The 56,321-nt window shown below is 62.2% G+C and carries 52 protein-coding genes, 1 tRNA gene and 3 pseudogenes (1 of these 56 running past the window's edge); 20 read left to right on the top strand and 36 right to left on the bottom strand.

Features of this window, described 5'->3' with window-relative positions; genetic code table 11:
- Positions 1-218: the start of a DUF937 domain-containing protein gene (locus tag MPC4_RS06215; protein WP_174511752.1), read on the bottom strand. Its footprint begins 646 nt before the window's first position; only the first 218 of its 864 coding nucleotides appear in the window; it begins with the start codon at positions 216-218; its stop codon lies off the left edge, out of view.
- Positions 219-267: 49 nt separating this feature from the next.
- Complete coding sequence (locus MPC4_RS06210; RefSeq protein ID WP_244628882.1) at positions 268-1,629, bottom strand: MATE family efflux transporter; 1,362 nt, start codon at positions 1,627-1,629, stop codon at positions 268-270.
- 225 nt (positions 1,630-1,854) lie between these two features.
- On the opposite strand from MPC4_RS06210, the gene MPC4_RS06205 reads away from it, so the two are divergent.
- Positions 1,855-2,844, top strand: a complete 990-nt coding sequence (locus tag MPC4_RS06205) for a cation diffusion facilitator family transporter (protein WP_174511751.1) — start codon at positions 1,855-1,857, stop codon at positions 2,842-2,844.
- A gap of 46 nt (positions 2,845-2,890) precedes the next feature.
- Here the strand turns inward: MPC4_RS06205 and MPC4_RS06200 are convergent, their stop codons facing one another.
- The 4 genes from MPC4_RS06200 to MPC4_RS06185 all read right to left on the bottom strand — a co-directional run bounded on the left by MPC4_RS06200 (position 2,891) and on the right by MPC4_RS06185 (position 6,925).
- The gene (locus MPC4_RS06200) at positions 2,891-3,442 is read right to left on the bottom strand and encodes an ABC-type transport auxiliary lipoprotein family protein (RefSeq protein ID WP_244628881.1); all 552 of its coding nucleotides are present in this window, start codon (positions 3,440-3,442) and stop codon (positions 2,891-2,893) included.
- Positions 3,443-3,700: 258 nt separating this feature from the next.
- Complete coding sequence (locus MPC4_RS06195; RefSeq protein WP_174511749.1) at positions 3,701-4,774, bottom strand: MlaD family protein; 1,074 nt, start codon at positions 4,772-4,774, stop codon at positions 3,701-3,703.
- A 126-nt stretch (positions 4,775-4,900) separates the two neighbouring features.
- On the bottom strand, positions 4,901-5,776 hold the full coding sequence (locus MPC4_RS06190; RefSeq protein ID WP_174511748.1) for an ABC transporter ATP-binding protein: 876 nt from the start codon (positions 5,774-5,776) through the stop codon (positions 4,901-4,903).
- 9 nt (positions 5,777-5,785) lie between these two features.
- A complete protein-coding gene (locus MPC4_RS06185) occupies positions 5,786-6,925 on the bottom strand; it encodes an ABC transporter permease (RefSeq protein WP_174511796.1) in 1,140 nt (379 codons plus the stop codon).
- A gap of 307 nt (positions 6,926-7,232) precedes the next feature.
- Here MPC4_RS06185 and MPC4_RS06180 point away from each other — a divergent pair, with 307 nt between their 5' ends.
- From MPC4_RS06180 to copD, 4 genes are all read left to right on the top strand, one after another.
- Positions 7,233-7,709, top strand: a complete 477-nt coding sequence (locus MPC4_RS06180) for a DUF2946 family protein (RefSeq protein ID WP_174511747.1) — start codon at positions 7,233-7,235, stop codon at positions 7,707-7,709.
- 73 nt (positions 7,710-7,782) lie between these two features.
- Positions 7,783-8,805 carry a hypothetical protein gene (locus MPC4_RS06175; RefSeq protein ID WP_174511746.1) on the top strand — a complete coding sequence of 341 codons (1,023 nt, stop codon included), beginning with the start codon at positions 7,783-7,785 and terminating at the stop codon, positions 8,803-8,805.
- A gap of 109 nt (positions 8,806-8,914) precedes the next feature.
- Positions 8,915-9,286, top strand: coding sequence for a copper homeostasis periplasmic binding protein CopC (copC, locus tag MPC4_RS06170; protein ID WP_174511745.1), 372 nt, complete (start codon positions 8,915-8,917; stop codon positions 9,284-9,286).
- Between the two features lie 38 nt (positions 9,287-9,324).
- Complete coding sequence (gene copD, locus MPC4_RS06165) at positions 9,325-10,263, top strand: copper homeostasis membrane protein CopD (protein ID WP_174511744.1); 939 nt, start codon at positions 9,325-9,327, stop codon at positions 10,261-10,263.
- 33 nt (positions 10,264-10,296) lie between these two features.
- Here the strand turns inward: copD and MPC4_RS06160 are convergent, their stop codons facing one another.
- Positions 10,297-11,124 carry a bestrophin-like domain gene (locus MPC4_RS06160; RefSeq protein ID WP_174511743.1) on the bottom strand — a complete coding sequence of 276 codons (828 nt, stop codon included), beginning with the start codon at positions 11,122-11,124 and terminating at the stop codon, positions 10,297-10,299.
- A gap of 137 nt (positions 11,125-11,261) precedes the next feature.
- Here MPC4_RS06160 and dgcA point away from each other — a divergent pair, with 137 nt between their 5' ends.
- The 3 genes from dgcA (at position 11,262) to MPC4_RS06145 (ending at position 17,972) form a co-directional block, all read left to right on the top strand.
- Positions 11,262-12,242: an N-acetyl-D-Glu racemase DgcA gene (gene dgcA / locus MPC4_RS06155; RefSeq protein ID WP_174511742.1), complete on the top strand. Its 981-nt coding sequence runs from the start codon at positions 11,262-11,264 to the stop codon at positions 12,240-12,242.
- A gap of 356 nt (positions 12,243-12,598) precedes the next feature.
- On the top strand, positions 12,599-15,010 hold the full coding sequence (locus MPC4_RS06150) for a glycosyl hydrolase family 28-related protein (RefSeq protein WP_174511741.1): 2,412 nt from the start codon (positions 12,599-12,601) through the stop codon (positions 15,008-15,010).
- A gap of 454 nt (positions 15,011-15,464) precedes the next feature.
- Positions 15,465-17,972, top strand: a complete 2,508-nt coding sequence (locus MPC4_RS06145; RefSeq protein ID WP_174511740.1) for a glycosyl hydrolase family 28-related protein — start codon at positions 15,465-15,467, stop codon at positions 17,970-17,972.
- A 58-nt stretch (positions 17,973-18,030) separates the two neighbouring features.
- Here MPC4_RS06145 and MPC4_RS06140 read toward each other — a convergent pair whose 3' ends face one another.
- Positions 18,031-19,530 (bottom strand): phosphomannomutase/phosphoglucomutase, encoded by a 1,500-nt coding sequence (locus MPC4_RS06140; RefSeq protein WP_174511739.1) that lies wholly within the window; start codon positions 19,528-19,530, stop codon positions 18,031-18,033.
- Between the two features lie 237 nt (positions 19,531-19,767).
- Here MPC4_RS06140 and MPC4_RS06135 point away from each other — a divergent pair, with 237 nt between their 5' ends.
- Entirely contained in the window at positions 19,768-20,157 is a 390-nt protein-coding gene (locus MPC4_RS06135) for a peptidoglycan-binding domain-containing protein (protein ID WP_174511738.1), read from the top strand.
- A gap of 12 nt (positions 20,158-20,169) precedes the next feature.
- The gene (locus tag MPC4_RS06130) at positions 20,170-20,811 is read left to right on the top strand and encodes a M35 family metalloendopeptidase (RefSeq protein ID WP_134490286.1); all 642 of its coding nucleotides are present in this window, start codon (positions 20,170-20,172) and stop codon (positions 20,809-20,811) included.
- A 17-nt stretch (positions 20,812-20,828) separates the two neighbouring features.
- Here the strand turns inward: MPC4_RS06130 and MPC4_RS06125 are convergent, their stop codons facing one another.
- The 3 genes from MPC4_RS06125 to MPC4_RS06115 all read right to left on the bottom strand — a co-directional run bounded on the left by MPC4_RS06125 (position 20,829) and on the right by MPC4_RS06115 (position 22,898).
- Positions 20,829-21,176, bottom strand: coding sequence for a ComEA family DNA-binding protein (locus MPC4_RS06125; RefSeq protein ID WP_174511737.1), 348 nt, complete (start codon positions 21,174-21,176; stop codon positions 20,829-20,831).
- A 132-nt stretch (positions 21,177-21,308) separates the two neighbouring features.
- Complete coding sequence (trxB, locus tag MPC4_RS06120) at positions 21,309-22,307, bottom strand: thioredoxin-disulfide reductase (protein ID WP_174511736.1); 999 nt, start codon at positions 22,305-22,307, stop codon at positions 21,309-21,311.
- Positions 22,308-22,400: 93 nt separating this feature from the next.
- Positions 22,401-22,898, bottom strand: a complete 498-nt coding sequence (locus MPC4_RS06115) for a DUF992 domain-containing protein (RefSeq protein ID WP_174511735.1) — start codon at positions 22,896-22,898, stop codon at positions 22,401-22,403.
- A 120-nt stretch (positions 22,899-23,018) separates the two neighbouring features.
- On the opposite strand from MPC4_RS06115, the gene MPC4_RS06110 reads away from it, so the two are divergent.
- A complete protein-coding gene (locus MPC4_RS06110) occupies positions 23,019-23,411 on the top strand; it encodes a GtrA family protein (RefSeq protein WP_244628880.1) in 393 nt (130 codons plus the stop codon).
- 97 nt (positions 23,412-23,508) lie between these two features.
- On the opposite strand, the gene MPC4_RS06105 is transcribed toward MPC4_RS06110, so the two are convergent.
- From MPC4_RS06105 to MPC4_RS06065, 9 genes are all read right to left on the bottom strand, one after another.
- On the bottom strand, positions 23,509-23,757 hold the full coding sequence (locus MPC4_RS06105; RefSeq protein ID WP_174511734.1) for a hypothetical protein: 249 nt from the start codon (positions 23,755-23,757) through the stop codon (positions 23,509-23,511).
- Positions 23,758-24,059: 302 nt separating this feature from the next.
- Entirely contained in the window at positions 24,060-24,758 is a 699-nt protein-coding gene (locus tag MPC4_RS06100) for a hypothetical protein (RefSeq protein WP_174511733.1), read from the bottom strand.
- Positions 24,759-25,010: 252 nt separating this feature from the next.
- The gene (locus MPC4_RS06095; protein ID WP_244628879.1) at positions 25,011-26,600 is read right to left on the bottom strand and encodes a carboxylesterase/lipase family protein; all 1,590 of its coding nucleotides are present in this window, start codon (positions 26,598-26,600) and stop codon (positions 25,011-25,013) included.
- Between the two features lie 286 nt (positions 26,601-26,886).
- Entirely contained in the window at positions 26,887-27,231 is a 345-nt protein-coding gene (locus MPC4_RS06090) for a hypothetical protein (RefSeq protein ID WP_174511731.1), read from the bottom strand.
- A gap of 9 nt (positions 27,232-27,240) precedes the next feature.
- Positions 27,241-28,032 carry a peptidylprolyl isomerase gene (locus MPC4_RS06085; RefSeq protein ID WP_174511730.1) on the bottom strand — a complete coding sequence of 264 codons (792 nt, stop codon included), beginning with the start codon at positions 28,030-28,032 and terminating at the stop codon, positions 27,241-27,243.
- A gap of 3 nt (positions 28,033-28,035) precedes the next feature.
- Positions 28,036-28,830: a respiratory nitrate reductase subunit gamma gene (gene narI, locus MPC4_RS06080; protein ID WP_174511729.1), complete on the bottom strand. Its 795-nt coding sequence runs from the start codon at positions 28,828-28,830 to the stop codon at positions 28,036-28,038.
- 12 nt (positions 28,831-28,842) lie between these two features.
- Positions 28,843-29,523: a nitrate reductase molybdenum cofactor assembly chaperone gene (gene narJ / locus MPC4_RS06075; protein WP_174511728.1), complete on the bottom strand. Its 681-nt coding sequence runs from the start codon at positions 29,521-29,523 to the stop codon at positions 28,843-28,845.
- Positions 29,523-31,037: a nitrate reductase subunit beta gene (gene narH, locus MPC4_RS06070; protein ID WP_174511727.1), complete on the bottom strand. Its 1,515-nt coding sequence runs from the start codon at positions 31,035-31,037 to the stop codon at positions 29,523-29,525. The genes narJ and narH overlap by 1 nt, the downstream gene beginning before the upstream one ends.
- Positions 31,034-34,777, bottom strand: a complete 3,744-nt coding sequence (locus tag MPC4_RS06065; protein ID WP_174511726.1) for a nitrate reductase subunit alpha — start codon at positions 34,775-34,777, stop codon at positions 31,034-31,036. The genes narH and MPC4_RS06065 overlap by 4 nt, the downstream gene beginning before the upstream one ends.
- A gap of 197 nt (positions 34,778-34,974) precedes the next feature.
- Between MPC4_RS06065 and MPC4_RS21720 the strand changes: the two are divergent.
- Positions 34,975-35,673: pseudogene (locus MPC4_RS21720) on the top strand (helix-turn-helix domain-containing protein); the annotation flags it as partial.
- A 106-nt stretch (positions 35,674-35,779) separates the two neighbouring features.
- Positions 35,780-37,096 (top strand): MFS transporter, encoded by a 1,317-nt coding sequence (locus tag MPC4_RS06055; RefSeq protein WP_244628877.1) that lies wholly within the window; start codon positions 35,780-35,782, stop codon positions 37,094-37,096.
- Between the two features lie 381 nt (positions 37,097-37,477).
- Here MPC4_RS06055 and MPC4_RS21585 read toward each other — a convergent pair whose 3' ends face one another.
- Positions 37,478-37,633, bottom strand: coding sequence for a hypothetical protein (locus MPC4_RS21585; RefSeq protein WP_174511713.1), 156 nt, complete (start codon positions 37,631-37,633; stop codon positions 37,478-37,480).
- Between MPC4_RS21585 and MPC4_RS06045 the strand changes: the two are divergent.
- Positions 37,608-37,861 (top strand): annotated as a pseudogene (locus tag MPC4_RS06045) (helix-turn-helix domain-containing protein); the annotation flags it as partial. The gene MPC4_RS21585 and the pseudogene MPC4_RS06045 sit on opposite strands and share 26 nt — an antisense overlap.
- A 36-nt stretch (positions 37,862-37,897) precedes the next feature.
- Here MPC4_RS06045 and MPC4_RS06040 read toward each other — a convergent pair.
- A tRNA-Ser gene (locus MPC4_RS06040) sits at positions 37,898-37,971 on the bottom strand.
- 150 nt (positions 37,972-38,121) lie between these two features.
- Here MPC4_RS06040 and MPC4_RS21150 point away from each other — a divergent pair.
- Together MPC4_RS21150 and MPC4_RS06035 are read left to right on the top strand one after the other, a co-directional pair.
- Entirely contained in the window at positions 38,122-38,388 is a 267-nt protein-coding gene (locus MPC4_RS21150; protein WP_244628876.1) for a hypothetical protein, read from the top strand.
- Positions 38,385-39,512 (top strand): site-specific integrase, encoded by a 1,128-nt coding sequence (locus MPC4_RS06035; protein ID WP_244628875.1) that lies wholly within the window; start codon positions 38,385-38,387, stop codon positions 39,510-39,512. The genes MPC4_RS21150 and MPC4_RS06035 overlap by 4 nt, the downstream gene beginning before the upstream one ends.
- Here MPC4_RS06035 and MPC4_RS06030 read toward each other — a convergent pair.
- The 6 genes and pseudogenes from MPC4_RS06030 to MPC4_RS06010 all read right to left on the bottom strand — a co-directional run.
- Positions 39,493-40,213 (bottom strand): annotated as a pseudogene (locus MPC4_RS06030) (type IV secretion system protein); the annotation flags it as partial. The gene MPC4_RS06035 and the pseudogene MPC4_RS06030 overlap by 20 nt on opposite strands.
- A 143-nt stretch (positions 40,214-40,356) precedes the next feature.
- Positions 40,357-40,632 (bottom strand): hypothetical protein, encoded by a 276-nt coding sequence (locus MPC4_RS06025; protein WP_174511725.1) that lies wholly within the window; start codon positions 40,630-40,632, stop codon positions 40,357-40,359.
- The gene (locus MPC4_RS21145) at positions 40,633-40,881 is read right to left on the bottom strand and encodes a DUF4258 domain-containing protein (RefSeq protein ID WP_244628874.1); all 249 of its coding nucleotides are present in this window, start codon (positions 40,879-40,881) and stop codon (positions 40,633-40,635) included.
- 51 nt (positions 40,882-40,932) lie between these two features.
- Positions 40,933-41,619: a hypothetical protein gene (locus MPC4_RS06020; protein WP_244628873.1), complete on the bottom strand. Its 687-nt coding sequence runs from the start codon at positions 41,617-41,619 to the stop codon at positions 40,933-40,935.
- A 98-nt stretch (positions 41,620-41,717) separates the two neighbouring features.
- Positions 41,718-42,305, bottom strand: coding sequence for a DUF308 domain-containing protein (locus tag MPC4_RS06015; RefSeq protein WP_174511724.1), 588 nt, complete (start codon positions 42,303-42,305; stop codon positions 41,718-41,720).
- Between the two features lie 82 nt (positions 42,306-42,387).
- Positions 42,388-43,143, bottom strand: coding sequence for an alpha/beta fold hydrolase (locus MPC4_RS06010; protein ID WP_174511723.1), 756 nt, complete (start codon positions 43,141-43,143; stop codon positions 42,388-42,390).
- A gap of 166 nt (positions 43,144-43,309) precedes the next feature.
- Here MPC4_RS06010 and MPC4_RS06005 point away from each other — a divergent pair, with 166 nt between their 5' ends.
- Positions 43,310-44,203 (top strand): AraC family transcriptional regulator, encoded by an 894-nt coding sequence (locus MPC4_RS06005; protein WP_174511793.1) that lies wholly within the window; start codon positions 43,310-43,312, stop codon positions 44,201-44,203.
- A gap of 218 nt (positions 44,204-44,421) precedes the next feature.
- Here the strand turns inward: MPC4_RS06005 and MPC4_RS06000 are convergent, their stop codons facing one another.
- On the bottom strand, positions 44,422-44,754 hold the full coding sequence (locus tag MPC4_RS06000) for a cupin domain-containing protein (RefSeq protein WP_174511722.1): 333 nt from the start codon (positions 44,752-44,754) through the stop codon (positions 44,422-44,424).
- Complete coding sequence (locus tag MPC4_RS05995; RefSeq protein WP_174511721.1) at positions 44,751-45,458, bottom strand: ABC transporter substrate-binding protein; 708 nt, start codon at positions 45,456-45,458, stop codon at positions 44,751-44,753. The genes MPC4_RS06000 and MPC4_RS05995 overlap by 4 nt, the downstream gene beginning before the upstream one ends.
- Positions 45,459-45,822: 364 nt before the next feature.
- Between MPC4_RS05995 and MPC4_RS05990 the strand changes: the two genes are divergently transcribed.
- Positions 45,823-47,481 carry an MOSC and FAD-binding oxidoreductase domain-containing protein gene (locus MPC4_RS05990; protein ID WP_244628872.1) on the top strand — a complete coding sequence of 553 codons (1,659 nt, stop codon included), beginning with the start codon at positions 45,823-45,825 and terminating at the stop codon, positions 47,479-47,481.
- 45 nt (positions 47,482-47,526) lie between these two features.
- Here the strand turns inward: MPC4_RS05990 and MPC4_RS21715 are convergent, their stop codons facing one another.
- The 3 genes from MPC4_RS21715 to MPC4_RS05975 are packed head-to-tail and all read right to left on the bottom strand — an operon-like array spanning position 47,527 to position 49,869.
- The gene (locus MPC4_RS21715; RefSeq protein ID WP_174511719.1) at positions 47,527-47,712 is read right to left on the bottom strand and encodes a hypothetical protein; all 186 of its coding nucleotides are present in this window, start codon (positions 47,710-47,712) and stop codon (positions 47,527-47,529) included.
- Positions 47,713-47,733: 21 nt separating this feature from the next.
- A complete protein-coding gene (locus tag MPC4_RS05980) occupies positions 47,734-48,714 on the bottom strand; it encodes an aldo/keto reductase (protein WP_174511718.1) in 981 nt (326 codons plus the stop codon).
- Between the two features lie 51 nt (positions 48,715-48,765).
- On the bottom strand, positions 48,766-49,869 hold the full coding sequence (locus MPC4_RS05975) for a YihY/virulence factor BrkB family protein (protein ID WP_244628871.1): 1,104 nt from the start codon (positions 49,867-49,869) through the stop codon (positions 48,766-48,768).
- Between the two features lie 117 nt (positions 49,870-49,986).
- Between MPC4_RS05975 and ku (MPC4_RS05970) the strand changes: the two genes are divergently transcribed.
- Positions 49,987-50,859 (top strand): non-homologous end joining protein Ku, encoded by an 873-nt coding sequence (gene ku / locus MPC4_RS05970; protein WP_174511717.1) that lies wholly within the window; start codon positions 49,987-49,989, stop codon positions 50,857-50,859.
- A gap of 4 nt (positions 50,860-50,863) precedes the next feature.
- Here ku (MPC4_RS05970) and ku (MPC4_RS05965) read toward each other — a convergent pair whose 3' ends face one another.
- Genes ku (MPC4_RS05965) through ligD form a run of 3 tightly spaced genes read right to left on the bottom strand, consistent with a single transcriptional unit; the run spans position 50,864 to position 55,490 of the window.
- Positions 50,864-51,694 carry a non-homologous end joining protein Ku gene (gene ku / locus MPC4_RS05965; protein WP_174511716.1) on the bottom strand — a complete coding sequence of 277 codons (831 nt, stop codon included), beginning with the start codon at positions 51,692-51,694 and terminating at the stop codon, positions 50,864-50,866.
- Between the two features lie 41 nt (positions 51,695-51,735).
- Positions 51,736-52,818, bottom strand: coding sequence for an ATP-dependent DNA ligase (locus tag MPC4_RS05960; RefSeq protein WP_174511791.1), 1,083 nt, complete (start codon positions 52,816-52,818; stop codon positions 51,736-51,738).
- The gene (ligD, locus tag MPC4_RS05955; protein WP_174511715.1) at positions 52,818-55,490 is read right to left on the bottom strand and encodes a DNA ligase D; all 2,673 of its coding nucleotides are present in this window, start codon (positions 55,488-55,490) and stop codon (positions 52,818-52,820) included. The genes MPC4_RS05960 and ligD overlap by 1 nt, the downstream gene beginning before the upstream one ends.
- Positions 55,491-55,922: 432 nt before the next feature.
- Here ligD and MPC4_RS05950 point away from each other — a divergent pair.
- Positions 55,923-56,321, top strand: a 399-nt coding sequence (locus MPC4_RS05950) for an SH3 domain-containing protein (RefSeq protein WP_174511714.1), incomplete at its 3' end; no start/stop codon positions are given.

Genomic DNA, 56,321 nt, shown 5'->3' with positions numbered 1-56,321 from the left:
GCGAAAGCGGCGATATGCTGAGTGTCGCCGAGCGCGCCAAGAATGGAGCCAAAGGCCGCCGGCTCCGCCGATCGTTTCAGGAAGGCGCTCGATATTTCCGGCATCAGCGCCTTGACGGCCGCGTCCGCCTGCTCCGGCGAGATATTGAACTGCTTCGCCAGATTATCGACGGCCTGCCCGTTCTGGGCATTCTGCAAAATCTCGTAGAGATTGAACATCGGCATCCTTTCTGCGCCCCGCGGGACGCCGGATCATCGCGCCTTGATGCTAGCCGTCCTTTGAGTCTCTGGCGAGCCTTGCTGTGACAAAATATGCCATGACGACGGCGAATACGCCAAAAAGAGTTGCGCCTGCGATGAGGCCGATGAACCCGCCCTCCGGTCCAAAACGCGCCGCCCCGATGGTGACGAAAGGAATGGTGCCGACTGTGGCGCGGCCCCAGTTGAAAAGGGTCGAGAGCACCGGAAAGCCGAGATTGTTGAATGAGGCGTTGGCGACGAAAATGCCGCCGAGAAAGAACCACAGGCCGCCGCAGGTCAGGCAAAAGAAGTTCAACAGCTCCGCCGTCTGACCGCGCGCTGCGAAAACGCCGATGATGAGCGGCGAAGCCTGGCTGAGGATTAAAGCGACGGCCACCACATAAACAGCGGCGAAGGCGAAGCTATTGGTCAGGATTTGCCGGATGCGGTCATAAAGGCGCGCGCCAAGGTTCTGGCCCATGATCGGCCCGACCGATCCCGAAAGAGCGAAGAGAACGCCGAATGCGACCGGCGTAATCCGGTCCATGATCGCGAAAGCGGCGACGACGGGCTCGCCGAAATGCGCAAAAATGCGCATCGAATAGGCGTTCGCCGCCGGCGCCGCCACATTGGTCAAAATCGCCGGGATCGCGATGCGCATCAGCGCGGGCGCGTCCGAGATTGCCGCCCCGCCCCGCGGCAGGGCGATAAGATCATGTTTGTAAACGGCTCCGGTGAGTCCGACGACGACGAAGATGATGCGCGAAAAAATTGTGACAATCGCCGCGCCTTCGACGCCAAGCCCCAGGCCAAAAATAAAGATCGGGTCGAGGATCGCCGTGGCGACGGCGCCGGACAGGGTCACATACATGGCTTGGCGCGCGTCGCCGACGGCGCGCAACAGCCCGGCCAGCGCCATGCCAAGGCCAAGCCCGACGGTCGCCGGCAGGGTGAAGAGGAGATAGGTCGAAGCGACGTCAAGCGCCTCGCCGCTGGCGCCAAGCAACTCCAGAATGTCGCGACGAAACGGCAGGGCGGCGCAACTCACAAGCGCCGAGATAACAAAAACGTGAACCAGCCCCGACGCCGCGAGACGCCGCGCCGCCGGCCGCTGTCCCGCCCCGATCGCGCGCGAGACGAGGGCGCCGATGGCGATGGCGAGGCCGATATTGATCGAAACGGAAAAGAACAGCAGCTGTGTCGCAAAGCCGACGGCGGCGGTGAGATCGGGGTCGCCGAGCCGCGAGACATAAAGAAGCGACAGCAGATCGACGACGAAGATCGACATCAATCCGATGGAGGCGGCGCCCGTCATGGCGAGCACGTGCCGCATCGTCGAGCCCTCGGTGAAGATGGCGGACGGCTTTGAAGTTTCTGAACTCAGAGTCATATGCACACTTGTTTTGTCGCCCTCGCCAACAATCCCCCGTCGAGAGCCGGGTTCGGCATTTCCATGGCCGCGCCTTCGGGTTCGCGCCGCGCAACCTTATTGCTTCAAATCGAGGGGGAGGAAAGCTCCGGCCTCGCAGACAGTCTTTGCCGCGCTCCGTTTTGTCCTTAAATCGTCAAGGACGCCATGCTAGGCAAAGGCAGCGATTGGAGAATGCAGAAGACTATGAGCCATTCTCATCAGGACGGCGGCGACGCCCACGAGCACAGCCAAGGGGCGGCGGACGCGCACTCCCACGCCGGGGCTCATTCGCATGAAGGCCATGCCCATTCTCATGCGCCGGCGAGCTTCGGGCCGCGCTTTGTCATCGGCATCGCGCTCAACATGCTCATCGTCGCGCTTGAGCTCGTTTACGGCATCATTTCGGGCTCCGTCGCGCTGATCGCCGACGCCGGGCACAATCTATCCGACGTGCTGGGCCTTGGCGTTGCTTTCGCCGCCGCGATTTTATCCGCGCGGGCGCCTTCTCCACGCTTCAGCTATGGGCTCAAGGCAACGTCGATCCTCGCGGCCTTGTTCAACAGCGCTTTTCTTCTTCTCGTCGTCGGCGCGCTCAGCTATGAGGCGATCCGCCGCTTCTTCGAGCCGGAGCCGGTCGCCGCCAAAACGATGATGATCGTCGCGGCGATGGGCATGGTCATCAACGGGCTGACGGCGGCGCTGTTCGCCTCGGGCCGCAAGGACGACCTCAATATCCGGGGCGCTTTTTTGCACATGGCGGCGGACGCGGCGGTCTCGGCCGGCGTCATCGTCGCCGGTCTCCTGATCCTTCTGACCGGTCAGCTCTGGCTCGATCCTTTGACCAGCCTCATCATCAACGCCGTCATCATCGCCGGAACCTGGAGCCTCTTGCGCGAAAGCGTCGCCATGTCGCTTGGCGCGGCGCCGGGGCGAATCGTTCCCGCCGACGTCCGCGGCTTTCTCGTCGGCCTGCCCGGCGTCGCAGGACTGCATGATCTGCACATCTGGTCGATGAGCACGAGCGACACGGCGCTGACCTGTCATCTGTGCATGCCCGCGGGCCATCCAGGCGATGAATTTCTGATGAAGACGGCGGAACGCCTGCATGAGCGCTATCGCATCGGCCATGTGACCTTGCAGATCGAGACCGACGAGAATACGGCCTGCGCCCTTGCGCCCGACGAGGTGGTCTGAGGGGTAAATAACGTTCGCGGCGGCTCCTTCGGATGCGCCGCGGCCTTCAAATCCGCGGCGCGGCCCAGACCACGATTTGCCGCATGACGTCGCCAAGCGCTGAATCCAGCGCTCTCGTCACAGTCCCGCCATCGTCTCGCGGCGCCGGCGCGCTGGCCGAAAAGACCTTGCCGCCGACAATGCGGCCGGTCGAGGAGGCCGTGAGCTGCGCCGCTATTTCGACGAAGACCTGCATGCGGCCGGCGTCGAACTCGAAGCGGCGAATGTCGGCGCGCAGGCTATAATCGGCCAGCATGCCGAGACGCGCGACGCCGATATGGGCGTTCTGAAACGTCGCGATCAGCCGCGCCTGAACGAGCGGAGGCAATTGATCCGTCCATTTCGCGCCGCTGAGATAAGCGATCTGATCTTGCCCCATGCGCACGACAATCCGGTTCGAATCGACCGGCGGCAGCGCTGTTGGCTCATAGATGGCGATTTGACCGGGCCGCTCGCGCCGCGCGGAAAAGCCGCCGTCGGCCGCGCCAAGATCATAGGTCGCGAGCGGAGCCGAGGCGCAGGCGGCGACAAAACCCGCAGACGCGCAGACAATCGCCATCGATCCACGGCGACGGGGGCGCCCACCCCCCTCTCGTGAAAGCGCGAGGCCGCCCCTCGCGGCTCCCGCACTTCGCGGCCGAAATCGGATCAAGAATCGACGCATTGCTCCAAAGCATATTGCTTGCGCACGGGACCCAAAAAGTTCGCAACTTTTCGGGCTCATGCTCTAAAACCACGTTGCATCAAAGAGGCTTCCACAAATCAAGCCATGCGGCGGCCAAAGCGCCGCGACGCGAACCATCATTGGCGCAAGTGGTTAACGAGCGCCCGTATATTCGGGGATCTGCTGCTTCTTGCCGAAGATGAACTGCTGCGGATTCTGCTCGATTGACCGAATCGCCTGATTGACCTGATCGAGCGTTTTGCGGCCGTCGATCGCCAAAGCCTCATATTCGCGCAGGCCCGAGCCGGTGAAGCGCGTGAGGTTCGCGCCAATGTCCTTCCATCGGCTGTCGATGTCGTCGGCGAGCTTGCGGATCGATTTCGCCGTGGCGGCGACCTCCGCGAAAACGCCCTTGTTGTCGCCGGTCGCCAAAAATCCGTTAAGATTGGTCAGAACGCCGTCGACTTTGTCGGCGGCGGAGTTGAGCTTGCCCGACATGGCGGCGAAGTCCGAAATGATCGTTTTCACCTGCGCCGGATCGACCGCTTTGACGACATTGTCGGCGTCGCTGCTCAGGGCCTCCAGCTTCACCGTGAGCGGCTTGATCGCCTTGCCGACGTCCGCGATCGAGGACATGAAATCCTTGATGCCATCGGAATTGGACGCGAGCGCATCCGAGAATTTCTGAATGTTCTTCACCGAGGCCGTGATCGAGCCCGTGTTGTCATCCAGCACCTTATTGGTCCGGTCGAGAAATTCGGTCGCCTGCCCCGCGATCTTGCGCGCGCTTTCGATCAGATCCTGGAAATCCGAGCGCTCCGCCATGATCACCGGGGGGCCGCCGTCAGGGCCGGGCTGAAGCTTCGGCGCGGCCTCGGTTCCGCCCGAGAGCTCGACGGACGCAACGCCCGTGAGGCCCGTCGACTCGAGCCGCGCCTTGGTGTCGGTGTGGATCGGCACGCGTCCGTCCACCTCCACGATGGCGTAGACATGGCTCGGATCGTTCGGCATGAAATCGACATTCGTCACGTCGCCGACCCGGACGCCGTTGAACAGAACCGGCGCGCCGCGCAAAAGCCCCGAAACCGATCCGGCGAATACGATCTTGTAGGCCCGCTCGGCGCCCGGCTTGTCGCCGCCCGAAACCCAGAGGACGAAGCCAAAGGCGGACGCGATCACAGCCAGGGTGAAAACGCCGATCAAGGCATAATTCGCGCGGGTTTCCATCTATCGGCTCATCCTGTTCATGCTTTCAGGCATGACGATTCCGAAAGGACATCATCATGCTCCTTATCTCTTTGTTTCAACGCATGATCTAATCCAAAACGTCGGCGACTTTTCGGGGATCACGCTTTAGAGGCCGGCGCCGTTGGCCCCCCGCTTGATCACGGAAGGGTCGAACTGGCGCGCCCTTTTGCCGTGGAAATAGGCCTGCAGCCACGGATGGTCGGAGGCGAGCATGGTTTCGATCGGCCCGGTCGCGATCACTTTCTCGTCGGCCAGCGCGGCGATCCGGTCGCAGATGGAATAAAGACTATCGAGATCATGCGTCACCATGAAGACCGTGAGGCCGAGGGTCTTCTGCAAGGTCGAAATCAGATCGTCGAATTCGGCGGCGCCGATCGGATCCAGTCCCGAAGTCGGCTCATCAAGAAATAAAAGTTCAGGATCAAGCGCCAAAGCCCGCGCCAGCGCCGCCCGCTTGATCATGCCGCCAGACAATTCAGACGGAAATTTGTCCGCCGCGTCAAGACTCAGCCCGACCAGCTCGATCTTGAGCATGGCGAGTTCGTCGGCAAGCCGCGGCGAGAGCTTCAGATGTTCGCGCATCGGCACCTGCACGTTCTGCTTCACGGTCAGGCCGGAAAACAGCGCGCCGCCCTGAAACATGACGCCGATGCGCCGTTCGAGCGCGTCATATTCGGCGCGCGAGACGTGATCGATGTCTGAGCCGAACAATTCGATGCGGCCGGCGCGCTTCGGGGTCAGCCCCAGAATGGCGCGGGTCAAAACCGATTTGCCTGTGCCGGAGCCGCCAACGAAGCCAAGCACTTCGCCGCGGCGGACGTCAAGGTCGAGACCGTTGAGGACGAGATTGTCGCCAAAGCCGACGATGAGGTCGCGGACGCTGATCGCAATCTCGGGGGCCGCGCCGCGCGCAACCCGCGCCGAGCCGCGCCGCAACAGCGTGAAAGGCTTTTTCACAGGCGAAGGCAGATTTTTTTGCATCCGCGCCGCCTAGAACCGGACGGCGGCGAAGAAGACAGCGAAGATGCCGTCGACCACGATAACCATGAAAATCGACTTGACGACCGAGGCGGTCACCTGGCGTCCGAGGGATTCGGCGGAGCCCTCGACGGCGAGGCCTTCGACGCAGGCGATGAGGCCGATGACGAGGCCCATGAAAGGCGCCTTGATGATGCCGCTGAGGAAGGTATGCACGGCGATCGCCGCCGGCAGCAGCGCGATGAAGCTTTTCGGCGTGATGCCGCCATAGACCCAGCTGACGAGAATGCCGCCGGCGACAGCCGACATATCGGCGAGAAACGTCAGCAGCGGCAGGCTGATGATGAGCGCGAGGATGCGCGGCACGATCAGCACTTCGATCGGCCTCAGGCCCATCACGACGAGAGCGTCGATCTCCTCGCGCATCTTCATGGAGCCGAGTTCCGCCGTGATTGCGGACCCCGACCGGCCGGCGATCATGATCGACGTCAAAAGGACGCCAAGTTCGCGCAGGATCAAGATGCCGATGAGATCGACGACCAGAATCGTCGCGCCGAAGCGCCGCAGCTGGAAGATGCCCTGCTGGGCGACGATCGCGCCGACGAGGAAATTGATGAGGACGACGATTGGAACGCCGCGAAAAGCGATCGTCTCGAGGTGAGAGACGACGGACGTCGCGCGGAAATGAGCCGGATTGATCAGGCTCTTGCCCATCGCGGCGACGACCTCGCCGAGAAATTCGACGCCGTTGAAGAGATCACGGCCGGAGATGACGACGCTCTCGCCGACGTCGGCGAAGATCGTCATCAGATAGGAGCCCTTGCGGCGCGGAGGGGCGTCGAAAGCCCGGAAATGGGCTTCTTTCAGCAAAATGCCGAATTCCGGGCTGATCGACTGGAATTCCGCGTCGACGCCCTTCGCGCTCAGTTCCTGACGCGTCTTGTCGATCAGCCACGCTCCCGCGGTGTCGAGACGCTGCACGCCCGCAAGGTCGATGATCGCCCGCCGGGCGGCGCCGGCCTCGCTCACAAGGGCGCCAGCGCCCTTTTCGATTCCGGCGCAAGCGTCGAGCGTCCAGTGTCCGGCGAGGCGAAGCCGCACGGCGTCGCCCGACCGCTCGCTCGAAAATGTCGGACCTTCTGCAACATCCATCATTCAGTCCCGCCGCACGCGCGCTCGTCGCGCCAGATCTCGCGTGGAATGCTCGCTGCGCGCCGGCCGCGGCGAAGTCGAGGCGAACGCCTTACCACTTTTGTGCGGCGGCCCGCGAGGCTCTTGCAATTTCCCGCCGGTCTCCATTCTGTGGCGACAATGTCACAACCAGGCATAAATCGCCCCTGGAAGGGATCGGCGCACGATCCAAACCGCGGAAGCCGTCCCGCGCGCGTTTGCCCGGCTTTGCCAAACCCGCGTCATGGGTCATAGAGTAAATATCGATATAAAACCTTAAAGGGCGAAAGTGCCTCTTTTGCAAGCGAGCCGTTTGACCCATCCGCGCCGGGGCGAAGCCGCGCGAATGGTGTTTCGCGGCCTGCCTGGAGGCTGTCAGCGCGCCGCCGCCCGCTTTCTCGCGCTCGCGGCCCTGCTGGCTGTGGTGCTCGCTCCGCTCAACCTTTGCTGTTCAGCGGAGCGTTTCGCGGCTCGGAGCCTCAGCCTCGAAGCGGCGCTTGGGCCTCCGGCTCATGTGGCTCTTTGCGCGCATGCCAGCGCGAAGGACGAGGGTCCTGGCAATCAGGCGCCGGGCCATGGTCACCATGACGATTGTCCCTGTTGCCAATTCCTCGATGGCGCGGCGCTCGAGCCATCGCGCGAGATAACGCTCGCCGCCTATCCGGCGCGCGTGATCGAAACACTCGTCGCCTCAACAAATGCGCCGGCGCTCGCGGCGCCGCGCGCGCTGGCGGGACGGCCCCGCGCGCCTCCTCATCTGATCTGACGAGCATTTCGCCCGGCGCTGTCCCGCTTCCGGGAGACGCCCGCTGTTCTTCTTTTTAGATCGAGAAAAATCCATGTCTCACAAGGCTTGCCTGGCCTTTACGCGCGCGCTCGGCGCCGCGGCCATTTTCACCAGCTTCAGTCCCGCCTGCGTCAGTCCCGCGCTCGCGCATACCATCGTCGGCAACCGGGTGTTTCCGGCAACGCTCACCATCGACGATCCCGGCGTCAACGATGAACTGGCGCTGCCGACCTTCGGCTATATGGCCGCCGCGAATTACGATGGAACGGCAGGACCGATTTCGTACACGCTCGGCTGGGAATACTCGAAAACGATCACGGCGGACCTTGCCGTCTACATCGGCTCCGGCGGCTATACGTGGCAGAAAAACCCAAGCGCCGGAGGATGGGCGAACTTAGAGACCCAACTCAAATATGTTTTCTACCAGAACCCCGAGCATGAGTTCATCATCGCGGGGGCGGCCAATGTCGAATGGGGACACACGGGGAGCGGCCAGAATTCATCGCTTCCCTCCGATCCCTACACGACGATCACGCCTAAGATTTACGTCGGCAAGGGCTTCGGCGACGCTCCGGTCGACTGGCTGCGTCCATTCGCGATCACCGGCGAAATGGACTACAATATTCCGACCCATCCGGTCAGCGCGTTTCTGACGCAGGACGCCTATGGCAATAACATCATTGGCCTCGACCAGACGCCGAGCGTCCTGACCTATGGCGCAACGCTGCAATACAGCCTGCTCTACGCGAACTCTTTCGTTTACGAAGTCCCGGATCTTTTCAAACGCCTGATCCCGGCGTTTGAGGGCGTCTTCAGTTCGCCGGTGTCGAACATTGGTCCTTCCGCGCCAGGAAACTGGACGCACGCGACGACCGGAGTGGTCGGCCCTTCCATTTATTATATCGGCCAAACTTTCGAGATCGGGGTCATGGCTCAGCTTCCGATCAACCGGGCGAGCGGCAAGCATGTGGGGGCGGTCGCCGTCCTCGACTTCTTTCTCGATGACATCCTGCCGGATTCGCTCGGCAAACCGTTGTTCGGGCCGCCTCAGCCCCGCATCGCCAACCTTCATTGAATCATGATCCGATTTCGCAAGAGGCCGGACGTCACTTCTTTAATTTTATCACAGTCATTCAGGCAAACCGGGGCACGCTTCGCTTGAATGACGTTTAGACGAGGACGCCATGCAACGTTTTCTGACGATCAGTCTCGCCGCTTTCTTCGCCTGCGGGCTTGCCGCGCCGCATGCGTTCGCGCATGCTTTCCTCGATCGAGCGGTTCCAGCCGTCGGCTCCACCGTTTCGGCCTCGCCGGCCGAAGTGAGGCTCGCCTTTTCCGAGGCGCTCGCGCCGGCCTTCGCCAGCGTGCAGATTGCGACGGCGCAGGGAGCCCCCGTGGCGGCGGGCAAGGCGACGCCCGACCCCGCCGACCCGAGCGTCCTTCACGTGCGGCTCAACCAGCCGCTCAAGCCAGGCGTATATAAAGTCACCTGGCATGTGGTTTCGGTCGACACCCATCGCACCGATGGCTCCTATGTCTTTACCATCGCCCCTTGAGCAAGGGCGCCTCAACGTGCGCCGGGAATTGAGACGCAATGACGATTTTCCAGTTCCTCGTCATCGCGCGCTGGGTTCAGTTCGTCTCGGTCTCGGCGCTGTTCGGCTCGGCGCTATTCTGGCTTTACGCTGGCGGCGGCGCGGCGCCGGGGCCGGCTCGCCTGCCCAGAGCTTTCGCGGCGACGCTTCGTCTGCTCCGCCTCGCCGCGCTGGCGGCGGCGCTCTCGGGGCTCGCCTGGCTTGTCGGGATCGTCGTCAATATGACCAGTTCGTCGCCGGCGCCCGAATGGGCCAGCCTCCGGGATTTTGAGGTCTGGCGGCTGTTTTTCTTCGAGACGAATTTCGGCGCGGTTTCGGGTCTGCGCCTCGTGCTGCTCGCCGCGGCGCTTGGCGTCGTCACCCTGCGCCGGCCGCAACGCGGCTTCCTCGTCGCCCTCGCCGCCATCGGCGCGGCTCTTCTCGTCAGCCAGGCGTGGCTCGGCCATGCCGCGCAGGGAGACGGCGGCCTTCGCGGCGGCGCCATGATCGTCGCTTATAGCGCGCATGTGCTTGCGGCCGGCGCCTGGGTCGGCGGCCTTGCGCCGCTGCTTTTCGCCCTCGCCGAGGAGCGCGGAGAAGATCCAGGCAGCGGAAGCTTGAAGATTCTCGACCGCTTTTCGACGATGGGCTTCCTCGCCGTCGTGCTGATCGTTCTCGCCGGACTGGCAAATCTCGGTTTTCGCGTCGGCGCGTCATTTGGCAGGCTGCTCGACACGCCCTATGGCGAAACCCTGTTCGCCAAGCTGGCGCTCGTCGCCTTGATGCTCGCTCTTGCGGCGTTCAATCGCTTTGTCGGCGCGGCGAGATTGCGCCGAGCCTCCTCTCAAAGCCCTTCGGAGGCGGCGCGGCTGCGGACGAGCGTCGGCGCCGAACTCGCTCTCGGCATTGCTGTGCTCGGAGCCGCCGCCGCGCTTGGCGTCACGCCGCCGCCGCAATGACGAGAACTCGCGCCCGCCCTCGCTGAAGGGCCTTCAAATCGCCTTCGAAGTCGGCGCCGGCGCCGGCGGCTCCCCGCTTTGCTTCGGCAGAAGCTCCAGAACCCGCGCGATCGGATCGCTCGAGATGGCGAGCGGCGGCTGGAACGGGCCTTCATTGGCGGCGATCAAGACGATGATCAGGACGAGGCTCGAGGTGAAAATGACCATTGCGGCGAGGTGCGGGCGCGGCCGATCGAGGTGCAGCATGGCGATGCTGATCTGTCCCGTGAGCGCGAGGATCAGAACGCAGGCCCATTTGATGCTCTCCGAATAAGGAGCGCTGAGCACGAGACGATCGGCGCGGGCGGCCTGAACTTTGAGCGCCATGTCGAGTAGCAACGCATCGAATTTCGCGCTCGCGTCGCCGGAATTGTGCTGCGTCGCGGCGACCGTCCGAAGCAGGCCTCCCAGCGCATCTTCGGCCTGTGGGGCGCCCATGCCGCTCGCCGCCATGCTCGGCCACTCCTTTCCAGTGACGGCCGTCACATAAACACGGATGGCCTGGCGAATGCCGTCTGCCGGCAAGCCGCTGGCCGAGGCGAGCGCGTTGAGCATGGTGAGGCTGGCGCTCTCCGTCTCAACAGCCGCCGACGCGCGCCGGTTGCGGTCCCAGATATCGCTGGCGACAAAACCGATCTGAATGCCGAAGATCACCATGATGGCGCTGAACAGCTCGGCGATCGCGCCATTGAATGAAAGCATCCATCTGCGCGTTAAGCGGCCAAAACTCAGCCAGAAGAGAAAAGCCGCCGTAGCGGTGTAAAATCCGGCCACGGCGAAAACCATGTAAGGCAGAGATAGGGTGAGCCAGGCGTCGATCATGAGGGCGCTTTGCTGGAGAGGGGCTTGCCGGGACGAACAGTGCGGGCGCCGGCGGATTTTGGCAATGAGCCGCGACGGCTTGAGGCCGGCCGCGTTGGCCGGTTGCTTCGCTCGCCCGATTCTGCGATCAGGCGACCATGCGAAAACTCAGCGTTGCGGTCGAGCGTTTTCCCATCGCGGGGAAATTCGTCATTTCCCGGGGGCAAAAGACCGAGGCGGCGGTCGTCCTTGCCGTGATCGAAGACGCCGGCGCGAGGGGGCGCGGCGAGTGCACGCCCTACGCGCGCTACGGCGAAACCGTCGCATCCGTTCTCGCGCAGATCGAATCTGTCCGGGCGGCGATCGAGGCCGGCGCAGACCGCGAGGAGCTGCAGGCGCTTCTGCCCGCGGGCGCGGCGCGCAACGCGCTCGACTGCGCGCTGTGGGATCTCGCCGCGAAGCAGAGCGGCCGGCCGGCCTATGCGCTGGCCGGCCTGCCGGAGCCGGTCACGGTGACGACGGCCTTCACCATTTCAGTCGGAACCCCTGACGAAATGGCGGCGGCGGCGGCAAGGGCGAGCGCGCGGCCGCTGTTGAAGATCAAGCTCGCGGGCGAGGGCGATCCAGCGCGGATCGCGGCCGTCCGCGCCGCCGCGCCCAAAGCGGTGCTGATCGTTGACGCCAACGAGGCGTGGACGGACTCCGATCTTCCGGGCTACCTCGAGGCCTGCGCCAGGGCCGGGGTCGCGCTGGTCGAGCAGCCGCTGCCCGCCGGGCGCGACGCCGCGCTTGGCAGGATCGAGCGCATTATTCCTGTTTGCGCCGATGAAAGCGCCCATGCGCGGCGCGGACTCCTGGACCTTCGCGAACGCTATGACGCCGTCAATATCAAGCTCGACAAGACAGGCGGCCTGACCGAGATGCTGGCCACGACGGCGCAGGCGGAAGCGATCGGCTTTGGCGTCTTCATCGGCTGCATGGTCGCGACGTCGCTCGCCATGGCGCCCGCGCTGCTTGTCGCCGGCCGCGCCCTCTTCGTCGATCTTGATGGCCCCCTGCTGCTGGCGCGAGACCGGCCGGACGGCCTCGTCTACGAGGGCTCGCTTATTCGCCCCGCGCCGCCCGCGCTCTGGGGCTGATGTTATTAAGCAGAGCAAAGTATTACGCCGACACAACGGTCATGTTGTGCCTGATATATTACATTCGTTATTTTATTTGCTATCGAGGCAAACATGAATTGTGGAAAATTTATTTCTTAAATAGGCTCCACAAATTGTTATCTGTGATATAAACTAATAATCGTCAATTTAGTTCCGCAGATACCCCCCCGCAAAAGTTGAAATCATCAATTCAACAGCCGAGTTGAAGCTCCGCGTTATTTTGGAGAATACTCATGATTGACAGATTATCTATTGCAAGTTGCATTTCACACGAAAATCGCGTAAAATTCTTTAGGCCAGTTGCGCGCGCCTCTTATGCGGCCTGCTGCTGGGCGTTGAGCGCTGCCGCCGCGCTGGCCGCTCCCGTGATCATCAACCAGCCGTTCTCGGCGCGGCCCGGAGACGTGATCAGTCTGCAAGGGAGCGGATTTGGCGCCGCGCCGCACGTCTACATGAAGCCGTTGAAACAGTTGATCCCCACCGTGCTGGCGACGAAGACGGCCGACGATGGAACCGTTGTCGTACAGGCGCCGAAAGCTGCGTTGTTCGATGTTTATGAGGTCTGGATCACGAATGGCGCGACAACGAGCAACCATGTCCTTTTGAACGCGCCGAAGCCGATGCATTTCGACAATGCCGAGATCGCCCCGGGGGCGCATTTCCGGATCTTCGGGCGCAATCTCTACGTCAACAATATTCCGCCGACGGTCACGCTGGTTGACGTGGCGACCAAAGCGCCGGCGATCGCCACGGTCACGACCTCAACGAGCAGCGCTTACAGCCTCGACGTGACGCCCTCCCTCGGAGTCATTCCCGGCCATAGTTACCAGGTCAATGTGTCGAACGGCTATGCGTCGACGCTCAGCGCCGCCTCCATCGTCGCGCATGCCTCCGGCACGGATCATTTCCTCATCGGACAACCCTGGGCCTATGATTTCGTCTACCAGGACGGGCCAGGCTACCAGGCGGGCGTAAAGGGCACGAACCAGGCGGATCATCACGTCTTCAACGTCAGGACGGATCCCAGCCTCGCAATCCTCGCCAAGGGGGACGGCGTGACCAATGACGGCGCGGCGATTCAGGGGGCGATCAATACGGCGGCCGCCCATCGGGGCGTCGTCTATCTCCCGGCGGGGACGTACAATATCGGATCGGTCAGGGTCGACCTTAAGCCTGGCGTCGTGCTGCAGGGTGAAAGCGCCTCGAACACGAAAATCATTTTCGGGCCCGCCGCGCCGGCCGGATTCATCGTCGATACGGGCGGCATGTCGGGATTTGCTGATCTGACGATCCAGAATGTCGATCTTTCCAGCAATCCCATCACGAACATCGGCACGTGGGGCCAGCCGATCAGCAAGTTCTTCATTCAACGCGTCAACTGGAACCTTGGCTCCGGCGCGCCGATCTTTCTCAAGGGCGACCGCATCGCAATCCTGAACTCCACCTTTACGCAGGCGATCAATTATCAAACCGGGAGCGTCGCCCAGAAAACCGGCGGCCTTGGACCTTTATATTTCTCGCAGCTGAGCAATCTTCAGTTCAAGAACAACACGATCAAATGGGCGACCAATCAAAATTCGATGAATGATCTCGTCAACGCCATCATCGAAAACAACCATTTCACGCGCAGCGCCTCAGACACCATCGTCGCCGGCCCGGCGCAAGCTTCGTGGACATTCCCCTTCACCAATCAGCCGGTCGTAGCCGGCGAGACGGTTTCGCGAGTCGATGGACGCCAGCTGTCGATCAACTTCGGCAAGAACGTCGTGGTGCAGAACAATCTCTTCGACGTGTCGGACGGCGTTCTCATCGTCAATCACAATGATGGCGAAACCATCCTCAATGAGGCGGGCGGACAAGACATGCGGGAGGACTGGGGAATCGTCACCACGGCCAACAGCATCAGCGTCACCGACAACTCGAAATGCTCCGGCTCCGGCTCCGGCGCCTGCGCCTGGATGGTTTATCCGAATTCAATGCTGGTCATCATCAGCGGCGCCGGCGCCGGCCAATGGCGGCACATCACCGCGCACGTGGGCAACACATTCACGGTCGATGCGCCCTTTGACGTCGCTCCGGCGGCCGGCGACCGCTTCTCTATCGCCGTCCCGACTTACGAGAACGCGATTATCAGCAATAATACGGCGACGGGGAATCCCGTCGGCATCGCAATGTATCACGGCGCCTATCTCAATGTCGCCGTCACCGGGAACCAGCTGACCAACAATGGCGGCATTTATCTGATGGCGGAGCAACAGCTCTCGTCAACGCGCTCGGAACCCGGCCTCGACGCCACCAGAAATATGGAGATAAACGGCAATACCCTGACGAATACGACCGGCGCCTGGCCCTCCTATATCGCGCTCGGCTATCTCATGATCAATCCAAGTTCCTTCTGGGGCAGGAATGTGATGGGCGCCGAAATAAGAAACAACAGCATCGCGGCGCGCACCGGCACTCCCTATTATTTTTTCGCCGAAGGCTATCAAGCCTTCTCATTCTATCAGGCCTATCCGGCGGCCTATGTCGAACAACAGGGCGGAGCATTCTTCGGGACGGTGTTCCAGGGCAATAGCTGCGCGAATTGCACGGTGAACTACAGTCTTGGAACCGGCGCGACCGACACGACCATCTGGAACGCGGCGACCTCAAACAGCCCCGGCGTCACATCGACTTTTCTAAAAGACACCCCCATGCTCGGCTCCGGAGCCGCTGCGTCGATCAGAACGCTGGTCGGCCACGATTGAGTCCAACCGACCGCCGCGGCCCAGCGCCATGCGGGTCCGCGACGCTGGTGAAGCGGGAGGCAGGCCAGACTTCCCTCCCGTCCCGGCGCGGATTCAAAGCCGCCTTCGCGCGCATCAGTAGCCTCTCATTTTTGCCAAGACGCGCCGACGCGGTCCCAACGACTCTTTGGGGCCGCGTTCCGTAGCGTCGCGCAAGATTGCTATGGAGGCTGGCTTGGCAAAGCCGCCGGCGCCTCCCCTCATTGTCCGAAAGCTCCCCAACGTCATGGCTCCGCTTTCGTAGCGTAAGCTCCAAACCGCGTACAATTTGCGCGACAATATCCATCAATACACTTCGTTCGGATAGATACGACCGAAATAGATGTCATGTCTCATGGCCACTCACTCGGATATAGACTTATATTTGATTGTACATTGAATATTTAGTCTAATTTTCTGCGAATGGAGGCAGGATATGACTATATTTTCCATGATTTCGACTTTTATATTAAGCATGCCTCTGCGGAGACGGCGTCATAACTACGTCCGGCTGCTGGCCTATGCCGCCTATTGCTGGAGCTTCGCCGCGGTTGCGGCTTCGGCCGATCCGGTGATCATCAATCAACCGTTCACCGCCAATCCGGGCGATGTCATCAGCCTGGGCGGCAGCGGCTTTGGAACCGCGCCGCAGGTTTTTCTGAAAGCTTCGCACCAGGCGGCGGCGATCACGCTTGCGACAAAGACGGCCGACGACGGGACCGTCGTCGTCGCGGCGCCGCGGACTATCCCCTTCGATCTCTATGAGGTTTGGATTGCGAACGGCTCAGCAACGAGTCCCCATATCTACCTCAATGCGCCAAAGCCGCTGCATTTCGACAATGCCGAGATTGCTCCCGGCGCGCATGTCCGCATCTTTGGCCGCAATCTTTATGTCAACGGCCTCGTCCCCACCGCCACTTTCATCGACCAGCAGACGAACGCGACGCTGAAGGCGGCCGTCAACCTGCCGACGAGCTCCCCTTACGTCCTCGACGTTCAGCCGCCCCTGGGCGTTATCGCCGGCCACAGCTACAAGGTGAGCGTCTTCAACGGTTATGCGACGGCCCTCCTCGACGACTCCATTCAGGGGCACGCGCCCGGAATCGATCATTTCCTCATCGGCCAGCCCTGGGCCTATGATTTCGTCTATCAGGACGGCCCCGGCTACCAGGCGGGGACTACGGGGACGAACCAGGCCGACCACCACTTTTTCAACGTCAAGACGGATCCGAGTCTCGGCATCCTCGCCAAAGGCGACGGCGTCGCCAGCGACGGGGCGGCGATCCAGGGCGCGATCAATAAAGCTGCCGCCTATGGCGGCGTCGTCTATCTCCCGGCCGGAACATACAATCTGGGATCGATCAGGATCGACCTCAAGCCCGGCGTCGTGCTGCAGGGCCAAAGCTCCTTCTTGACGAAAATCACCTTCGGACCCGCCGCGCCGGCCGGCTTTATCGTCGATACGGGCGGCATGTCGGGATTTGCTGATCTGACGATCCAGAACGTCGATCTGTCCAGCAACCCCATTACCAATATCGGCACGTGGGGCCGGCCCATCAGCAGGTTCTTCATTCAACGGGTGGTTTGGAATCTTGGCTCCGGCGCTCCGATCTACCTCACGGGGGACCGGGTGGCGATCCTGAATTCCATCTTCACGCAGGGGGTGAACTACCAAAACGGGAGCGTCGCCCAGAAAACCGGCGGCGTGGGACCGTTATATTTTTCACAGCTGAGCAACCTTCACTTCCTGAACAATATCGTCAAATGGTCGACGGACCAGAACTCGATGAATGATCTCGTCAACGCCGTCATCGAGAACAATCATTTCACGCGCGGCGCGACGGACACGCTCATCGCCGGCCCTGCGCAGGCCTCATGGTCATGGCCCTATATCAATCAGCCGGTCCGGGCCGGCCAAAAGGTCGCGCGGGTCATGGGGCGCCAGCTGACGATCAATTTCGGCAAGAACATCGTCGTGCAGAACAATCTCTTCGACGTGTCCGACGGCGTGATTTTGACCAATCACAATGACGGCGAAACCATCCTCAACGAGGCGGGCGGACAGAATGTGCGGCAGGATTGGGGAACTGTCACGGCCGTCGATAGCCAGAGCGTGACCGATAATTCCAAATGTTCGGGGACCTGCGCCTGGAAGATCTATCCCAATTCAATGGCGGTCATCGTCAGCGGCGCCGGCGCCGGCCAATGGCGCCATATCATGGCGCAGAACAACAATACATTCACGCTCGACAAACCCTTTGACGTCGTCCCAGCGCCCGGCGATCATTTCTCCATCACCGCGCCAGCTTATGAGAATGCGTTGATCAGCAACAATACGGCGACCGGCAATCCCGTCGGCATCGCCATGTACCACGGCGCCTATCTCAACGTGTCTGTCATCGGCAACCAGCTCACCAACAACGGCGGAATCTACCTCGTTTCCCACGAGCAGCTTTCGACGTCATTCACGGAGCCCGCCTTCGACACTGCAGCAAATCTGGAAATAAAAGGAAATGTCCTGACAGACACAAGCGGCGTATTTCCTTCCTACATCGCGCTCAACTTCGTGATGATCAACAATGCGGATTTCTGGGGCAAAAGCGTGTTGAGCGCGGAGATACGAAACAACCGCATAAGCGCGCGCGCCAGCGGGCTCTACTATTTCTTCCACGAAGGCTATCAAGCCTATACGTCCTTCCAGAATTACGGCGGCCAGGTCTACAACGACCAACACCAGGGGGCGATCATCGGGGCGGTCTTCCAGGGCAATAGCTGTATCAACTGCCCGGCGGACTACACGCTCAGCACCGGAATAGTCAACGCCACCATCTGGAATGCGCTCAACGTGGCGTGGCCGGGCGTCGCGTCGAAATGCCTCGCCGATCTCACGATGACCAATAGCTCGCAGACAGCCTCGGTCGGGACCGTTGTCGGCAACGATTGACCCGCCATCAGAAACGCGCCCGCCCGCGATAAAGCCGGGCGCCTCTCCTCCACGGGCGTCAGATCGTCTGATTATAGGCGCCGACCTCCGGGCTTTCCCGCAGGATGGCGTCGATAGCGGCGAACATTTCCCGCATTCTAAGCTCGGAAACCGGACTCTCCACGACGACGACGAGTTCGGGCTTGTTCGAGGAAGCGCGAACAAGACCCCAGGTTCCGTCCTCGACCGTGACGCGCACGCCATTGACGGTCACGACGTCGCGGATTTTCTGACCCGTCAGCGCCGCGCCCTGCTGCTGCATCGACCGCAGCCGCTCCAGCGTCCTGTCGACGACGCCATATTTCTTTTCATCGTCGCAATGGGGCGACATGGTGGGCGAGCCCCAGGTTTTGGGCAGGGCCTCATAGAGTTCGGCCATCGATTTTTGCGGGTTGCGGTCCAGCATGTCGAGCACATGAATGGCGGTGAGAAGGCCATCGTCATAGCCGCGCCCAACCGGCGCATTGAAAAAGAAATGGCCGGATTTTTCAAAGCCCGCGAGCGCGCCGAGGTCGCTCACGCGGCGTTTGATGTGGGAATGGCCCGTTTTCCAGTAATCGGCCTTGACGCCGCGGCTCAAAAGTTCGGGGTCGGTCGCAAAAAGCCCTGTCGACTTCACATCGACGACGAAAGTCGCCTGCGGATAAAGTTTCGAAAGGTCCCGCGCCAGCATGACGCCGATCTTGTCGGCGAAAATTTCGTCGCCCTTGTTGTCGACGACGCCGCAGCGGTCGCCATCGCCGTCAAAGCCAAGGCCGACGTCGGCGCCCGTCTCGAGCACTTTCGCCGCCATGGCGTGCAGCATTTCGAGGTCTTCGGGGTTCGGGTTATAGCGCGGGAAAGTGAAATCGAGCTCCGTGTCGAGCGGAATGACCTCGCAGCCGAGCTTTTCCAGAACCTCAGGCGCGAAGGCTCCCGCCGTGCCATTGCCGCAGGCGGCGACGACCTTGAGCTTGCGCGTCAGTTTCGGCCGGTTGGTGAGGTCCGCGATGTAGCGGGCGGGGAAATTCTCGACAAAGCGATAAGAGCCGCCATCCGCATAGCGGAATTTGCCCGAGAGCACGATCTCTTTCAGCCGGCCCATTTCGTCGGGACCGAAGGTGACCGGCCTTTGGGCGCCCATCTTGACGCCGGTCCAGCCATTGTCATTGTGGGAGGCGGTGACCATCGCGACGGCCGGAACGTCGAGCTCGAACTGGGCGAAATAGGCCATCGGAGAGAGCGCAAGGCCGATGTCATGGACCTTTACGCCCGCCGCCATCAGGCCGGTGATGAGCGCCAGCTTGATCGACGAAGAATAGGACCGGAAATCATGCCCGGTGACGAGTTCGGGCCTGACGCCCATCTCATGCAAAAGCGCGCCGAGTCCAAGCCCCAAAGCCTGAACGCCCATCAGGTTGATTTCTTTTTCGAACAGCCAGCGCGCGTCATATTCGCGAAAGCCGGTGGGCTTCACCATCGGCGTCGTCTCATAGGCGAGCGTGTTCGGGAACAATTGGGGCTCAGGCTTTGGAAACATCCGTTGATCCTTTGCGACGGGCGCCGCTTTCGCGTGGAAACGACAATCCCGCGGGGGGATTATCATTCCTCTCATAAGAGAGGACTGTGACGATTGACGAACGACGACATGGCGGCGCAGACTGCTAGCGCGGAAAAGCGCCAGAAGCTGACGATAGAACGGGCTTGCCTTCGAGGGACGCCCTTGCCTTGAGCGTATAAGATAACCTCCATCGTCGCCAGTCCGTCGGGAGCCTGCATGAGTCTGGAATCGAAGCTTTTCAAGGGCGACGCCAAACTTGAAACGGCGGCGAGGCAGGACTCCGCGCATGTTTTGCTTGGCGCCTCCGGCGCACATGTTCTGAAAATCCAGTCCGCCCTGATGCTGCTGGATGACGCCAAGATCGATTCCGGCGAGACCGAGCAGTCTTCCTATGGCTCTTCCACGGCGGCGGCCGTAAAGGCGTATAAAGAAAAGCGCTCGATCATCAATCACAGCTACCAGACACAGGCCGACAACATCGTTGGAAAAATGACCATCGCCTCTCTCGACCAAGAGATGTTGAAGTTCGAAAAAAGCGAAGGCAACCGTCTTTGCAACCGCGACGAGAACCGTTCGACCAGCGCCAATACGATTCCGCCTCTTTAAGGCTCAGCGACCATGACTCCAAAGGAGAAGGCTCTCGGCAATGTCCCGGAGGCTCAGCGCTGGGTCGGCGCCTCGATCAACGCGCTGAACGCCGTCATCGGCTTCAACGGACGCCGTTCGGAAATCGCCAATCTCAGTCAGTTCAAGGCTCTGCAAACCCACTTCCATGTTGAGTTGGGGCCGGCTCCAAGCACGCTCGATCAGCTTCTGTCATTGCTGCCTTTCGTCGACGAGGCCGATCCGACGCTCCGAATATTGATCGAAATCCGTTTCCGCTATTTCGATATCTTGTCCGCGCTCGGCAAAGCCTCATCGGCCTTTACTGATGCGCCCGCTGGCGGCGGCGACGAAGATACCGGGATGGCGCCCGCCTTTGTGCCGCAGAAAAGGGACGGAACGTTCCGCATAACGCCCTATTATCTCTCCATCGGGGCGTTAAGCCAGGTCCATTGCCTTGTCCATGAATCCGCACATTTCGTCAGCGACGCGTTCCAGGATTTTGCTTACCGCGACCGCTCTGGAGCCGAATCGGATGATCCAGACAAATATAAGAAGCTGCCGGTCCAATTCGCCATCCGCAACGCCGACAGCTACGCCTATTTCGCCCTTCAAATGGCGAAGGGCATAGATCGCATATTGAGCCGCGACGAATGAGCTCTTACGAGCCCATGTTACTTCTGCTTGGCGATGATCTGGCTCTTGATCTTGGCGTAGACGGCGGCCGGGATGATCTTTTTCTGCACCAGCTCGTCCTTGCCCTTGTAGGGCCTGTTCTTGATGATGTCGGCGGCGCGTTTGTCGCCTATGCCGGGCAGGGCTTGAAGGTCCGCCTCGCTCGCCGAATTGATGTCGAGCAGCGCGGCGGGAGCCGGAGCCGCCTTCGACATGGATGAACTGGGCGCCGCCGGGGGCGCCTTGGCCGGGGCCGCTGGCTGAGCCGTTTGCGCGAAGGCGGCCCCGGCGAGGCTGGCGGCGACCCAGAATGATAAAGCGAGGATAGATTTACGGCAGAAGCTCATGGCGGTCCCCTCAATGTAGTCAACATCCCGCAAGAAACGCCGTTGAAACCGGCGATTCGCTCTTTAATCACAAGAGAATGAGCCGAATTTCAAAATCCGCAACGCCAGCCTTCGGCCCAGTCGGAGATCGATTTATTCCGCCGCGACGCGCCGGTGATTCTCGGCGGCAAGCCAGCGCTCGACTTCAAGCGCGGCCATGCAGCCCATTCCGGCCGCCGTCACCGCCTGGCGGTAGATATCGTCCGTGACGTCGCCCGCGGCGAAGACGCCGGGCACGCTCGTCGCCGTCGAATTCGGCTCTGTCCTGATATAGCCGTTCGGCTTGATGTCGAGCTGGCCCCTGAACAGATCGGAGGCCGGCTTATGGCCGATGGCGACGAAAACGCCATGCGTATCATCAACGCGGACGGCCTCCGTCTTGACGTTTTTCAGGCTGACATGGGTGACGCCCAAAGGTTCTTCCGAGCCGTGGATTTCATGCACCACATGATCCCAAACAATTTCGACGTTCGGCCGCTTTAACAGCCGCTCCTGCAAGATCCGCTCGGCCCTGAAGGCGGAGCCGCGATGCACCACCGTCACCTTGGAAGCGAGATGGCTGAGATAGAGCGCCTCCTCGACCGCCGAATTGCCGCCGCCGACGACGATCACGTCCTTGCCGCGATAGAAAAATCCGTCGCAGGTGGCGCAGGCCGAAACGCCATAGCCCTTGAACTTGTCTTCCGAGGGCAGGCCCAGCCACTTGGCCTTGGCGCCCGTCGCGATGATCAGGGCGTCGCAGACGTAGGCCTCTCCGCTGTCTCCGAAAAGACGAAAAGGATGATGACCAAGCTCGACCTTGACAATATGGTCCGAGATCATGTGGGTTCCGACATTCTCAGCCTGAGCCTTCATCTGCTCCATCAGCCAGGGACCCTGAATAGGCTCGGCGAAACCGGGATAATTTTCGACGTCCGTTGTGATCATCAGCTGGCCGCCAGCCTCAAAACCGGCGATCAGCACGGGCTCCAGCAGCGCGCGTGCGGCGTAAATCGCCGCCGTATAGCCGGCGGGACCCGACCCTATGATGATCACTTTCGCGTGCGAGGACCCTTGAGCATGGGGGGTCCCTCTGGAGGGGGAAACGGACATGAAATCTTCTCGACGGTTGAGCGGTCGGGGCGGCCAGATTTGAAATCTATTCAGCCGAAGCCCCGGCCGCAACCTTGGGCCTTCGCCCGGGGATCAGCGACCGGGCGGCGGGGCGCTCGGTTCGAGAGAGAGGGCGCCAACTCCGGCCGAAAGGTTGACGCCGGCCTGCACGCCAAGCGAGAGAGGCTGAAGGCTGATCGACCTGTTGTTGCCGCCGACGAGGACATTGGCGGTGACGCCGCCGCCGAACGAGGCGCCGCCGCTCGCGCCAACGAATTCGCCCGCCAGCGCAAATGGCGGCAGGGCGCTGCCCGCGGTGAACACAGCCCAGACAAACCGGCCGCCAGACGTGAAGCCGAGGTCAAGGCCGAAATTGCGAATGGTTCCGACATAATATTGCCGCGGACCGCGGCGCGGAGTGAGGACGCAGGACAAAGCCCGGTTCGAGGTGACGATGAAGCCAATGCCAGACGAAACATTGCATTCGAGCAGTCCAGCGCGCGGACGCGCTTCGGCTCCGCCGGCCATCATGCCGATCAAGGCGGCGCCAGCAAGCCATGCGGCCAGCCTCGGCCGAAAAATTGCGTTCATTGGATTTCCTCCTTGACGATCCAGCCAAATCCGCGTTCGGGTGCGGCCGGACCAACGCCGCAAAGCGCGGCAATCATTAAGACACGACAATCCCGCTGGATTCGAACGATTCCACCGGAGATGCGATCTATAGCGATGCCTCAGCTTTTGCGCCAGTTTTCATCTTTCACCGGCGTCGGCCTCGTCGCCACGAGCGTCCACTATTCAATCTTGATCGGACTGGTCGAGCTGGCCCATGCGGCGGCGCCTCCGGCGGCCCTGGCCGGAAGCATCGCGGGCGCGATCGTCTCTTATGCGCTGAATCGCCGCCACACATTTCGTTCGCACCTGCCGCATCGGCGCGCGGGCGGGCGCTTCGCGCTGGTCGCCGTGGGGGCCGCGGCGCTGACCTATCTGTTCATGACGCTGTTTGTAAAGGTGGCTGGCGCGCCTTATCTGCCGGCGCAGGTCGCGACCACGGGCATCGTCGTGCTGTGGACGTTTCTTGCGCACAGATTATGGACGTTTGTCTGACGCGCCCGTTTGTCCTACACGCGCCCAAGCGGCGCCCGGGGATGTCCGGGCGTTGGTTGCAATCGCTTTCCCCGCGCCGGAGCGACGGCGGCAAGACCTACCGGGACGGCGTCTCGCCGCTCGGCGTCTCGGTCTGGCCGGCGCCAGATCCAGAGTCCAATCGCCCTTGCGCGCCCGCCTGTTCGTAGGGTTTTTCAGCGTGATGCTCATAGGGCGGCACGCTGACGCTTCGGCCCGTCACGAGGTAGGGAGCCGCTGGCCCGAAGGTGCGAACTTGAGCGATGGCCCCGCTCGAAAAGGCGCAGGCGACCGCCGCACCGACGACGACTTTCCCAAGCTCTTTCATTGAACTCTCCAACGCCCATCAGGCGTCCGCGCGTTTCACCGCGAAGAGAACGCGCAAGCAGCCCAAGAGTTCATTTCCGCTTTGCCGAAAATCGCTGGCCGCCGCGGTGGCCCATCGCTGTCTTTCTATGCCCAGGAACGGCGGTCACGGTGCCGACAGGGTTCGAACCGGCGCACGATTTGTAAAGACAAGACCGACCCCAAGGCGAAGGGCTGCGTTCGTCTTGGCGACTGGCGGCCGCCTCACGCGCTGGCGCGCCGGGCATTTGGCTTACCCCGAGCTTCGCTTGGCTTCGCGATGACCTATGGCCGGCCGGCCGTCGCGAATTGTTTGAATCGTCCGACCGCACTCCTTTGGGCCACAGCGGCTGTGCCGGGCTGCGGCGAGGCGGCCGTCTCTACCGTCACGGCAGGCGGCGAGCCAGCCGTCTCCGTGCTGCGCGCAGGCAGCTCCAGCTTCACTTGCTCGTCGGCTTTTTCAAGCGTTGTCGTTCTGACATCCACGTTATGAACGACCCACCCGCGGATGGCTTGGCCAACGCGAAGCCGAAGGAGAGATTTATCTGTGTCGTCGACGAAAACGCCCAGATCGACGTCGGCGCCATGCACGACGCCGACGAGAGTGATCCCCGGGTTTTCCGGCGCCGCCGATTCGGCTGACGTCGGAGCGACAACCTTTGGCGCCGCCGCGGCGATCGGAGGGGGAGGACGGCGCGAGGCCGAAAAAAGGGGCCGCTCACGGGTCATGCGCAAAGATTCCAGCGGAGTCGCCCAAAGCGGATTGCCATTGAACCGTGGGCGTGGGACGGGCGTCACGGCGGCTTCGCGCAGGGACCCTGAATCGGCAAGCTGCGCTCCGGCAGGGCCCCCCGCCATGGCGCTTTGCTCATCTTGCGCCTGGCCAGCTCCTTGCCTGCTCGGGCCGAGCGCTTGGCAGTTGGCGCCGCCGGCGTAAAACGGCCCCACAGCCGCAATGAGAATGGCCCATCCGCGCGATTTCATTTTCTACCCTGCCAGTTGACCAGAGCCATCGATTTCAGGGCCGTCAATTGCCGCCGCACTTGACTGACGTGGTGCGACCGCTTTTGACGATACGGCGGCCCCGGTGGGAAGGCAAATGACTAATCCTATCGACACCGCTGGGCATGGAGATGAACGATGTGACGAGGTGACGGCCATGACCATGGCCGTCACCTTTGTTGTTTTGGCGTCAGCCTTGCCGGCTTGACGCGTATGACCAAAACTCACACTGACTCAGTTGGTTACAGTGAGGGAATCCCAGAAATTGCATTTACGGAGCGCCGAGTACTGCGTGTCCGTCAGCGTCGACAGGACGGGGAGATCCTCAATCAGCCAGGCCGGCTTGACCGCGTTGTTCGTGTAGCGCGGCCAGGGGTAGTTGCCGAGCCCGTTCGGGTTGCCGGTCCAGGCGAAATTCGTCCAGGCGGCTACGAGCTGGTCGGAGAGATCCTCCTGCTTGTTGTTGAGCGGATGCTGAATTCCGTCCGGTCCGCCATGCCACAACGGGAACAGATACTGGATGTCGGCGGTGTGGTAGGCGAGAGAGAGGAACCCAGGCATTTTCGGGAAGTAGAACGGCGCCGTCTGGTCGGAGAATTCATACGCATAGACCGGTATCTGCGGAGCCAGGACTCTGTCGATTCGCCGTTGACCGCATATTCCCGAATCTGTCCCCACCCTATCCCAGGCCAGTTGCGGGGTCGCGAAAGCGCTGAGCGGGTAGCGGACCAGAACCCTCGCCGCCGACCCGGCCGGATAACGGGGCGGGACAAAGGTGGTGTTGACGTAGTTCAAATATTGCGCCGCAGTGGGCGGTGTGCGCGGCGGCCCCGAGAAGTATTCCGTAATGGCGAGGCCAAAGTTTGTTTCGTCCGTCACGTTCCCGTTGATCAGGGGCACATGGTTGAAATGGCCGTTGGTAAAGGCGGTGATCGGCTGCTCGGGTATGACCGTGCCGTCCTGCATGGGGCCGACTATGTATTGACTTGTGGCGCTCGCGGTTCCTGCAAGCGCCTCAACCTGCGCCGCGGTCAGGCTGCGCAGACATTTGGCGGTAGCCGCGTCCGTGCCGGAGCCGCAGCCGGCCGCGACCGAGAAGGCGACGCCGGTCGCCTCGGCGGACGCCAGCGTCGGCACCGTGCTGGGGCAGAAGCTTTCGCAGATGCCGCGGTGGAATAGGCCGGCGGCCAGCGGCGATACCATGGCGAGGCCGGTGTCCACCGCGCCCGCGGACTGGCCGCCGACTGTGACGTTGTTCTTGTCGCCGCCGAACTGAGCGATGTTGTGCTTCACCCATTTCAGCGCGAGCTGCTGGTCGAGAATGCCGTAGTTGCCGAAGAGATGACCTTCGGCATCCAGCGCGGGATGCGCGAGCCAGCCCATAAGGTTCAACCGGTACTCAACGGAGACGACAACCGTGTGGCCTTGCGCGGCCAGCTTGCTCCCGTCGTAGCCGGGAGTCTCGCCGTCGAAATTGCCGCCGCCGTGAATCCAGAAGATGACCGGAAGCCTCGCGGAAGGATCAAGGTTCGGAGTAAAGACGTTCAGATAAAGGCAATCCTCGTTATTGTTCGCGGGGCCCGCGAACACGCCGAGCGTCGTGATCTGCGCGCAGATGGGAGCGTAGGACGTCGCCTTTAGAACGCTGGTCCAGGGCGCATGCTTGCGCGGCGGCCTCCAGCGCAGATTGCCGACTGGCGGCTCGGCGAAAGGAACACCGAGGAACTGGGCGACGCCATTTTGGATGAAGCCCTGGACTCTTCCTTCCTTGGTGGTGACGATCGGACCGGGCGCGGCGGCTGCGCCGTGCCAGGACGCGCACATCGCTCCAGCCGCAAATATGAGGCTGAGGCCGAGATTGGTTTTCCTTGATCTTCGTGACGTATCGGCGCGTAAGGGCGCGCTTCGCCATAGCTTCGACAGCTTGAACATGTTTCCCCCTTATGTTTCGTCTTGTTCATGGACCAATTTCTTTGGCCCGCGGAAACATAAGGATGGAGACCCGGCGCTGTATTCCATGAAAGTCAGATCTTTATTATAATTTGGCTCTCGTTCTATTGTGCAGCTACAGTCAGGCTCCTTTACCTGTCCCTCTGGCGTCACGCGATTGTTATTGTTGTGAAGGAAATTTTACCCTTCTGACGAAGGACGCGGGCAAGCCGGCGCGCGAGCGGCTGATGGCTGGTTCGGGAAAGGCGCGGGCCAGCATGGCCTCCAATGCCGCGACGCCGGGTCGCGGCGAGCCTGACATGCGGCCGAGAAGATCCAGCCACATATCCTCCTCCGCATAGTCGAGCATTTGGCGGACCGTGCTGGCCACGAATTCGCCGACGCCGACGCCTTCGGCCGCGGCGCCCAGCCAGACACGCTCTACCAAGCCAGGGTCGCCGACGGCAGCCAGGGCTTCCGCGGCCGAGGCGGCATCCGTCAGGGCGCCCAGAATGTTGCCGAGCATGCTCGCCTCCTATTGCACGAGCGGCGAGGTGGCGGCCGGCAGATCAAACCCGGCGATCCGCGCCTGCCCCGCCACCAGCGCGATATATTGCGCAACCGCGCGGCGCCATGTGCGATCTTCCAGATAGGTGGCGATCTGGGTGCGGACGGCGTCGAACGGCAAAGTCTCGCCCGCGATCCTGCGGTCCAGACGGAGAACGTGCATGCCATAGCGCGTGCGCACCGGTGTTGGGCAGATTTGGCCAGGTTCCATGGCAACCAGAAATGTCTCGAACTCGGGGGTCGTCTCGCCCCGCACGATCTGTCCCAGCCGCCCACCTTCCGTCGCGGACGAGCAGTCGGACAGGCTGCGCGCCAGGCTGTCGAACCTGCCCGGGTGCTGCTGGAGATCCGCGAGGACCGCGGCAGCCTGGGCCTCGGCCTTAGCGTAGGCATCGGTATCGTCGCGGCGAGCCTTGAACAGGATATGCGCCGGCTCGAACAGATCCGGGCTGCGGAAACGCGCCGGGTTGCTGTCGTAGTAGCGGCGGCAGACGGCGTCATCGGCCTTTGGCGTGATGACCTCACGTTCCAGCAGCAACCGGATCAGCGATTCTTCGTCGGTCTCCCGCGCGCCGTCCTCGGTACGTGGATCGGCCACAAGATCCAGCGCACGCGCACGTTGAAGTAGCAATTCGCGAATGACCAGGGCCCGGGTCGCCTGTTCCCACGCGACGGCGGGCGACTCTGCCTGGTGGTTCTGCACTTCCCTTGCGATGGTCGCGTGCGGGATGGCGACGTCGTTCACCGTGACGGTCTGCATGGTTCAGTTCCCCCTGACGGATTGCGGAAACTTCGCGCCAGCCGGCTTTGCCGAATCGGCGCGCGTCACCAGATCGGCCACTGTGAGCGACTGATCCCGTGACCGATTTCCGACGCTCTCCCGGCTGCGCACGACCTGGAATCCGGGGCGGCCGAAATACCAGACCGGGGCGCTCCATACATGCACCAAGCGGGTGAACGGAGAGACCAGGAAGATGGTGAAGCCCAGCAGGATATGCACCCTGTAGATCAACGGCGTGCCGAGGAGCAGATCGGCCACGCCAGGATGCAGCAGCACGATTCCCTTGATGTAGGCGACCAAGGTCAGGAACAGCGCGCCATCCATATGCAGCGCCGAGACCGGAACGGTCAGCAGGCCGAGGGCAAGCTGCGCCCACAGCATCAGGATGATCGCGATATCCCATCGCCGGCTGGTGGCGCGGATGCGCGGGTCGGTCAATCGCCGGTGAATCAGCAACGACAGTCCGACAATCGCGATCAGGCCGGCGAGGCCGCCCACCACCATGGCCAGCAGCTCATGCTGGGCCGGGCTGATCAGCCAGTCCACCGCCCAGTCGGGCATCAGGAAGCCGGCGAAATGGCCTCCGATGACGACCAGGATGCCGACGTGAAACAGGTTGGAGCCCCAGCGGAACTGCCGCTTCCGCAGCAACTGGCTCGACCCGCTGCGCCACGTGTATTGCGCGGTGTCGAATCGCACCAGGCTGCCAAGAGCGAACACGGTCAGGCACACATAGGGGTACCAGCCATAGAGGGCGCTGTTCAGATAATCGCTCATCGCTCCATCTCCTCAGCCGGCCGCGGCGTCACGGGTCGCTGCACGAAGCCGCGTCCGCAGACGATCCGTCCCGCAACTGTCGATCTGTTCGCCGGGTCCGAAATGGACCGCTGCCTCCTCCCATGCCGCGTCCAGCGCCACGAGATCGTCGGGGTCTTCGGCGCCGGTATCCGGTCCGTCGATCGCGGGTGCGTTGGCCAGCGTGGCGAGCGCCTGGAACACCGCTGCATAGGCGCTCTTGCGTGTGACAAGCCGTTCCGCGAGGAGTTGAAGAATGCCAGCCGGCTCGGCTAGCAGCGCCTGCGCCTCATGTCCTGGAAGCAATGACAGGAATTCGAGGAACAGCGGCAGGAAGTCGGGCAACTCGCTGGCAGTCGGTTCGAATCCATGACCGCGGTAAAGCGCGATCAGGTCCGCCATCGCCTGCCCGCGATCGCGGCTTTCACCATGCACATGCTCGAACAGATGCAGCGACAGCGTGCGACTGCGATCGAAGAGCGCGAAATACCGCTCCTGCAAATCATAGATGTCGCGCTCGGCCAGTTCGGTCAGCAGATCGCCTATGGCGGCGCGGCGCGGCGCCGGCACCAGGTCTTCTTCGGCCAACGCCGCGGCGATCTCGCCCGTCGCGGCCTGCAGCGCCTCGGTGGGATAGGCGATCAGAGCCGCGAGGGCGCGATAGGTGCGGGCCATCACGCCACCTCCATCGGGGTCTTCGGCTTTTTCGAATCAAACAGGCCGAAGCCGGTCTTTCCGGAACAGCCCTCGCCGAACGAGAAGCCGCAGGAGCCGCGCATTTGGAAAGGATCTTCACCGGTCTCGCGATGGGCGGTCGGGATGACGAATCGGTGCTCGTAGTTGGCGATGGCCATGAGCTGGTACATGTCCTCGATGTCCTGGCCCGACAGCCCCACACGCTCGGCGATCGAGTCGATGATCACGCCGTCCACCGTCTTGGCGCGCATATAGGCGCGCATGGCCAGCATTCGCTCCAGGGCGGCCGTGATCGGTTCGGTCCGGCCAGCGGTCAGCAGGTTGGCCAGGTATTCCACAGGGATGCGCAGCGACTTCACATCGGGCATGCCGCCGATGGCGCCGAGATCGCCTTTCGCGGCGGCGGCCTGGATCGGCGACAGCGGGGGCACGTACCAGACCATCGGCAGGGTGCGGTATTCTGGATGCAGCGGGAAGGCGATCTTCCACTCCATCGCCATTTTCCAGATCGGCGACTTCCGCGCACCCTCCAGCCAGGCCTCCGGAACGCCGTCACGCCGGGCCTGTTCCTGCACGGCGGGATCGTGCGGATCGAGAAACACCTTGAGCTGCGCCTCGTAGAGATCGCCTTCGTCCGGGACCGAGGCCGCTTCCTCGATGCGGTCGGCGTCGTAAAGAATGACGCCGAGATAGCGAATGCGGCCAACGCAGGTCTCCGAGCACACCGTTGGCTGCCCGGCCTCGATGCGGGGATAGCAGAAGATGCATTTCTCAGACTTGCCTGACGACCAGTTGTAATAGATCTTCTTGTAGGGGCAGCCAGAAACGCACATGCGCCAGCCGCGGCATTTGTCCTGATCGATCAGGACGATGCCGTCCTCCTCGCGCTTGTAGATGGCGCCGGACGGGCAAACGGCGGCACACGCCGGATTGAGGCAGTGTTCACACAGGCGCGGCAGATACATCATGAAGGTGTTCTCAAAGGCGCCATAGATTTCTTTCTGCACACCCTCGAAATTACTGTCCTTCGAACGGTTGGCGAATTCGCCGCCCAGGATCTCCTCCCAATTCGGACCCCATTCGATCTTCTCCATCCGTTCGCCGGTGATCAGCGAACGTGGGCGGGCGGTCGGCATGACCTTGCCCTCGGGCGCGGTCTGCAGGTGTCCATAATCGAACGTGAACGGCTCGTAGTAATCGTCAATTTCAGGCAGGTCGGGATTGGCGAAGATGTTGGACAGGATGCGCCACTTGCCGCCGATCCGCGGCTCAATCTTGCCGTTCTTCCGGCGCGTCCAGCCGCCCTTCCAGCGCTTCTGGTTTTCCCAGTCCTTCGGATAGCCAACACCGGGTTTGGTCTCGACATTGTTGAACCACGCGTATTCCATCCCCTCGCGGCTGGTCCACACGTTCTTGCAAGTGACCGAGCAGGTGTGACAGCCGATGCATTTGTCGAGGTTCAGCACCATCGCGATCTGCGCTCGGATTTTCATGACACGACCTCTTTCTGGCGGGATGACTGCTGCGTGACGGGGGCGCCGTCCAGCCAGTCCACCTTGTCCATGCGCCGGATGATGATGAACTCGTCGCGGTTGGAGCCGACCGTGCCGTAGTAGTTCAGGCCGAAACTCAGTTGTGCATAGCCGCCGATCATGTGCGTGGGCTTGAGCACCACGCGAGTGACCGAGTTGTGGATGCCGCCGCGCTGGCCAGTCACCTCGCTGCCCGGCATGTTCACGATCTTCTCCTGGGCATGGTACATCATCACCATGCCGGGATTGACCCGTTGCGAGACCACCGCCCGCGCCACCAGCGCGCCATTGGTGTTGTAGGCTTCGACCCAGTCATTGTCGGCTATGCCGACTTGTTGCGCGTCCGTCTCACTGATCCAGATGCACGGCCCGCCGCGGCTCAGGGTCAGCATCAACAAATTGTCTGTGTAGGTGCTATGGATGCCCCATTTCTGGTGCGGGGTAACGAAGTTCAGCACGATCTCCGGATTGCCGTTGTCGTGCTTGCCACGGATCGCCGCCGTCCCTTTGGTGTCCACCGGCGGCCGCCACGTGACCAGCGCCTCTCCAAAGGCGCGCATCCACAGATGATCCTGGTAAAGCTGCTGGCGCCCGGTCAGCGTGCGCCAGGGGATGAGCTCGTGGACATTGGTGTAGCCCGCGTTGTAGCAGACTGTCTCGCTTTCTATTCCCGACCAGGTCGGTGACGAGATGATCTTTCGCGGCTGCGCGACGATATCGCGGAAGCGGATCTTCTCGTCCTCCTTCGACCGGGCAAGATGGGTGTGGTCGCGCCCGGTCATCTGGCCAAGCGCTTCCCAGGCCTTCACGGCAACCTCGCCATTGGTCTCCGGCGCCAGACTCAGGATGGCCTCGATGGCATCGACATCGGTTTCAAGGCGGGGCTGGCCCGATGCCACTCCGGCGCGAACCGTACCGTTCAGGGTAGCGAGGAAATCGATTTCGTGCGCTGCATTCCAGGCGATTCCCTTGCCACCGTTGCCGGACGCTTTCAGCAGCGGTCCGATGGCGGTGAATTGCGCATGCAGGTTCGGATAGTCGCGTTCGACCACCGCCACCGACGGCATCGTTCGGCCAGGAACCGGGTCGGCGCCATCGCGCATCCAGTCGGTCACGCCGTAAGGCTGCGCCAGTTCGCCCGGCGTGTCGTGCTGTATCGGCGTCAGCACGACGTCGGTCTCGCGGCCCAGTACCTCCGGGCAGATATCGGAGAATGTCTGGGCAAGGCCCTTGTAGATGTCCCAGTCGGTGCGCGACTCCCAGGCCGGGTCCACCGCAGCGGTCAGCGGGTGAATGAACGGGTGCATGTCGGACGTGTTCAGGTCGTTCTTCTCGTACCAGGTGGCCGTCGGCAGAACGATGTCGGAATAAACGCAGGTGGTGGACATGCGGAAATCCAGCGTCACCAGAAGGTCCAGTTTTCCTTCGGGAGCCTTATCGCGCCATTTCACATCCTGCGGCTTCTCGCGGCCTTCGACGCCGAGATCCTTGCCCAGCACGCCGTTGCTGGCGCCCAACAGGTGCTTGAGGAAATATTCGTGCCCCTTGCCCGACGATCCCAGCAGGTTGGAGCGCCACACGAACATGTTGCGCGGCCAGTTCGCAGGATCATCCGGATCGTGGCAGGACATCTCAAGCTCGCCGGAGCGCAGGGCCTTGGTCACATAGTCTTTCGGCTCCAGGCCCGCTTCCTTCGCGCGCGTGGCGATGGTCAGCGGGTTCTGCTTGAGCTGCGGCGCCGACGGCAGCCAGCCCATGCGTTCGGCGCGCACATTGTAGTCGATCATCGATCCCGACCAGTCGCCATCCGGCGCCGTCGGCGATAGAATTTCCGAGACCTTCAGCGTCTCGTAACGCCACTGGTCGGTGTGTGCATAGAAGAACGACGTGCCGTTCATGTGCCGCGGTGGGCGGCTCCAGTCGAGCGCAAAGGTGACAGGCAGCCAGCCGGTCTGCGGCCGCAGTTTCTCCTGCCCCACGTAATGCGCCCAGCCGCCGCCAGACTGGCCGACGCAGCCGCACAGCACCAGAAGATTGATGATGCCGCGGTAGGTCATATCCATGTGGTACCAGTGGTTCACCCCGGCGCCGAGGATCACCATGGAACGGCCGTTGGTGATTTCGGCGTTGGCGGCGAATTCGCGTGCAACATGGATGATGTGGGCGCGCGGCACGCCGGTCACGTGCTCCGCCCAGGCCGGCGTGTATGGCTCGTCCTGGTCGTAGTCCGAGGCCACGCCGCCGCCGCCCAAGCCTCGATCCAGGCCGTAATTGGCGCACAGAAGATCGAACACGGTCGCGACCGGCGTCGCCCCGTCCTTCAGCGATAGGGTGCGTACCGGAACGGTGCGTGTCACGATATCTGGGTGTTCAGTCGCAACGAAGCCATTGGTCGCGGCGCCGCCAAAATAGGGAAACGCCACCTCTTCCGTAGCGCCACCGTCAATCAGGCTGAGTTGTAGCGAGGCGTCCGCGCCATCGCTGCGCCGCTGTTCCAGGTTCCATTTGCCTTGCTCGCCCCAGCGGAAGCCGACCGAACCAAGCGGCACGACCGGCTTGCCGTCGGCGTCCAGGGCGACAGTCTTCCATGCAGGATTGTTCGCCTCGTCCAACCCGTCGATAAAATCGTCGGCGCGCACGAGACGTTCGGGGATGTATCTGCCGTCCTTGCGCACCAGGCGCACCAGCATCGGCAGATCGGTGTATTTCCGGATGTAGTCCTGGAAATACGGCACCGTCCGGTCAAGGTGGAATTCACGCATGATCACATGGCCCATTGCCATCGCCAGCGCGGCATCGGTGCCCTGCTTGGGATGCAGCCAGAGATCGGCGAACTTGGTCGCCTCGGCGTAGTCCGGGGAAATAACGGCGCTCTTGGCGCCTTTGTAGCGCACCTCGGTGTAGAAATGCGCGTCGGGCGTGCGCGTCTGCGGCACGTTCGAGCCCCAGATCAACAGATATCCCGCATTGTACCAGTCGGCGCTTTCCGGAACGTCCGTCTGTTCGCCCCAGGTCATCGGGCTGGCTGGCGGCAGGTCGCAATACCAGTCGTAGAAAGACAGGCAAACGCCGCCGAGCAGCGAGAGGTAGCGTGCGCCGGCAGCGAACGACACCATCGACATGGCGGGAATGGGCGAGAAGCCAACCACCCTGTCGGGTCCATATTTCTTGACCGTATAAGCGTTCGCGGCGGCGATGATCTCGTTGACCTCGTCCCATTTCGCACGGACTAGGCCACCCAGCCCGCGCTTGCTGGTGTAGCTCGTGCGCTTCTCTGGGCTTTCCACGATCGAGGCCCAGGCTGCGACAGGTGAGAGTGTCGATCGCGCTTCGCGCCACATCCGCAGCAGATGCCCGCGCACCATCGGGTGCTTCACGCGATTGGCCGAGTAAAGATACCAGGAGTAGCTGGCGCCGCGCGCGCAGCCGCGGGGTTCGTGGTTCGGCAGATCCGGCCGCGTGCGCGGGTAATCGGTTTGCTGCGTCTCCCACGTCACGATGCCGCCCTTGACGTAGATCTTCCAGGAGCACGAACCGGTGCAGTTCACGCCATGCGTGGAGCGCACGATCTTGTCGTGCTGCCAGCGCTTGCGATAGCCGTCCTCCCAATCGCGCGGCTCGTCCGTCGTGATGCCGTGCCCGTTGGAGAACGTGCCGACCTGCCGCTTGAAGAAGGTCAGCCGGTCAAGAAAGTGGCTCATGCTGGTTTCCTGCGGTTCGGGGTCACCCGCCAAGGCGGCCCGTTATCGTGCAAGGCAGGTTTTATATGTCGACAGATGACCTCGCATTGATCCGCATCAAAGCTAATCGTGCTCTAGGGCGCCATATGACGTGATATAGATCACGCATTGAAAGGCCAGCTTTCGAGAACTCATGAGCTGGAATGGAGTAGAACAACATGGAAAATGGCGTGCAGCCCGCTCTGTCTGGTCCGCACGACCTGGCGGCGACGGTGACAAGCACCCACGAACCGGGGCCATGGTCATCGGCCAGAGAGGCGCTCCGACAGGCGCCCTGGTTGCGGAGGGTTCCCGTCAAAACGCTAGACGCGCTGGCGGGTCAAGCCGTGCTGCATCGCGCGCCGGCAGGCAGCATGCTGTTCGATCAGGCAGAGAGGCCGACCTTCGCCCAGATCCTCCTCTCCGGCAGCGTCGAGCTATTGGGCGTGCGGGATCAGATTGAGACCCTTGTCGAATTGTTGCGGCCCGTCGATCTGGTCATCCCGGCCGCCGTGATAAGTGGACAACCCTATCTGATGCGCGCCCGCATTTACGAGGAAGCTCAACTCGTTCTCGTTCGCGCCAAGGCATTCCGGGACGCCATCAGATCCGATCACGTACTCTGCCGCGCTACCCTCGGCTGTCTCTCGGCTCAGTTCCGGCGGCAAGTGCGTCACGCAAAAAACCTGAAGCTGCGCTCCGCGGAGGAGCGGGTCAGCTGCTATCTTGTGTCGCTGCTGGGAGAGTCGAGCGCCGACATCACCATCCGGCTGCCGATCGAAAAGCGGCTGATCGCCTCACAGCTCGGTATGACACGCGAGACCTTCTCGCGAGCCCTTTCCGGTATGGCGAAGTTCGGAATCGTCGTCCGTGGCGAGATCATGCACATCGCGGATTCCACGGCTGCCCGCACGCGGTTTCCTCTCGATCCCCTCATCGACGGCCTGGAGCTGATCAGCCCCCTCACGACAGGAAATCCTGACCATGGACACGACAGCCGATATCCCGCCTTCCGTAGCGATGAGAGTGCTGCTCGTAACGACCTTTGCCTTTGCGGTCTGCTTTGCCGCCTGGATGATGTTTGGGGTCACCGGCATCCCAATCCGCAAGGAACTTGGCCTCAACGCGTCGGAATTCGGCCTGTTGACGGCTACGCCGGTCTTGACCGGCGCTCTGTTTCGACTGCCGCTGGGGATCTGGACGGATCGGTTCGGCGGCCGCATCGTCATGTTCATCCTGCTCGTCGGCTGCGCCGTCCCGCTATGGCTATCGTCCTACGCGGTCGCGCTCTGGCAATTCCTCCTGGCGGGATTGGCATTGGGACTGGTCGGTGCGTCCTTCGCGATCGGGACGCCCTATGTCGCCAGGTTCTTTCCCAAGGAGAAAAAAGGCTTTGCGATGGGCTTCTTCGGCGCCGGCGTGACCGGAGCCGCCATCAACATGTTTGTGGCGCCATCCTTGGTGTCAAACTTTGGCTGGCAGAGCGTGCCGAAAGTCTACGCCGTATGCTTGCTGGTGACCGCAGTGCTGTTCTGGTTCCTCGCCGCGCCAGATCCTGGAAAGTCCAACAACTCTGTGCCGATTCGCCAGCAGCTCGCGGTTCTTCGCGATCCGCGGGTCTGGAAATATTGCCAATACTATTCGATCGTTTTCGGCGGGTTTACCGCTGTTTCGATCTGGCTGCCGCAGTATTTCGTCAATGAATTTCATTTTCCGATCACGCAGGCAGCACTCATGGCGGCATGTTTTGCGCTGCCGGCTGGCGTCTTGCGCGCACTCGGCGGATACCTGTCGGATAAGTTTGGCGCGCACAATGTAACTTGGTGGGTACTATGGGCGGCCTGGATTTGCCTGTTCCTGTTGTCCTACCCGCAAACCGACTTTGTGGTTCAGACCATTCACGGCCCGGCATCCTTCCACCTCGGCCTGCCCGCCTGGGGCTTCGCGGCCCTCCTCTTCGTCCTCGGCGTCTCCTTCGCCTGCGGAATGGCGTCCACATTCAAATACGTCAGCGACGACTTTCCGACCAATATGGGCGTCGTGTCAGGGATTGTCGGCCTGGCGGGTGGTCTAGGCGGGTTCCTGTTACCTATCCTCTTCGGCATCATCCTCGACCAGATCGGGATCTACTCGAGCTGCTTCATGCTGCTCTACGGCATCGTCTGGGTGTCGCTCATCTTGTCTTATTTCACCGAAGTTCGCCGCACGCGCGTCATCGGCGGCGCCAACGCGGAGGCTCTCTCCGCGGCGAAGACGATGAGCGCCCCAACAGGTCCGCAGCTCCACGGTGCGGGAGAATAGCTATAGACGGTGTCATTATCGCACGCGCCCTGCACGTTCTCGCCGTTGTTATCTGGATTGGCGAAGTGATGATGGCGACCACCGTGGTATTACGAGCGGTCCGCCGTGGCGATCTCGGCGCCGACCCACTGAAGGCGTTACAAACCATTGAGCACCGGTTCGTGTAGCAGGCAAGAATAGCCGCCGTCGTCGTCGGCCTGACCGGTTTCTACATGTCGGAGCATCTGGACCTGTGGGAACGATTTCGGTCGGTCGCATTCTAGTGGATGCACGCGATGGTCTGCGCGTGGCTGCTGTTCACGCTCATGCTGTTCGTTATCGAACCATTCATCCTGCACCGACATTTCCACAAATGGGCTACAGAGGCGCCAGATGCAGCATTTACCGGTGCATCTGGCGCACTGGATTTTGCTCGTGCTCAGCCTGGTCGCAATCTTTGGCGCCGTCGCGGAGAGCCAGGGATGTCCGTATTCTGATCTCTTCTGTCGCTCGTCTAGCCGGGAAAGCGTTGATGCCGTGGAAGGAGAGTTCGGTCATGGACGAGCGCCTGCGCTTTGTCGCCCGGCTTCTGGAGGGCGAGGCGATGAGCGATGTCTGCGGGGAGTTCGGCATTTCACGCAAGACCGGCTACAAAATCTTTGACCGCTGCAAGGAGCACGGGCTCGAAGCCCTGAGCGATCGCTCGCGGCGACCGGTGCGCTACGCCACAATCAATTGCCGCCGCCGATCGAAAGCCTCATCGTCAACTGCAAGCGCGAAGAGCCGTTTAGTCCGGGCTGCATTGATAAGTCATTGAAATAATGGCGCGCCCGAAGAGATTCGAACTCCTGACCCCTAGATTCGTAGTAAGTATTTGGCGCTTTCCGAGTCTTCGCTTCCTTGCGAACAGCGGTACCGTACTTGACCTAATAGACTGTAATGTCTATAGTATCTCGCATTTCTGCGTAGTTGGTCGTAGCTCGACCGGGGAAACTCTGGCGGGATAATTCCCCGGACTAATCCCGGACTAAAAATTTGAGGGACTCATGGCGGATCAAACCGTCCTTCTCACCGACAAGGCAATTGCACGTCTCCCGCTTGCCGCAACCGCTCAGTACAAGGTCCACGACACAGAGCTAAAAGGCTTCCTGGTCTTGGTGGGAAAGCGGCGGAAAAGCTTCATGGCCCAGGGCGACTTTTGGCGCGGTGGGATTCGCGAATTCTCTGTCAGGAAGAAACTCGGCGACTTCGGGGATCTCGCGACGCGCGCAACAAGGCTAAAGAGCTTCTCGGAGCGATCGCGAAAGGAGTGAAACCGGGCGAGGCTCCAAGGACCAACGCCGGCGCGATTACGCTTCGCCAAGCGTGGGAACGCTATCGCGACGCGCACATGATTCGAAAGGGCCGGAACGCCAGCACGATCGCGAGTTATCGCGACCACATCGAACGGCTGTTCAAGGATTGGCTGGATAAACCGCTGTCCCGCCTCGGCCGACAGCCCGATCTGGTCGTCGAGCGCCACGACAAGATCACGCAAAAGAATGGCCCTTATATCGCCAATAGCTCTATGCGAAGCCTCCGGGCAATTTACAACCATGCCCGCAGATCGAACCCGGACCTCTCTCCGATCAACCCCGTCACGGCCATCGACTGGAATCAGGAGAAGCGGCGCAATAGCGGCATGGGTTCCGAGGACATTGGAGGGTGGCTGAAGGAACTCTACACGCTTCAGAACCCCCTCCGACGCGAATACCACCTGCTAACGTTGCTAGGCGGGTCGCGCCCGGCAGCCCTTAAGAATGTCCGCATTGAGGACATTGATCTGCGCAAGCGGCTGCTCCGCATTCCAAAGCCTAAAGGCGGCGAGAAGAGAGCGTTCGATATTCCCCTTTCCCGAGCGATGATCCGCTGCATTCTTCGAGCGATCAGATTGGGACGGACGTTCTTCCCTGACCAAGCTGAGTTCTGGCTATTTCCAGCCGACAGCGCGGCGGGCCACCTGGCGGAGCACAGAGAGGAACGTGATGCGCTTTCGAAATGGGGAAACGATCTGCGCCAAAGCTATCGCACGCTCTCTCAGGCCGCGGGTGTGTCGGAGCTCGACGTCCACCTTCTCATGAACCACTCGCTGCCCGGCGTCAATGCAGGCTACATTACACGCGACAAGCTGCTTCGTGACCACCTCCGAACGCAGCAGGAGCGCATATCCGCGATCGTGTTTGAAAAGGCCGGAAAGACATTAGATGACTCGCTGTTGCTTTGGCTCACCACAACGAAGCTTGACGCGGGAGTTGAGCCGATCAGAGTTTTGAATCAAGCTGCTCAGCTCGCACAGCCACAGGTCCGAACAATCCAGAGCGGCGCTCGCGCGCGGGCCGCATTGTGTTTGGTGGATCGCCGCGATTGTCGGGAGGGACGGCGCGGCGCAGCGGGCTGATGATCGCCTCCGCGCCGCCCGAGAGCCCAGCTGTTGCAACGCCGGATGCGCCGCCTGCGCGATAGGCGGCGGTTGCTCCGCCAGCGAGCGCCGCGCCTCCGCGGGCGGTTCCCGCGATGGCGCCCCCTACGAGGCCGGCGCCGCCGCCCGCGAGACCCGTGCCGATGGCGGCGCCGGCGCCGAGCTGCGGTCCTCCCGAGACGATGCGAAGAGGCCGAAGGGGATCAGCACGAAGCCGGCGAGCGTCGTCAGCTTGAATTCGATGAGCGTGACGAAGAGCTGATTGCGAGGATGAAGAAGGCGAGCAGCACCATCGCCCAGGCGAACAGCAGCACCACGATCTGAATGAAGTTCTCGAAGAACGAGACGCCGGAGATCGAGTCGAGAATGGGCCGGCCGGCGTCGAGGCCGACCTGGGCGATGCGGCCGGGGCGCAGAAAGTCCGCTTCCGCCAATCCGGTACCAGACGCCTTCAGGCCGAGGCCGGCGAAGCTCTCGAAGACGATGCGAGCAAGGTTATTCCAGTTGCCGATGAGATAGGCGAAGACGCCGACGAAAAGAGTCTTCTTGACGAGTCGCGCGATGATGTCTTCGTCGGCGGCCCAGTACCAGAAGAGCGCCGCCAGCGTCATATCGATCGCAATCAGCGTGGTGGCGATGAAGGCCGCCTCGCCGCCAAGCAGGCCGAAGCTGCTGTCGATCTATTGGGTGAAGACCGCGAGGAAACGATCGATGACGCCCGTGCCGCCCATGGCTATTGCGCCCGCTGGCGATCGATCGCTGGTTCCCGATCAGGGTGATAGCGGGGGCTTGAGCCCGTTTTTTTCGGGTCGGTTCCAGAATTTTAAGGTTTTTTGTGCTTGGCTTTCCAAGCAACAATTAAATTGCTAGCGACACGGCCCGTACGTTCGACGATAGTCGGCACACCCATGGTGACACTTTCTACGCGTGATAGATAGTTCGCAATGCGCTCCTGCGAGGCGCCGGCTTCAAGGAGTTCCATGAGTTGTGGGATATAATCATCATATTCATCGTCGGGAAGGAGTTCATTACATATGATCGGCTCCCAGTCCCTCAGCAAGACGGCGCGGATGAGCATGAAATCAGGGGTATGTGCCATTTACTTGTCCTCAGAATGCACGCGCTTGAGAATGTCGATCACGCCCTGTTTGAAATTCGAAGAGCCGTAATCGGTGACAACCCGACCGTCGTCATCTAGGACGACGGCTCCGTGATCATTCAAGTAGTAGAATCGACTGTTCGATTGGCGTGTGACTAACAAAGGATTCGCGATAATATCCTCTATCTCATCACGGGTTAGTCCGCGCTGCGCCGCCCGCCCGGTTGCATGGTCGTTCCAAAAAGCCAATTTCTAAATCCGGCTTTTCGACTCCAATTCCGTACTTCCTAAAATCCTGGCCTACAAAATTAGACGGCTTCGGGCCGGAGGCCGCGCCGGGCGCCGCCGTCGGCGCCCGCCTGCGAACGGGAAGGCTGTGGGGCCCATCGGGTCGATTGGTCGTCCGTGCCTCAGATCCTCTTCGGGGGTCTCTTCTCCAAACGCGCGGCGCTCTTCGTAAAGGGGGTCGTCCTTCTCCCGGTCCTTACCGGGATCGCTGGAGGAAACATATGTGATCGGAACGTCCGAGCCTCCCGGATCGCCTGTCTCGTCGGCGTAGGTGAGCGAAAAGCCTCCTGGCCCGCCGCTTGATTCGGCGCTCGCGGTCCAGCGTCCGTGATCGTCGCGCGGCTGGTCGGGGCTGTATTTGCACAACCCCTGCGGCAAGTCGAAGCCGAGCGCCTTGCTAAGCGCGGCGGGCGGATAGCCCTCGGCGATGAGGCCGTCGGCGAGGAAGAGCCGGAACGCCTGCTCCTCGCTCTCGATCGCCGGCAGGCCGCAGTGGATCAGATGGATATGGGCGAGGCTCTTTTCGCCCAGCGCCCAAAGCTTAGAGGCGCGGCCGAGCTTGGTGAGAAAGAGCGGTTCGATCGGTTGGTGATGCGTCGCCGCGAGCAGGGCGAGGATGCGGTCCTCGCCGGAAAGATCAAGTCCCGCGCGGGCGCCCGCGCGCAGGACCGGCGCGAGGCAGGTTCCGGCCCCGAGCATCGCGCCCGCCACGTAGGTTTGCTAAGCGCGCCAGGGCGGGAACCGTAGACCAAAAAGGAGGGGCGACGCATCGCGGCGCCCCTTATGTGAAGACAGGATTAGGCGGCGCGCCCGGAGGCATGGCGACGCGCTTGCGCGATGGTGAGCCAAATGCCCGAAATGAGGAAATATAAGGCGCCGAACGCCGCATACGGCGCGATATCGGTGATGCCGACGGTTGCGCTCCCCGTCGCCTGTTTGATGAAGTAGGCGCCGACGAGCGCCGACTGCGCCCCAGCGAGGATCATCGCCCACTGCGCACCGATCTTCCAACGGCGCACACCAGTGATGAGTTGGAACAGACCAGCCAATATGGCCCACGTCCCGAACACCGCCATCACCACATGCAAGTCTCGCGTAAGGGCGCCGGCCACCGCGATCGTGGCGAAGGCGCTGATCGCGACATTGATCGCCTGGCTGCTATTCGGCTTCAGACCGCCGCTGCGCTGGGCGTCGACGAAATTGGCGAGCGCGTCCCAAGCCGGATAAGCGACGAGGAGCGCCGCCGCAACCGACGGCGAGGTCTTGCCGACGGCGAAGGCCGCAGCGAACCAGACGACCGCGACCGCGGCGCGGGTGAAATAATAGGATTTCAGCCAGCGTGACGCTGCGTCGCGATCCGGCTGCGGGAAGGTTTGACTGTTCATTGCAAGGATCCTGTTTCTGCTGGAGGGCGCGAGACGGCGCCGGGCGACGGGCGGCTTCGGCCTCCCGTCGTCCGGCCCGGGATTAGTGTCCTTTGGCGGCCTGCTCGATGAGCGCGGCGACCTCTTTGGGGTGCGACACGGGAGACGCATGGCTCGACTGCAGCGTGACGGTCGTGGCGTTCATGCGTTTGGCGAAGAAGGCCTCGGCCTGCGGCGGAACCATCAGATCGTTGGCTGAGATCGCGTAGTAGGTCGGCTTGAGATGCCAGGCCGCGACGGTCGCCGGGGCGCCGAAGGCGGCGCCACTGATTGGCTTCTGCTTCAGAGCCAGGGCCTCGCCTTCCGCGACCGGCGCGTCGCCGACGAAGACATGCGCGTAGGCGGCCGGATCGATCGACAGGAAGCCCTTGGAGTCCGGCCGCACGGCCGTCAGGCCCTCGGTCGGCGGGCCGTTGGCCGTGAGCGCCTGAAGGGTTTCACCCTTGTCCGGCGCGAAGGCCGCGACATAGACCAGCGCCTTGACCTTGGGGCTGTCGCCGGCTTCGCCGATCACAACGCCGCCCCAGGAGTGGCCGACGAGGACGGTCGCGCCCTTCTGGGCGTCCAACACCTCGCGCGTCGCGGCGACGTCAGCCTCGAGCGAGGTCAGCGGAATGTCGACTTCGGTGACCTTGAAGCCCTTCTTGCGCAGCAGATGGGCCACCTTGTCCCAGCTGGACTTGTCGGTGAAGGCGCCGGGCGCAAGCACCACATTTTGGGCGGTTGCGGCGGAGGCGGCGATGGGAGCTCCCATCGCGAAAACGGCGGCGAGAGCGGCGCCGACAGTGAGCATTTTCATTGGATTGTCCTTTCGACAGAGCGATCAAGCCGGTAGATCGGAACATTTCCGATCAAAGCAACTTGACGCGGGAAAACGAATACGGTTTGCTTAGAAAAGTGCATATTTCCATGTTGTTAAGCACTCTTCACGGCGCATTTATAGATTCAATGGGGTGGTTATGGCCATGACTGGACTACCGGAAAATTTGACCATTCGTCCGGAAGTGGAAGTCGACAATCCCGCATCGACCGATCTGCTGTCCCGCGTGCTGGCGCAAATCCACCTCACGGGAGACCACGTCTATTCCCGCGCCCTCGCGCCGGAGGGCCGCTTGGATTTGGAAGCCGAGGCCGCGCACGTCTGCATCGTGACCCAAGGGGCCCTGCGCATCGAGGGCGAGGAGAGCGGGCCCGTGGTCATCGACGAGGGCGATCTTGTGATGTTGCCGCGTGGCGCGGGCGACCTGCGACTGACGGCCTCGGGCGGCCCAGCGACCATGGTCCTTTGCCGCTTCCGTTTCGATCCGGACAGCCTTCGCGGCATGGTGTCCGCCCTGCCTGGATGCATCCACATCCGACGGGCGGAGGGCGCGGGCTGGCTGGAGGGGATCGTGCATTTCCTGATGCTCGAGGCCGGCGATATCCAGCCTGGCGCCGCCTTGATGGTCTCGCGACTGATCGACTTGGTGGTCATCCGCACATTGCGCAGTTGGGTCCATCAAGGGCCCGCATCCGGATGGTTAGGAGGACTTGCCGATGTGCGCATCGCAAATGCTCTGAAGGCCATTCATGAGCGGCCCATGCAGCGGTGGAGCATCGAGACCCTCGCGGCTATTGCAGGAATGTCCCGCTCCAGCTTTTGTGAGCGCTTCACCGCCTTGGTGGGCCGTTCGCCGCTGCGCTATCATAATGAGTGGCGCTTGGCGCTAGCACGGGACCTGCTGAGCAAGCGCGACGCGCGGGTGGGTGAAATCGGGTTTAGCATCGGCTACGAGTCAGAGGCTGCATTCAGCCGCGCTTATAAAGCGCTTTTCGGCCACTCACCGCGCGTCGATTATAGACTGAGCATTCGAGGTTGACGGCCAAGGCCGTTCGCACGCGCATGGCCATCCGAAAGGGCCCGGAGCCGTCCGTCAGTTTCCTGGGGACGGACGGATCGAAGCAGAGGCGGGCGCTTGAACAGACGGCGCCTTCCGACCCAGCAACGGACCTTGGCGCTTCATCTCAAAGCAGACCTACTGGCGGCAGGCCAAAGCTCGAGCGCCGCGCCAGTCTCGCGAAGGGGAATTGCCCATTCTCACGACCGAACGAACTCCACATACATTCTGCGCCACGGCGAAGCGTCGATCAGGCGCCAGCGGTGACCCGATCCCGTGGTGTCGTCAGCGAGGAGCACGTCTCCCGGAGCGAGGATGAAAGTCTCCCCGTCGCGCGTCGTGAACTCGAGCCTCCCTAAAAGGGTGACCACATATTGCTCACAGGGCGCGACATGCCAATCGAGCGCCGATCCCGGCGGACTTTCCTCGATGTGGACCAGACGGACCGGGCGCTTCTCCCCGACGGGCCATTCCAATTCCTCGACATGGGACTGGCCATCCGTACCGCTATAGAGGCGGACGCAGCGGCTCATGGCTCGATCCATTCCTTGACGAGCTTCGCGAGCGCGCCCTCGGCGGCCAATTGCGCCTGCATGTGGTTTAGGGAATCGCGCAGTTGGCCGTTGCCCCGGCGCACGGACAAGGCCAACTGCTCTTTCGTGATCCCCTCCTGCACGATGCGGAGGGTGGGTCGGGTCCGGATCAGCCAGCGCGTGACAGGCGCCAGCTTCATGGCCGCCGCGATCCGGCCGACCTCGACATCGTCGAGCATCTCCTCGATGCCGTGATACGGGTAGATCCGAACCTCGGCAACGCGGCCCTCTGACTTGAGACGCTCGGCGACGGGCTCAGAGGTGTTGCCCTTCTGGACTCCGATAATCCGCCCTGCGAGGTCGCCCGTTGACCGGATGCCCGGATCACGGGTCACGCACGCGACGAGGCTTTGGCCCGACACGACATAGGGATCGCAGAAGTCGGCCCGCTCCTGCCGTTCCGGCGTCACGGTCGCCCCCGAGGCGACGCAATCCCAGGACCCATCAACTAGGCCTTGAAAGATATCGTTGAAGTCGGCGCCGGTGAACGGGACACGCTCCAGCGTCAGCCCCAACCGCGTGCAAATCGCGCCCGTGAGGGCGATGTCAAAGCCCGTGGGCTGGCCATCCTGCAGAAACTCGAATGGCGGGTCTGGAAAGGCCGACGCGATACGAAGGAGGCGGGGAGAGATCGTGCTACCCATTGGCATGCTCGCAATTCACTGGTCGACTGCTCTACCACGACCGCACCGCCAGGGCGATCCGCCTCGCCATGCCCTACTTCCGGCCTTATGAAACACCTTTTCTCGGTGTCGACGAAACCGGCAACAGGCCTCGCACGCTTGCATGAACAAGGATTACGCGCCAACAATCGAACCGAGAACCCGCAGCAGCCGCTTGGAGAGATCGGGCGCAAATGCCTGGCGATGGGCATTCCTCTTGTCGGCGAGGGAGGTGGAAGTGACGGCGCGTTTGCTATCAGTGAACGTCGGTCTGCCGCGCGATATCGACTGGCGCGGAAGGACTGTTCACACCGCCATTTGGAAGAGGCCCGTTCAAGGGCGACGCATGGCGCGTCGTCTCAACATCGACGGCGACGGGCAGGGAGACCTCGCCGGACACGGAGGCGAGCACCGAGCCGTCTTCGTCTATCAGATCGACTCCTATCACTACTGGCGACGCCAGCTCGGTCGAGACGATTTCACCCACGGGCAGTTCGGCGAGAATTTTACCGTTGACGGCCTGTCCGACCACGAGGTTTGCATCGGCGATCAATATCGGATCGGCAGCGCGTTGCTGGAGGTGACGCAGCCCCGCGTCACCTGTTACCGGGTGGGCATGCGGATGAGTGAGCCACAGATGGCCGCACTGCTGGTGGCGCAAGGCAGACCGGGGTTCTACCTTCGTGTTCTGCAGGAAGGCGAGGTGGCGGCCGGCGACGAGATCGTGCAGGTCGCCGAGGGCCCCGAACGCATGACCGTCTTCGAGATCAACGCTCTGCTGTACATGCCCGGTCACAGTCGCGGCCAGTTGGAGCGCGCGCTTCGCATCCCCGCGCTGAGCGCCGGCTGGCGCGCCTCTTTCCAGGCCCTGCTCCAGCAGGACCAAAGCCGCGGCGCGACGACAGGAAACGCGGGGCTTGCTCCGTCGTCAGGACCTGCTCCGGCGTGGCTGGGCTTCCGCCCGCTTCGGGTTTCACGAAAGTTTCGCGAAAGCAGCAGCGTAATCTCGCTGACGCTCGAGCCTGTTGACGGATCCTCCCTGACCAGAGCCTTGCCGGGCCAGTTTATCGTTCTGCGGCTGAAGGCTGCGCCCGATGCGCCCGCGCTCTTGCGCAGCTACTCGCTGTCGGGCGAACCCAGCACCGAGCGCTATCGCGTAAGCGTAAAGCGTGAACCCCATGGAGGGGCCACCGCATACATCCAGGATGAGCTGCAGGTCGGCGACGTGCTTGACGTGAGCGCGCCCCGGGGAAGCTTCACGCTTCGCCCGGGCGACGGACCTGTCGTCTTCCTAAGCGCCGGCATCGGCGTCACCCCAGTGCTGGCAATGCTGCACGCTTTGGCGGCAGATGCGTCAACGAAGGAAATCTGGTGGCTGTACGGGACTCGCGAACGTCGTGAGCACCCCTTTGCCGTTGAGACGGACGCCCTCCTCGAAGCTTTGGCCCACAGTCGCCGGCACATTCGCTACAGTTCGCCTGCCGCCGAAGATCAGTTGGGGGTCGATTTCGACGCTTGCGGACACTTGGATATGGATGGGCTCCGAGAGACCGCGGCGCCGCGCGATGCTGAGTTTTACATCTGCGGGCCGCCCACCTTCATGCGTGATATGACCGCCGGCCTCGCCGGCTGGGGGGTTGCCGCCGGCAACATCCACACCGAGATTTTCGGCTCAGGTCCGTCCGTAACTCCAGGCATCGCCGCGGCGCCGCGCCCGCAGCCTCATCTGCCGCCCGGGGCTCCCGGCAATGGACCACGCGTCTCGTTTGCCCGGAGCGGCATTGAAGTTCGTTGGGAGTCGGGCTACCAGAGCCTGCTCGAGCTCGCCGAAGCGTGCGACGTGCCTGTGCGATGGTCGTGCAGGACGGGGGTTTGTCACACTTGTGAGACCGGGCTTGTGGCGGGGGCCGTCACATATCGGCCCGACCCAATTGACTCGCCGGCTGGCGACAACGCGCTGATCTGCTGCTGCCAGCCCCAAGGCGACATTGTTATCGACCTTTGAAATTTTGCTGTGATGCGATCAGAAGACGGGCGTGCTCGCCGGACATTACGGGCTGAGTCGAACGACAGTGGCGAAATGGCGTTCGCGCTCCGGGACGGCGGATGCGCCGATGGGGCCGCGCGAGCGCCGGAGCACGGCGCTGACGCCGCTCGACGATGTCATGGGATGCCTGCGCGACAGCATCCGGAAGCTGACTCGATCAAGCGCCTGCGTCGCTGTCTCGAACGCCATGGCAGGTCCCTGCTGACAGCTTTAGCGATTTAAGGCGCTCATTTGCGGAGCCGCGTAGCGCGTCCCGGCGGCTTTGTCGGGAGGAGCGATGCGCGAGATGCGCTCAAGCTCCCCGGCGCTTAGGGAAACCTCGAGGGCGCCGACGTTCTCTTCTAGATATTTGCACCGCTTCGTGCCAGGGATCGGCACAATATCGTCGCCCTGCGCCAGCACCCAGGCGAGCGAAAGCTGAGCCGGCGAGCATCCCTTTTCGCGCGCGATCGCTTCGATCTCGTGGACGAGATCGAGGTTCTTGGCGAAATTCTCGCCCTGGAAGCGCGGTGAATTGCGCCGGTAATCGTCGGATACGAGATCATCGACGCTCTTGATCTGACCGGTGAGAAATCCGCGTCCGAGCGGCGAATAGGCGACGAAGCCGACGCCAAGTTCGCGCACGGTCGCAAATATCTCGTCTTCGGGATCGCGGCTCCACAGCGAATATTCCGTCTGCAGCGCTGCGATGGGGTGAACCGCATGCGCCCGCCGGATTGTTTCGGGGGCGGCTTCCGACAGCCCGAGGTGTAGCACCTTGCCCTCGCGCACGAGGTCCGCCATCGCGCCAACCGTGTCCTCGATTGGCGTCTGCGGATCGACCCGATGCTGATAATAGAGGTCGATCACGTCGACGCGCAGACGCCGCAGGGACGCCTCGCAAGCCTCGCGCACATAGTCGGGCCGGCCATTCTGGCCGAGAAAGGCTCCGTCCACGCCGCGGACATTGCCGAATTTGGTGGCGAGAACGACACGCTCGCGCCGGTCCCGGATCGCCGCGCCGACCAGTTCTTCGTTTCGCCCAAGGCCATAGATGTCGGCGGTGTCGAGAAAGGTCACGCCAAGCTCAATGGCGCGATGGATCGTTGCGATCGACTCGGCTCGATCGCTTTCGCCGTAGAATTCCGACATTCCCATGCAGCCAAGACCCAGAGCGGAAACCTCCAGGCTGCCAAGATGGCGCTTGTTCATGTTCATTTCTCCTTCTTTCAAGCTTTTATTAGTCGAGGATGCGCGCCCGCGCTATTTGTCTCCCGACGCGGTTGCGCTCGCGTCCCGGCCGCTCTGACGCTCGATCTTGGAGTTCAGCTCCCCGCCGAGCAAAACGACGATGACGGACAGCCAAAGCCAGGTCATCAAACCGACGGCCGCGCCGAGCGATCCGTATGTCGCGTTATACTTGCCGAAATTGGCGACGTACCACGAGAACAGGACCGATCCGCCAAGCCAAAGGAAAGCCGCGAGCGCGCTTCCCCATGTGACCCATCTCCATCGCGGAGCGCGGCGGCTCGGCCCGAAGCGGTAAAGCACGGCCAATGCGAAGAGGGCGACGAGAAGCAGGAGCGGCCAGCGCAGAAGCGACAGGAGCGCGTCGCCGCTTCCGCCGAGCCCAATGTCGCCGAGGAGGAGGGGCGCGACCACCATAGCCGCGAGCGCCAGAAGAATGAATGCGATCGCCGCGAGGGTGAAGGCCAGCGAGAGAAGATTAAGCCCGATGAAGCCGCGCTTCTCCTTTTCTTCATAGACGACGTTCATGCCTTCGATCAGGCCTTTCATGCCGGAGTTTGCGGTCCACAGCGAAACAGCGAGGCTGATGAAAAACGCCGCGCCCAAACTGTGATGGGCCTCGCCTGCAATGCGACCGATTTCGCTCCCGATGAGATCGAGCGCTCCGCTTGGCAGAAAGCTTGCGAGGCTGTCGAGGCGGCCGCCAATGTTGGCGGGATCTGCAAAAAGTCCATAAAGCGATACGAGCGCCGCCAGCGCTGGGAATAGAGAAAGCAGGGCGTAAAACGTGATTCCGGCGGCGACCAACAGGATGCGGTCTTCGCCGAGACCCTGCCAAGTCCGCCCCAGGATATGTTTCCATCCTTGCGCCGGTATTTCGGCGGGGCTATCGGCGGCCTGCCCCGCCAGCGCCTCGCGCGCATGCCGACCCGGCCCGGTTAAAGCAAAGCTTTCAGCTTTCGGCCGAAGGCGGGTCTCGCGGGCGGCGTCCGGCGCATGAGGCGACAGGCGAGATCTCATTGAAAGCAGCATGGAAACAAGCCCCAGCCCAAGGATCAGCGCCCACCAGGCCAGGGACGGCTTCCTTTGGTCAGGTTCGAGATTTGCGATTCTGCTCAAGCTTATGCCTCGTGAGCGCGCGCGGTGAGTGATGCATCAAAGCCGGAGTGTAGCAAGGACAGCCGACGCGGAACGGCTTATGCTGAGAGACGTTCCGAACAGGAAGGAGAAACAGGCATGGCGCCGCGAGCGAATTGGAAAGGCGTTCTGAAGGTCGCCGAATTGAGCTGCCCCGTTTCGCTCTTCACAGCGGCGTCGACATCGGAGCGGATCGCCTTCCATACCTTGAACAGGCAGACCGGGCATCGCGTGCAACGGCAGTTTGTCGACAGCGAAACGGGCGAGCCGGTGGAGCCGGCCGATCAGGTCAAAGGATATGAAACGGGACAGGGCGATTATGTCGTGCTCGAGCCTGAGGAGATCGCCGCCGTAATTCCAGAGAGCGATAAGGTTCTCGACGTTCAGGCTTTCATCAAATGCGACGACATCGACGACACTTACTTCGACCGGCCCTATTATCTCGCCCCCAGCAATCCGGTCGCGCAGGAAGCTTTCACGCTGTTGCGCGAATCCATGCGATCGAAAAAGGTCGCGGCGTTAGCGAGAGCCGTCCTGTTTCGCAGACTGCGGTCCGTTCTCATTCGCGCTCATGGGAACGGCCTGATCGCCACGACGCTCAATTTCGATTACGAGGTGCGGTCCGCCGAGGAAGCGTTCAGCGACATACCGGAGATGAAAATCGAAGGCGAAATGCTCGATCTCGCAAAGCACATCATCCGGACGAAGAAGGGCAAATTCGATCCCAAGACTTTCGACGACCGTTATGAGGCCGCCGTCGCCGAGCTTGTCAAAGCCAAGCTCGAAGGCCGCGAGATCAAGGCGCCCGAAAGGATCGCGCCGAGCAAGGTCGTCGATCTCATGGCCGCGTTAAGGGAAAGCGCGAAAGCTTCGTCCCGCTCCGCTAAACCGGCGGCGAAACCGTCAAGGGCTCGCAAAGGGGGCGCCTCCAAGGCGGCCGCAACGCCAGCGCCGCGCAAAAAGGCAGGCTGACGGTTTATCGCTTGGACGGCCTGGGGTTGGAAGTCTTGGAGTTGGAAGTCTTGGGGCTTGATCCGAGGCTTTGTCGCAAAGCGTCCATGATGTTGACGACATTGCTCGGCTTTTCCTGATCGGCTTTGGCCCCGCGCGGAGGCTTGCCCTTTGTCTTGGCTTCGATGATCCCCAGCAGCTGGCTTTGAACCGGATCCGTCGCCATTTCAGGCGACCAGGGCTTTGTTTTTTCTTCGATGAGCCTGTTAACGAGGGCCATCAGCTTCGGGTCGAGCTTTAGATCCTCGATGGCGTCGAAGTAGAGCTTTTCGTCGCGAACCTCGTCGCCATACCTCAACGTCCACAAGATGATGCCCTTATCGCGCGGCTCGAGCATGACGGCGCGTTCCCGCCGATAGAGAACGAGGCGGGAGATCCCGACCATGCCGGTCGCCTTCATCGCCTCCCTGATGACGGCATAGGCTTCTTCCCCGACCTCATCGTCCGGCGTCAGAAAATGCGGCGTATCGTACCAGATCCAGTCGATCGACTCTTTGGGCGTGAACACTTGGATGTCGATGGTCCGCGTGCTCTCAAGCGCCACGGCTTCGAGCTCCTCATCCTCCAGCATGACATAATCATTGTCGCCGCGCGGATAGCCCTTGACCTCATCGTCGTCATCGACGGCTTTGCGCGTGACGGCGTCGATGTAGCGGCTTTGAATCCGATGGCCCGTCTTCCTGTTCAGCGTATGAAAGCGGATTTTTTCTTTCTCCGATTGCGCCGGCGCCATTGCGACGGGGCAGGTCACGAGCGAAAGCTTCAGATAGCCTTTCCAGAATGAACGCGGCGCCATTGGCTTTTCCTCCATGCTGACGGCGGCCTTTGCCAAGGCTCTCAAGCAGCGCCTTGCGCCGGAGCGATCTGTTCGAGCGTACATTGCCGCGGCGCCTTGTCGGGACGCCAGCGGATCAGCTTCGTCCCATGCCGGAAGCGGCCGTCAGTCACGTGATCGAAGCGAACCTCGGCGACCATCACGGGCCTCACCGGCGTCCACTCGCCGCTGCGCTCCGTACTCCACCGGCTCGGTCCTCCCGGCGCCTGCCCCGTGAAGCCTGGCGCCTGGCGGAGCGCTTCGAGCTGGCGCGTCAAGGCCGGGCGCTCGACGTCAGAGATGGTCGAGGTATAGCCGATATGGTTGAGCTTCCCCTCAGCGTCATATAGGCCAAGCAGCAATGAGCCGACTTCGTGGCCGCCGCTCTCGTAACGAAAGCCGCCGACCACGCAATCGGCTGTGCGCAAATGCTTGACCTTGATCATCGCCCGTTGTCCGGGCTCATAAAGGCCGTCGAGACGCTTGGCGACCACCCCATCGGTTTCGCCGCGGCCCGCCGCCTTCAGCCAGCCTTCCGCTACGGCGCCATCCAGCGTGCGCGGCGAAAGGGTCAGCGTTTTCGAAACGCCGACAGATGCGATGAAAGTCTCGAGGACCGCGCGCCGCCGGCTGAGCGGCTCGTTCAACAGGATCGCTCCATCCGGCGCGACGAGCATATCGAACAGCGTCAGTCGCGCGGGCGTCGCCGCCGCGAGCTTGCGAATGCGGCTTTCGGCTGGATGCAGCCGCATTTGCAGAGCCTCGAACGACAAACGCCCGTCGACCTCAATGACCAATTCGCCATCAACGACAAAGCGGGGGACCGGCAGATCGGCAAGAAAGGCGACGACCTCGGGAAAATAGCGCAGAAGCGATTTCCCCGACTTCGCCCGCAGTTCGACATTCCCTCCTTGCTTGAAAGCAAGGCACCGGAATCCATCCCACTTCGGCTCATATTGCCAGACGCCATCGGCTTTCGGCAGCGCCTGCGCGCTCAACGCCTCCATCGGGGGCGTCGTCGGGGGAATTGGGAACGGCGCATCCGGCTCCGCTTTAAGCGCGGCGGCGCTCTCGGCGCGAGACGTTTTGACGCCGCCGGGGGGCATCACGCCGCGACCTTCGATCGGCCAAGCTTGTTGATGGCCGCATCGATCGATCGTTCTCCTTCGCAATAGTCCGCCCAGGCTTTGCTTTTGGCGATGAGGCCTGCCGCCGTGCGGATCGTGAATCGCTTGGGATCGAGATCGGCCTTCACCTGCGTCCAGCTCAACGGCATTGAAACCGTAGCCCCTGGTCTCGCCCGCGGAGACAATGGCGCGATCGCGGTCGCCATCCGGTCATTGCGCAGATAATCCAGAAAGATGCGGCCAGTCCGAAGCTTTTTCGCCATGTTGATGACGTAGCGCCGCGGACTGTCGCCCGCCATGCGCCGGCATACCTCCCGCGCAAATTCTTTCGCCTGAGGCCAGGTCGGTTCGCTGTCTTCAGGCGCGGCGAGCGGCGTCACGACATGCAGCCCTTTCCCGCCTGTCGTTTTGCAGAAACTGACCAAGCCCAGGGCGTTCAGCCTGTCCTTCATTTCACGAGCGGCCGCGACGACGTCGGAAAAAGCCACCTCCGGCCCGGGGTCGAGATCAAAGACGAGGCGCCCAGGGGTTTCAGGGCGATACGGCTCGCAGTTCCAGGGATGAAGCTCGAGCCCCCCGATCTGCGCAATCGCGGCGAGACCTTCGACGCGGTCGATTTGGAGATAGGGCTTTCGATCTCCAAAGACGGTGACGAGATCGAGCAGGTTGGAGGCGCCCGGCATGGCGTGGCGCTGGAAAAACTGTTCCCCGGCAAGGCCATCCGGCGCGCGAACGATCGAGCAGGGACGTCCGCGGATATGGCTCATCAGCCACGGCCCCACCGCTTCATAATAGCGGGCAAGGTCGAGTTTGGTGACCGCTTTGCCGTCGCCGGCGTCCGGCCAGAGAGCTTTGTCCGGATTTGAGATCACGACTCCCATCACCACTGGCTTGTCCGTCTTGGCCGCGGCGGAGCGCCTTCCCACGGCTTTGATCGGCGCAACGGGTTCTGGAACGCTCACGTCAGCGGCCCGCGCTGGCGTCTCGACCTCAACTTCGGCGGCTGGCTTATCTTCGCGCAGCCCCTTGAAGGCGGCCTGACGAACCATGCCGGCGCCGGTCCAACCGGCAAATTCGATCTCGGCGACGAGTTCGGGCTTCGTCCAGTGGATGGTTGCGTCCTTACGCGGAGCGCCGGCGCCGGTGAAGGGCGACTTGGCCGTCGCAAGCGCCTTGAGGCGGGGCAGCAGCGTTTTCACTTTCGCCTCGCTATAACCCGTGCCGACTCGGCCGATATAGACGAATGCCTCGCCGTGATTGACCCCGACGAGGAGCGAGCGGAACTTGCCATTGGTCGTCGTCCATCCGCCGATGACGACCTCATGGCCTGCCCTGCATTTCGATTTTGTCCATGCGCCGGAGCGCCCGGACCGATAACGCGCATCGAGCTTCTTCGAAACAATGCCTTCAAGCGCCAGGCGGCAGGCGGATTTCAACACCGCGTCTCCGCCGGTGGCAAAATGCTCGACATAGCGAATGAGGGCGTCTTTTCCCCGCCCCTGCCCGTCAATCAATTGCCGCAGCCGATCTTTGCGCTTTGACAAAGGCTCAGGACGCCAGTCCCTCTTGCCTTCGATCAGAAGGTCAAAAGCGAAAAAAATCAGATTATCGGTTTCCCGCTCCGACAAAGCCGCCTGGAGCGCCGGGAAATCAGGCGCGCCGCGATCGTCGAGCGCGACGATCTCGCCGTCGATGATCACATCCGGAAAAGACTTCGCGTCTCTCGCGATCGCCGGAAACTTCCCGATCCAGTCAAGGCCTTTGCGCGTCTTCAGCGTGACCTTTCCGCCTTCCACGCGCAATTGCACCCGGTATCCGTCAAACTTGATCTCATGCGCCCACCCTTCACCCGATGGCGGCCGCGCGACCGGCTGGCAAAGCTCCGGGGGGATGAAATCCGGCATCGTTTCGATGTTGCTCCGCGCCGGCTTGCTGGCGGATTTTTTTGCCCCCGCCAACAGGCCCGATCTTTCATCGGCGGCGAGACCGTGGTTCGAATCCCAAACAGCATCGGGGTCGGCCGCCTCGCGTCCGCTCAGCATGAATGGCTCCGGGCCGGCGCCCTTGCCCGCGGCGATCGCCGCCATCGGCCGGCCGGAGGCGACGGAACGATCTTCCGCGAGAATGGAGTCGGCGTCGCCTTCCCGCGCATGTTCATCGTGGTGCTTGATCAAAAGCCAATTGGCGCGCTTGCCGCCGGTGCGGTCCTGCTTCATGCGCACAAGCACCCAGCTCCCGCGTAAACGCTCGCCGTAAAGCGAGAATTTCAGATCGCCATCGGCGAGCATGTCTTCAGGGCTTTTGTCACCATCTGGAACCCAATAGCCGCGGTCCCACAGCTGGACCGTGCCGCCGCCATACTGGCCTTTGGGTATCGTGCCTTCAAAGTCGCCGTAATCGAGCGGGTGGTCCTCGACCTCAACCGCGAGGCGCTTGTCATGGGGGTCGAGAGATGGTCCGCGCGTCACGGCCCAGGATTTGAAGACGCCGTCCATCTCAAGGCGCAAATCATAATGAAGCCGGGTCGCGGCATGTTTTTGGATGACGAACCGGCGGCGATCCGAGCCGGGAATTTTGACCTCTCCGCTCGGCTCGGCCGTTTTGGCAAAGTCACGCTTTGCGCGGTATTTCGTCAGCTGCTTCTCCGCCACGAGTTCTCCGGAAGATTGTGAGCGTGCTGAATAGGCGCTTCGCCGCTGTCGGGGCGCCCCAATGCTGGCTCGCCGCCGAAGCGCGCCAACAACAACGCGGCTGCAAAAGTTTAGTTCACGCATCTTCGCCGTCGCGGGGAAAATGTCCGCCCTTGGTCGGCTTCACGCAATATTGCTCACGCGATGTTGCTTGGCTCGCGCCCGCGGCTTGCTTCCTGTTGCGCCAGATCATAGCCCAATGCGCGCCTTGCAAGTCTTAATCGCCGAGGCGGCGTCGCTCGTCAGCAGGCGGGCGGCGGCTACCGCGCCTTAACCCGTTCGCGAGTATGACAATTCATAATTACGGGCCGAGAGCGCGCCTTTCGTCACAGTTGCTGAATGGAGCGCCAGCGGCGCGAATATCGAGCTTCTCCCAACCGAATGAGAGCAATCATGAAGATCCTTTCGCTATCGCTTCTGACTGGATTGGCGCTCGCTGGAACACTCGCTTCGGCCAAAGCCCAGACCGCCGTCAGTCTGGATCTCGCCAATCTGCGCTCTGGACCGGGCACGGGCTATGCGGTGATAACGACGGTCCCCCCGAACGCCCCGCTGAACATTCTTCGCTGCCGAAACAGCTGGTGCCGGGTCTCCTGGCAAGGGCAAACCGGCTACATCGCCGCAAGCCTCCTCGGCAGAACGAGGGGCTTCGTCGCCGCCGCTCCGCCGCCGGCGACCGTCTATGTGGCCCCTTCGGTTGTGGTCGGCGGGCCCTACATTGACCCCTACTGGGACGACTGGGGCTATGGCTGGGGCGGCGGCTGGGGACCTGGCTTGGGCTTGGGCTGGGGC

Source organism: Methylocella tundrae (assembly GCF_901905185.1).
Classification (GTDB): Bacteria; Pseudomonadota; Alphaproteobacteria; order Rhizobiales; family Beijerinckiaceae; genus Methylocapsa; species Methylocapsa tundrae.
Note: the sequence above shows the minus strand (reverse complement) of the source record. Positions and strands in the feature narration are given on the sequence as shown.

Coding starts and splice junctions, on each gene's coding strand:
- MPC4_RS06210 (WP_244628882.1), bottom strand. CDS start 1,629: ATGACTCTGAGTTCAGAAACTTCAAAGCCGTCCGCCATCTTCACCGAG.
- MPC4_RS06205 (WP_174511751.1), top strand. CDS start 1,855: ATGAGCCATTCTCATCAGGACGGCGGCGACGCCCACGAGCACAGCCAA.
- MPC4_RS06200 (WP_244628881.1), bottom strand. CDS start 3,442: ATGGCGATTGTCTGCGCGTCTGCGGGTTTTGTCGCCGCCTGCGCCTCG.
- MPC4_RS06195 (WP_174511749.1), bottom strand. CDS start 4,774: ATGGAAACCCGCGCGAATTATGCCTTGATCGGCGTTTTCACCCTGGCT.
- MPC4_RS06190 (WP_174511748.1), bottom strand. CDS start 5,776: ATGCAAAAAAATCTGCCTTCGCCTGTGAAAAAGCCTTTCACGCTGTTG.
- MPC4_RS06185 (WP_174511796.1), bottom strand. CDS start 6,925: ATGGATGTTGCAGAAGGTCCGACATTTTCGAGCGAGCGGTCGGGCGAC.
- MPC4_RS06175 (WP_174511746.1), top strand. CDS start 7,783: ATGTCTCACAAGGCTTGCCTGGCCTTTACGCGCGCGCTCGGCGCCGCG.
- copC (WP_174511745.1), top strand. CDS start 8,915: ATGCAACGTTTTCTGACGATCAGTCTCGCCGCTTTCTTCGCCTGCGGG.
- copD (WP_174511744.1), top strand. CDS start 9,325: ATGACGATTTTCCAGTTCCTCGTCATCGCGCGCTGGGTTCAGTTCGTC.
- MPC4_RS06160 (WP_174511743.1), bottom strand. CDS start 11,124: ATGATCGACGCCTGGCTCACCCTATCTCTGCCTTACATGGTTTTCGCC.
- dgcA (WP_174511742.1), top strand. CDS start 11,262: ATGCGAAAACTCAGCGTTGCGGTCGAGCGTTTTCCCATCGCGGGGAAA.
- MPC4_RS06145 (WP_174511740.1), top strand. CDS start 15,465: ATGACTATATTTTCCATGATTTCGACTTTTATATTAAGCATGCCTCTG.
- MPC4_RS06140 (WP_174511739.1), bottom strand. CDS start 19,530: ATGTTTCCAAAGCCTGAGCCCCAATTGTTCCCGAACACGCTCGCCTAT.
- MPC4_RS06135 (WP_174511738.1), top strand. CDS start 19,768: ATGAGTCTGGAATCGAAGCTTTTCAAGGGCGACGCCAAACTTGAAACG.
- MPC4_RS06130 (WP_134490286.1), top strand. CDS start 20,170: ATGACTCCAAAGGAGAAGGCTCTCGGCAATGTCCCGGAGGCTCAGCGC.
- MPC4_RS06125 (WP_174511737.1), bottom strand. CDS start 21,176: ATGAGCTTCTGCCGTAAATCTATCCTCGCTTTATCATTCTGGGTCGCC.
- trxB (WP_174511736.1), bottom strand. CDS start 22,307: ATGTCCGTTTCCCCCTCCAGAGGGACCCCCCATGCTCAAGGGTCCTCG.
- MPC4_RS06115 (WP_174511735.1), bottom strand. CDS start 22,898: ATGAACGCAATTTTTCGGCCGAGGCTGGCCGCATGGCTTGCTGGCGCC.
- MPC4_RS06110 (WP_244628880.1), top strand. CDS start 23,019: ATGCGATCTATAGCGATGCCTCAGCTTTTGCGCCAGTTTTCATCTTTC.
- MPC4_RS06105 (WP_174511734.1), bottom strand. CDS start 23,757: ATGAAAGAGCTTGGGAAAGTCGTCGTCGGTGCGGCGGTCGCCTGCGCC.
- MPC4_RS06100 (WP_174511733.1), bottom strand. CDS start 24,758: ATGAAATCGCGCGGATGGGCCATTCTCATTGCGGCTGTGGGGCCGTTT.
- MPC4_RS06095 (WP_244628879.1), bottom strand. CDS start 26,600: ATGTGCGCGTCCTGGCACGGCGCAGCCGCCGCGCCCGGTCCGATCGTC.
- MPC4_RS06090 (WP_174511731.1), bottom strand. CDS start 27,231: ATGCTCGGCAACATTCTGGGCGCCCTGACGGATGCCGCCTCGGCCGCG.
- MPC4_RS06085 (WP_174511730.1), bottom strand. CDS start 28,032: ATGCAGACCGTCACGGTGAACGACGTCGCCATCCCGCACGCGACCATC.
- narI (WP_174511729.1), bottom strand. CDS start 28,830: ATGAGCGATTATCTGAACAGCGCCCTCTATGGCTGGTACCCCTATGTG.
- narJ (WP_174511728.1), bottom strand. CDS start 29,523: ATGGCCCGCACCTATCGCGCCCTCGCGGCTCTGATCGCCTATCCCACC.
- narH (WP_174511727.1), bottom strand. CDS start 31,037: ATGAAAATCCGAGCGCAGATCGCGATGGTGCTGAACCTCGACAAATGC.
- MPC4_RS06065 (WP_174511726.1), bottom strand. CDS start 34,777: ATGAGCCACTTTCTTGACCGGCTGACCTTCTTCAAGCGGCAGGTCGGC.
- MPC4_RS06055 (WP_244628877.1), top strand. CDS start 35,780: ATGGACACGACAGCCGATATCCCGCCTTCCGTAGCGATGAGAGTGCTG.
- MPC4_RS21585 (WP_174511713.1), bottom strand. CDS start 37,633: ATGACCGAACTCTCCTTCCACGGCATCAACGCTTTCCCGGCTAGACGA.
- MPC4_RS21150 (WP_244628876.1), top strand. CDS start 38,122: ATGGCGGATCAAACCGTCCTTCTCACCGACAAGGCAATTGCACGTCTC.
- MPC4_RS06025 (WP_174511725.1), bottom strand. CDS start 40,632: ATGGCACATACCCCTGATTTCATGCTCATCCGCGCCGTCTTGCTGAGG.
- MPC4_RS06020 (WP_244628873.1), bottom strand. CDS start 41,619: ATGCTCGGGGCCGGAACCTGCCTCGCGCCGGTCCTGCGCGCGGGCGCC.
- MPC4_RS06015 (WP_174511724.1), bottom strand. CDS start 42,305: ATGAACAGTCAAACCTTCCCGCAGCCGGATCGCGACGCAGCGTCACGC.
- MPC4_RS06010 (WP_174511723.1), bottom strand. CDS start 43,143: ATGAAAATGCTCACTGTCGGCGCCGCTCTCGCCGCCGTTTTCGCGATG.
- MPC4_RS06005 (WP_174511793.1), top strand. CDS start 43,310: ATGACTGGACTACCGGAAAATTTGACCATTCGTCCGGAAGTGGAAGTC.
- MPC4_RS06000 (WP_174511722.1), bottom strand. CDS start 44,754: ATGAGCCGCTGCGTCCGCCTCTATAGCGGTACGGATGGCCAGTCCCAT.
- MPC4_RS05995 (WP_174511721.1), bottom strand. CDS start 45,458: ATGGGTAGCACGATCTCTCCCCGCCTCCTTCGTATCGCGTCGGCCTTT.
- MPC4_RS05990 (WP_244628872.1), top strand. CDS start 45,823: ATGGCGCGTCGTCTCAACATCGACGGCGACGGGCAGGGAGACCTCGCC.
- MPC4_RS21715 (WP_174511719.1), bottom strand. CDS start 47,712: ATGGCGTTCGAGACAGCGACGCAGGCGCTTGATCGAGTCAGCTTCCGG.
- MPC4_RS05980 (WP_174511718.1), bottom strand. CDS start 48,714: ATGAACAAGCGCCATCTTGGCAGCCTGGAGGTTTCCGCTCTGGGTCTT.
- ku (WP_174511717.1), top strand. CDS start 49,987: ATGGCGCCGCGAGCGAATTGGAAAGGCGTTCTGAAGGTCGCCGAATTG.
- ku (WP_174511716.1), bottom strand. CDS start 51,694: ATGGCGCCGCGTTCATTCTGGAAAGGCTATCTGAAGCTTTCGCTCGTG.
- MPC4_RS05960 (WP_174511791.1), bottom strand. CDS start 52,818: ATGCCCCCCGGCGGCGTCAAAACGTCTCGCGCCGAGAGCGCCGCCGCG.